Here is a 43939-nt window from a genome sequence, read left to right as displayed (position 1 = left end):
CATGTGTATAAGAGACAGCCACACCGAAACGAGCCCCGTGCACCCCGTCCGCATCGACTCCCTCGACGATCCCCGCCTCGACGACTTCGCCCGTCTGACCGACGTGGCGCTCCGCCGGGTCTCGGAGCCCGAGGGCGGCCTGTACATCGCCGAGTCGAACACGGTCATCGAGCGTGCGGTCCGCGCCGGGCACGTGCCGCGGAGCATCCTGGTGCAGGAGAAGTGGCTCGACAGCGTCCTGCCCCTGGTCGCGGAGCACGACGGGCCGGTCTTCGTCGGCGCCGACGCCCTGCTCGAGGAGCTCACCGGCTTCCGGATGCACCGCGGTGCGATCGCCGCGATGCAGCGCCCCGAGCTGCCGAGCGTCGCCGACGTGGTGCAGGACGCGAAGGTCGTCGTCGTGCTCGAGGACATCGTCGACCACACGAACGTCGGCGCGGTGTTCCGGAGCGTCGCCGGCCTCGGCGCCGACGCGGTGCTCGTCAGCCCGCGGTGTGCCGATCCGCTGTACCGCCGGAGCGTCCGGGTGAGCATGGGCACGGTCCTGCAGGTGCCGTGGACCCGCATCGGCGACTGGCCCGCGGCAGGCGAGGAACTCCGCGCGCAGGGCTTCCACCTGGCCGCGATGGCGCTGACCGACGAGTCGATCGACCTCGACGCCTTCGTGGCGGACCTGCCCGACAAGGTTGCGCTCGTGATGGGCACCGAGGGGCAGGGACTGACGCCGGCCGCGATCGCGTCGGCCGACACGACCGTCCGGATCCCGATGGCACATGGCGTCGACTCGCTCAACGTGGCCGCGGCGAGCGCCGTCGGTCTGTGGGCGGTCACGCACGCCCGGCGGCTCGCCTCCTAGCGCACCACCGAGACGGTCGGGAGGCCCGGGGCGGCCTGGTCGGGCAGCATGCCCCCGGCACGGATCACCAGGGCACGGTCGGTGGCCGGTCCGCCGACCAGGCAGACGCCGACGGGCGCGCCGTCCACGGTCAGCGCTGGTGCGCTCACCGCGGGCAGCCCACCGACGCTCGCGAGCGCGGTCATCGCCGTGGTGGCGGTCCGGGTGCGCTCGAGCGCAGCGGTGTCCGCGTCGAGCAGCGGTGCGGGTCCGGGCACGGTCGGGAACAGCAGCGTCCGACCGGCGAGGGCACGGCGGATCGTCGCACGGACCTCATCGAGGCGTGCGACGGCGTCGGCGGTCGCGTCGGGGTCGTTCGCGCGTGCCGCCCGGAACCGGTCACCGACGACGGGGCTCAGTGCGCCGGGGTGCGCGTCGATCCAGGGGCCGTGGGCGGCGAGCGCCTCGGCGGCCTGGACGAGCCGCATCTGCTCCTGCAGTGCCGCGGGGTCCGGGATGCCGAGGCCGCGCAGCCGGACGGTCGCGACGGGCTCCTCGAGTGTCTCGACGAAGGCGGTGAAGGACCGGGCGACGGCCGGTTCGACGAGTGCGACGAGTTCCTCGGGGACGACGAGCACGGTCACATCGGAAGCCCCTGCCGTCGCGGGCGGCGGCTCGGTGGCGTCGAGGGCGGCGAGCAGCACACCGTGGCTCCGCGTGAGCCACCCGACGGTGTCGAACGACGGCGCGAGCGGGAGCAGCCCCTCGCGGGACACCGTGCCGTGGGTCGTCCGGAGGCCCCAGAGTCCCTGGTACGAGGCGGGGACCCGCACAGATCCCGCGGTGTCCGTGCCGATCCCGATCTCGGCCGTCCCGAGGCCGACGGCCGATGCGGATCCGCTGGACGAGCCTCCAGGCAGTCGGGTGGGAGCCGCGCTGTTCGGCGGCGTGCCGTGGTGCGCGTTCCGGCCCGTCAGGTTGTAGGCGAACTCGTCGGTGCGTGCGATCCCGCGGATCGAGGCGCCGGCGGCGAGGAGCGCGGCGACCGCTGCGGCGGGCGCGGTCTCGACGGGTGCCTCGCGCAGGTGGGTCGGGTTGCCGGCGCCGACGGGCTGGCCGGGGACGGCGTAGAGGTCCTTGACGGCGACGGTCAGGCCGTCGAGCGGTCCGGAGGCGGTTGGGGCGACGAGTGGGTCGCCGACGGCCCGCCAGACGGTGGTGTCGACGGCCTTGGGGCGGCCGGTGACGTGGGCCGCTTCGATGCGCCAGCGGGGGCCGGCGCCGGTGTCGCCGTCGCGGCGCCAGAGCTGGGTCTGGAGGCCCTGCCCGCCCGCGGCGAACCGGGACACCGACACGACGAGGGCGCGGTCCTCGGTCAGGGGGCGGACCTCGACGTGCGTCAGCGACCGGGTCGCGACCCCACCCCGTGCCCCGCGGAACGCGCTGATCGCGTCGTGCCCGACGAGCAGGCCACGGTCGTCGCCGCGCATCGTGCCGGGGGAGTCGACGAACGCGGCGTCGAGGGCGTCGAGGTCGTTCGCCAGCAGGGCGGTCTCGTAGGCGCCGAGGGCCTCGAGCAGGCCTTCGGGCACGGCGTCGGGCGCGGGCGACGCCGGGGGCGTGGTCATCGGACGGGCTCCTCGAAGTCGGCCTTGCGGATGCGGGCGTGGACACCGGTGACCAGGTCCACCACCTGCGAGATGTTGAAGTCGGTCGCGGCCGACAGGTACGCGTACGCCAGGTGGCGTTCCATGCCCCAGCGCGCGCCGAGGATCGCGACGGCGTGCCGGACGCACTGCCGGACGGCTTCGTCGAGGTCGGGGTCCATGCCCGTGGGCACGAGGAACTCCTGTGTCTCGGCGACGGGCCAGACCAGGTCACCGAAGCGCGCGGCGGCCTCGGCTGCCGGGGTCAGGTCGAAGCGGATCGTCGCGCGGAGCGAGGCCTCCATCGCGGTGAGCGCCACCTCGCCGTCGCCCTGGGCGAAGTGCGGGTCACCGACGTGGGCGAGTGCGCCGGGGACGAGCACCGGCAGGTGCAGCTGGGACCCGGCCTGCAGCAGGTTGACGTCGATGTTGCCGCCGTGGCGACCGGGCGGGACCGAGTGCAGCCGCTCCCCGGGGGTGGCGACGCCCATGATCCCGAGGAACGGGGCGAGGGGGAAGTGCGCGAAGCGGTCGCCGGCGGCGGTGAGCGGGATACGGCCCCGCCGGCCCTGGGCGGTGTCGACGACGTCGGCGAAGACGCTCACCGTCGTGCCGTCGACCGGGAACTCACCGTGCAGGGCGCCGCGGCCGTGCCGGTTCGACACGACGCCGTAGTGCACCCGGGGCAGGGTCTCGAGGACCGTCATCGTCAGCACGTCACCAGGACGGGCACCGCGCACCGCGATCGGCCCGGACACCACGTGCGGTCCGTCCGACGCGGGGTCGCGGTGACCGGAGCGGGCGATCGCGACGGCGTCGGCGAGGACGTGCTCCGGAGCGACGCCGTGGTCGCCGAACCAGCCGACGGGGTCGCTGCCCTGGTCGGGGAGGATCCCCTCGTGGCTCACGGTGTCGATGGTGACCGACTCCCCGGGGCCGATCGTCAGGGCCGGGGTGTCGCCGTCGCTCGGCAGTCGGCCCCAGAGGACGGTCTCCGGGTCGACGTGCAGGGAGTGGTCACCGCGGACGGGTCCGGTGCCGGGCTGCAGGGTCGCCACCGCGGGGGCGGTGGTCTGGTGTGCAGTGGTGCGGTGTGTGGTGGTCATCGTTCCGTCCTCCGTTCGACCAGGTGGGCCACGTCGGCCAGGTGGTCGGCCATCGCCCGCGTCGCGCCCGCGACGTCGTGCTCCCGGATCCGCTCGAGGATCCGCTCGTGCCACTCGAACGACGACCGGCGCCCCTCGCTGGTGCTGTGCGAGCGGGCACGGACGTCCTGCACCCAGCCGCTGCTGAGCTCGCACAGGGACACGAGCAGGGGGTTCCCCGAGGTGCGGGCGACCTGCACGTGGAAGGCGACGTCCTGGGCGAGCGACTCCTCCGGGCTGAGCCCCGCGTGGGTGGCGGCGAGGATGCGTTCCAGGGTGAGCAGGTCGGCCTCGCCCGCCCGCGACGCCGCGAGTCCGGCGACCTGCGGCTCCACGACGGTCCGGAACTCGGCGACGTGCTCGGCCCGGTGGTCCAGGTCGTCGCGGTGGTGGTCGAGCAGGGCGGACGCTTCCTCCGGCCGCGGCAGCACGACGGTGCCACGGCCGGGGGTCCGGGAGACCAGGCGACGGCGCTCGAGCTCCTGCAGCGCCTCCCGGATGGTCGTGCGGGACACGGCGAGGTCCTCGGCGAGGGTGCGTTCCGGCGGCAGCTTGTCGCCGGGCTGCAGGTCGTCGAGCACGAGCGTGCCGAGGTGGGCGGCGGTCGCCGCGCTCAGGGTCCGTCCACGGTGCATGCCCTCGACCGTAGGGCCGGTTGGTCTGCTTGGTTCATTGGTACGACCATCTTTTACACGGCCGTCACACGGGGCGTCGGAACCCGAAACACGGCGGGCGAATGGTGGACCACGTCCCACCCGCACCGACCGGAAGAGGGGTTCGACATGGACCTGGTCCTCACCAACGCACGGCTGACCGACGGTCGATCCGTCGACGTCACCATCGCCGACGGCGTGATCGTCAGCGTGGCCGACGCGCTGCCCGGTGCCGCCGCTCCCGCTGGTTCCGCCCGCGTGGTCGACTGCGCCGGGCGTGTGCTCATCCCCGGGCTCATCGAGGCACACCTGCACGTCGACAAGGCCCTGCTCGACCGGGAACGCCCGAACCCCGACGGCACCCTCGCCGGCGCCATCGCCGTCACGGGGGAGCTCAAGCGCGGCTTCACCCACGCCACCGTCCGCGACCGCGCCCGCACTCTGCTCGACCAGGCCATCACGAACGGCACGACGCTCGTCCGCGCACACCCCGACGTCGACCCGATCGTCGGGCTCACCGGGGTCGAGGTGCTGCTCGACCTGCGCGACGAGTACCGGGACGCCCTCGACCTGCAGATCGTCGCGTTCCCCCAGGAGGGCATCGCCAAGGCACCGGGCACCCTCGCGCTGCTCCGTCAGGCGCTCGCCGCGGGGGCGGACGTCATCGGTGGCTGCACACACAACGAGCACACCCTGTCCGCGTGCCACGAGCACGTCGAGACCGTCCTCGACCTCGCCGAGGAGTTCGGGGTACCGGCCGACCTGCACGCCGACTTCGCCGACGACACCTCCGACCCGCGGTACGCCCTCGCCGGGCACATCGCCGACCGCGTGACCGCCCGCGGGCTGCAGGGGCGGGTGGCGCTCGGGCACGTGACCTCGGTCGCGAGCCTGCCCCGCGGCGAGCGCCGGGCGTTGTTCGACTGTCTCGCAGCTGCCGGGGTCGCCGTCGTGCCGCTGCCCGCGACCGACCTGCACCTGGGGGGACGGTCCGACGACCACGACGTGCGGCGCGGGGTCGTGCCGGTCCGCGAACTCTGGGACGCCGGGGTCACGAGCGCGTACGCGTCGAACAACGTCCGGAACGCCTTCACCCCGTTCGGCAACGCCGACCTGCTCGACGTCGGGCTGCTCCTGGCGCAGACCGGGCACCTGTCCGGCCCGGACGACCTGCGCCGGGTGCTCGCCATGGCCACCACGGGGGCGGCCGAGGTCGTCGGCGTCGCGGACACCCACGGCATCCGGCCCGGTGCCGCCGCCGACCTCGTGGTGCTCTCCACCACCGACCCGGACGGCGTCCTGCTCGACCGGCCGGACCGCGCCCTCGTCCTCAAGCGCGGCCGGATCGTCGCCGAGACCACCCGGACCGTCCGTCTCACCACCAGCCGCACCACGAACCGATCGAAGGAACTCAGCCATGCGTGAACGGATCCCGCACGAGATCGTCGCCTCCGTCCTGGCCGGTGCCACGGCGTTCATCGGGGGCAACGCCCTGCACCTGCCGACCTGGGCGATCTTCATCAGCTGGGCGGGGATGTTCCTGCTCGGCAGCAAGCCGACGCTGCGGAACGCCACGCGCCTGTGGGCCGCGATGCCGATCGGCTCGGCGTTCGGCCTGGTCATCGTCCTGCTCGACCAGCGGTTCGGCACGCTGTTCGGCGAGGGGCAGGCTGCGCAGAACACCGTCCTGGCGCTGCTCATCCTCGTCGTGAACTGCGCCCTGATGTACACCGGTCGCACGAAGCTGTTCGGGCTCGTCCCCGGCATGTTCCTCGGGTTCGCCTCGTTCTTCGCGACCTGCTTCGGCGGCTTCGGGTTCGACCCGGGGAACGCCTGGGCCGCCTGGGTGTCGGTCGTGCTGATGAACTCGCTCGGGCCGGTGTTCGCCTACCTGTCCCGCCGCCTGACCTTCGCCCGGGCCGAGACGACGGGCTCGGCCGGTTCGGTCGGCTCGTCCGACCCGGCCGCTACGGCCGACCCGGTCGCCGCGACCGACGCCGGCGGCGCAGCGACCCCGCCTCCTGCTCCGGAACGCCAGCCCGACCAGCCCGTCGCAGCCTCGGCCTAGGAGCGGACCGGTACGCTCGGGTCCCGTGTCACGAGTCGTCCGCCGCCCCCGCTCCGCCGTCCGGAGGCCGGTCACGATCTCGGTGGTCGCCGTCCTGCTCCTGGTGGCCGGGTACCTCGTCGCCGCGGCCGTCGTACCGTTCGGCCCGGCGAGCGCCAGCACCACCACGTACTCGGCACCGAAGACGACCGTCCCGGCGCTGAGCTTCCCGGGGTACGGCGCGACGGCGGTCGAAGCGACGGACTTCCCGGAGAGCCTGCGCACCAGCGGCGACACGAAGCCCCGGTCGATCGCGAGCATCACGAAGGTCGTCACGGCGCTCGTGGTGCTCGACGAGAAGCCGATGGCCGCGGGGGAGTCCGGTCCGTCCATCCGCTTCACGACGCAGATGGAGGGCCTGTACGCCAAGTACGCCGCGCAGAACGGCGAGGTTGCCCCGATGCCCGCCGGCCTGAAGCTCACCGAGCACCAGACGTTCCAGGTGATGCTCATGAAGTCGGCGAACAACTACGCCGGCGCACTCGCCATCTGGGCCTTCGGGTCGATCGCCGCCTACGAGCACGCGGCGAACGACTGGCTCGACGAACACGGCCTGGACGACACCACGATCCACGAGCCGACCGGCCTCGACCCGGACAACACCTCGACCGCCACGGACCTGGTCGAGCTCGGGCAGCTCGCGCTGGCGAACCCGGTCGTGAAGGACATCGTCGGTACCCAGGACGTCACGATCCCGACGGTCGGCGAGATCGAGAACTCGAACAAGCTCCTCGGACTCGACGGCATCGAGGGGATCAAGACCGGCACCCTCGACGAAGCCGGCGCCTGTCTGCTGTTCGCGGCGACGTACGAGCGCGGCGGCAGGAACGTCACCGTCGTCGGCGTGATGCTCGGCGGTGTCGACCACGACTCCCTCGACGTCGACGTGCAGCGGTTGCTGCGGTCCGTGGCGGACAACTTCCAGGTGGTGACGCTCACGCACCAGGGGCAGACCTTCGGCACCTTCTCGACCCCGTGGCAGGACGAGGCCGACGCGGTCACGACGAAGGCCGCCGAGGTGCTCGTGTGGGGCAAGACCGCCGTCACCGCGAAGGCGAAGCTCGAGCAGGTGACCTTCGGCACGAAGGGCGAGCGGGTCGGGCAGGTGCGGTTCCGCATCTCCGACCACGACCCGGTCACGGTGCCGCTCGTGCTCGAACGCACGATCGACGACCCCGGCGTCTGGTGGCGCTGGACGAACCCGTTCCAGGGGGCGTGACGCCCGTCGGCCGCCGACCGTAGAGTCGGTCGGGTGACGACGATGACGACGTTCCCCCGGACCACCCCTGCCGCCCTCGGCATCGATCCCGGCGGCGTGACCGCCCTGCTCGACGCCCTCGAGTCCACGCCCGGCGTGGAGCCGCACAGCATCATGCTGCTGCGGCACGGCCAGGTCGCGGCCGAGGGCTGGTGGCAGCCCTACGCCGCGGACCGCGTGCACCTGCTCTACTCGCTGAGCAAGAGCTTCACCGCCGCCGGGGTCGGCATCGCCGTCCGGGCGGGCCTGATCGACCTCGACGCGACCGTGCTGTCGTACTTCCCGGAGCTCGACGCCGACGTCACCGACGAACGCAGCCGCCGCATCCGCGTCCGGCACCTGCTCGCGATGGCGAGCGGCCACCGCGAGGAGACGATCGACCGCGCCAAGGCCCTCGACCCGACGAACACGGTGCGCGGGTTCCTGCTGCTCCCGCCGGACGAGGAACCCGGCACGGTCTTCGCCTACAACCAGCCGTGCACGTACACCCTCGCCGCGATCGTCCGGCGGGTGACCGGCGGGTCCCTCGTCGCCTGGCTCCGCCCGCACCTGCTCGATCCGCTCGGCATCGACGACCTCGCCTGGCGCCGCGACGACACCGGCGCGGAGCTCGGGTACAGCGGGTGCTACGCGCCGACCGACGCGGTCGCCAAGCTCGGCCAGCTGTACCTGCAGGGCGGCGTCTGGGACGGCGAGCGGATCCTCGACGCCGACTGGGTCGAGCAGGCGATCAGCACGCAGGTCGCCAACCCGGACGAGGCCAACCCCGACTGGTCCCAGGGCTACGGCTTCCAGTTCTGGATGGCCCGCCACGGCTTCCGCGGCGACGGTGCCTACGGCCAGTTCTGCGTCGTCCTGCCGGAGCAGGATGTCGTCCTCGCGATGACCGGTCAGAGTCTCGACATGCAGGCCGTCCTCGACGCGGTCTGGGAGCACCTGCTGCCTGCCGTCGACCGCGCGTCCGACGCGTCCTCGGCATCCGCCCTGGAGGCCCGGCTCACCTCCCTGGGACTGCCCGCCGTCGACGGTGGGCCGCTGCAGGGCCTCGCTGACGTCGGTCCGCTGGCCCGCGACGGCAACGGGTGGCGGCTCACGCTCGACGTCGACGGCGGCTCCCTGTCCGTGCCGGTCGGGCAGGGCGAGTGGGCCGTGGAGGGCCCGCTCGCCGCGAGCGGTGCCGTCGCGGACGACGGGACGGTCCGTGTCGACGTGCGGTTCGTCGAGACCCCGCACCTGGCGCACGTCCGGATCGACCCCGCCACGGGATCGACGACGACGAGCTGGGAGACCGAGCCGCTGCACGACGGACCGCTCACGCTGCGGCGCCCCGCGGACTGAGGGCCCGCGGCTCCGCGGCCCGCGCCGCGTCTACGGGGTGTCGGAGGGGTGCTCGGTGACGATCTGCAGCTCGGGCCGCTTCGCCGACACCCCGTCGCCGGACGAGGTGTGCTTGATGCGCCGGACCACCCACGGCACCAGGTACTCCCGGGCCCAGCCGAGGTCCTCGGCGCGAGCCTCACGCCACGGGCGCGCCTCGAGCGGGTCCGGATTGAACGGTTCGAGCCCGTGCGGGACACCGAGGGTGTCGAGCACCGCCGCGGCGATCGTCGAGTGGCCCATCGGGGAGTGGTGCAGCCGGTCCGGAGCCCACATCCGCGGGTCCCGGAGCACCCGGAGTGCCCACATGTTCGCCACCAGGGCGCCGTGCTTCAGGGCGATGGCGTGCAGGTTCTCGTTGTAGATCGCCGTCTTGCCGCGGACCATGCCGAGCACCGGGGTCATCCCGACGTCCGGGCCGGTGAAGAGCACGACGGTGGCTCCGTCGCGGCGCAGGTCGGCGACGAGCCGGTCCACGCGCTCCGCGAGCTCGTCCGGGTCCGAGCCGGGGCGGATGATGTCGTTGCCGCCGGCGGACACCGTGATGAGGTCCGGGTGCAGGGCGACGGCGGCCTCGGCCTGCTCGTCGATGATCTGCTGCAGCAACCGCCCGCGGATCGCGAGGTTCGCGTAGGCGAAGTCGTCGGTCTGGTGTGCGAGCACCTCGGCGACGCGGTCCGCCCAGCCGCGGTTGCCGCCCGGGACGGTGGGGTCGGGGTCCCCGATGCCCTCGGTGAACGAGTCACCGATCGCGACGTACCTGGTCCAAGGATGACGATCTGACACGTCCCGGACCCTAGTCTCGTGGCATGACGAAGGCCAACACGGACGCCGTCGGCTGGTCGGTGCCGGACGAGCTGCTCAGCCGCATCGCCGAGCGCGCCCCCGGCTACGACGCCGCGAACGCGTTCTGCACCGAGGACCTCGACGAGCTCCGCGCCGACGGCTACCTGCGGATCGGCGTCCCCGTCGAGCAGGGCGGGGCGGGCCTCGGCCTCCGCGCCACCGCGCGGGTGCAGCGCGCCCTCGCCCAGGCCGCACCGGCGACGGCACTCGGCCTCGGCATGCACCAGGTGTGGGTGCAGGCGGCCCGCGCCGTCCGTACGCGAGGCGAGTCGTTCCTCCAGGCCGTCACCGACCACGCTGCGGACGACCACCTGCTCGCCTTCGGGGTGAGCGAACCCGGCAACGACGCCGTGCTGTTCGACTCGTCGACGACGGCGGAGCCGGACGGCGACGGCGGCTACCGGTTCACCGGCACGAAGGTCTTCACGTCCCTCGCACCGGCGTGGGACGTCATGAGCGTCTTCGGCAAGGACACCTCGGGGCCGGAGCCACGGCTCGTGCACGGGTTCGTCCTGCGGTCCGACGGCGACGTCGAGCACCTGGACGACTGGGACACGCTCGGGATGCGCGCGACGCAGAGCCGCACCACGAAGCTGCTCGGCGTGCACGTCCCCGCCGACCGCATCGTCCGGTCGCTGCCGGTCGGGCCGAACCAGGACCCGCTCGTGTTCGGGATCTTCGCGTCGTTCGAGGTCCTCATCGCGTCGGTGTACGCCGGGATCGCGGAGCGCGCGATCACGCTCGCGGCGACCGCCGTGGCGGGGCGGACCGCGGCCGACGGCACCCCGCGGTCGCAGGATCCCGACGTGCGCCGGGCGATCGCCGACCTGCGCGGTTCGGTCGACGCGATCACGCTGCAGGTCGACTCGCTGGCCCGGTCGGTCGACGAGCTCGACGACCTCGGAGCCCGCTGGTTCCCGCTGCTCGTCGGCACCAAGGCCCGGGCCGTGGACACCGCGCAGCACGTCGTGGACGAGGCCATGCGCGTCGTCGGCGGCTCGGCGTTCCGGTCGTCGAGCGAGCTGGCGCGGCTGGCGCGTGACGTCCGGGCGGGGCAGTACCACCCGTCGTCGCGGGACTCCGCGGCGCGGACGATCGCCGCGTCGGTGCTCGGCCCGCTCGGCTGAGCGCTGCGCTCGCACGGTGCGAGGTTGGCGTGACGGCGGCGTGGCGTGGCCGCGCACGGTGCTGGGTCCGTCGGCCGGTGCGAGCTTGGTCGCTCGGTGCTGCCCTGTGCGGCCGCACGGTGCAACCATCTCGGCACCGAGTTGCGAAGGGCGCACGGTGCGGTGGGCGCGACGGCGGCGATGGCGTGGCGGCGCACGGTGCCGGGTCCGTCGGCCGGTGCGAGCTTGGTCGCTCGGTGCTGCCCTGTGGCGCCGCACGGTACAACCAACCCGGCACCGAGTCGCGAAGGGCGCACGGTGCGACGGCGGGCGAGCAACCGCGCACGACGGGACGAACCTCGCACCGAGCGGCCGTGAGCCGGCCCCGCGCGGCGATGTCGGCGGCTCCTGGCATCATCTCGGTGTGAGCAAGCAGGACGGACGGAACCGCCTCGTCTCCGACGCACCGGTGGACGACGTCTCGGCGACCGTGCTGCACGTCGACATGGACGCCTTCTTCGCCTCCGTCGAACTGCTCGACCGCCCCGACCTGGTGGGGCTGCCGGTCATCGTCGGACACGACTCCGACCGCTCCGTCGTCACCGCCGCCACCTACGAAGCCCGTCGCTACGGGGTCAACTCCGCGATGCCGATGGCCATCGCCAAACGCCGCTGCCCGAACGCCGTCATCGTCGAGCCGCACTTCGAGAAGTACCGGGCGAAGTCCGCCGCGGTGATGGCGATCTTCGACCGGTTCACCCCGCGGGTCGAGCGGCTCGGCATCGACGAGGCGTTCCTCGACGTCGCCGGCGCCCTCCGCCTGTACGGCACCCCGTGGCAGATCGGCCAGGCGATCCGCCGCACGGTCTTCGCCGAGACCGGTCTGCACTGCTCCGTCGGTGCGGCATCGACGAAGTTCGTCGCGAAGCTCGCCTCCAGCCGGTCGAAGCCGGACGGCCTGCTCGTGGTGCCCGCCGCCGACACCGTGGCGTTCCTGCACCCGCAGCCGGTGTCCGCGCTCTGGGGCGTCGGCGGCAAGACGCAGGAGACGCTCGAACGCCGGGGCATCCGCACGGTCGGCGACCTGGCGAACACCCCGCTCGGGTCGCTGGTGTCGGCACTCGGCCCGGCCGGTGGGCAGCGGCTGCACGACCTGTCGTGGGGTCGCGATCCACGCGTGGTCGACACCGGCGTCGGCGAGAAGTCGATCGGGCACGAGGTCACGTTCGGTCGCGACCTGACCGAGCGCGACGACGTTGCCCGTGAACTCCTGCGCCTGGCCGACAAGGTCGCCGTCCGCCTGCGCCAGGCCGACGTGCAGGCCCGGACCGTGGCGCTCAAGGTCCGGTACACCGACTTCACCACCCTGACCCGGTCGCGCACCCTGGCGGAGCCCACCGACGTCGCGAAGCGCCTGCACCGCGAAGCCGTCGAGCTGTACGACGTGCTGCACCGACCGGGCAACCAGATCCGGCTGATCGGGGTGCGCGGCGAGAACCTCGTGCCCGCGGCCGCGAGCAACGCCCTGTGGGACGACGACGCGCCGTGGCGCGACACCGAGACCACGGTCGACGCGGTCGCCGCGCGCTTCGGCGCCGGCGTGCTCCGACCGGCATCCCTGGTCCGCCGGACCCCTGACGGCGGCGTCCCGCACGCTCGGCAGGACTGACGGTGGCGGTAGAATCGGGTTCAGTGAGCGCAGCGGAGTACGAAGACCAGCAGCCCGCCACGCTGTGGGCGGAGTCGGGTGACGACCAGTCCGGCGCAGGCGGATCGTCGCCGACGAACGACGGCAGCCAGGCGCACCAAACCCAGGCGTACCAGACGGCGCAGGCGCAGGGTGACGCCGCCCGTGACGAAGCCGACGCCGCGGCCCTGGCCGAAGCGGCCGGCAACTCGGCCGTCCAGCACCTGTCGCCGGCGTTCCCGGACCGGGCCGCCTGGGGCACGGCATCGAAGCTCCGCGCCTGGCAGATCGAAGCGCTCACGAAGTACTTCGAGAAGGAACCCCGCGACTTCCTCACGGCCGCGACCCCCGGCGCCGGCAAGACCACCTTCGCGCTGCGTCTGGCGACCGAGCTCCTCGCCCGCGGCACCGTCGACCGCATCGTCGTCGTGGCCCCGACCGAGCACCTGAAGCGCCAGTGGGCCGACTCCGCCGACCGTGTGGGCATCCGGATCGACCCGATGTTCAAGAACGGCGACGGCATGTTCGGCCGGCACTACCAGGGCGTCGCGATCACATACGCCCAGGTCGGCATGAACCCCGAGGTGCACAAGCGCATCACCGAGGGCGGCCGCACCCTGGTCGTCCTCGACGAGGTCCACCACGGTGGCGACGCCCTGACGTGGGGCGACGGCATCCGAGAGGCGTTCTCCGGCGCCACCCGCCGGCTCTCGCTGTCGGGGACCCCGTTCCGGTCCGACACCGCACCGATCCCGTTCGTGCAGTACGCCCCCGACGAGCAGGGCATCCGCACCTCGATCTCCGACTACAACTACGGCTACGGCCGAGCGCTGAAGGACGGCGTCGTCCGCCCGGTGCTGTTCATGGCCTACGCGGGCCAGATGCGCTGGAAGACTCGGATGGGCGACGAGATGTCGGCGTCCCTGGGTGAGCAGGTCACGAAGGACATCACGGCCCAGGCCTGGCGCACCGCGCTGTCACCCGAGGGCGAGTGGATGCCGGCCGTGCTCTCCGCGGCCGACAAGCGCCTGACCGAGGTTCGTCGTGGTGTGCCCGACGCCGGCGGTCTGGTCATCGCCACCGACACCACCACGGCACGCGCCTACGCCCGGATCCTGCAGCAGATCACGGGGGAGCGCCCCACCGTGGTGCTGTCCGACGAAGCCGCCGGGTCGAGTCGCATCAGCGCGTTCGCCGAGGACACCTCGCGCTGGATGGTCGCCGTCCGCATGGTCTCCGAAGGTGTCGACGTCCCACGGCTCTGCGTCGGCGTCTACGCCACGAGCGCGAGTACGCCACTGTTCTTCGCCCAGGTGATCGGCCGCTTCGTGCGTGCCCGTCGCCGCGGTGAGACCGCGAGTGTCTTCCTGCCGAGCGTCCCCGGCCTGATGGCCCTCGCCGCCACCCTCGAGCTCGAGCGCGACCACGCACTCGACCGCCCGAAGGACGCCGACGACGGCATGTACAACCCCGAAGACGCGATGGTCGCCGAGGCCAACAAGGAAGACCGCGCGTCCGAGAGCCTGCTCGAGGTCCAGCCGTTCGAGGCACTCGACTCGCAGGCGTCCTTCGACCGCGTCCTCTACGACGGCGGTGAGTTCGGCACCGGCGGCGAGGTCGGTTCCCTCGAGGAGCTCGACTTCATCGGCATCCCGGGGCTCCTCGAACCCGACCAGGTGCGCGACCTCCTGCGTGCCCGTCAGGCCACCCAGGCCAAGCGTTCCAAGGGCCGCACGGCCAAGGACGGCATGCCCAAAGCGCCCGAGCCCGACCGCCCGATGTACATGACGATCAAGGAGCAGCGCACCGAGCTCGCCCGGCTCGTGTCGATCTGGTCCCGCCACTCGAACGAACCGCACGGATTGATCCACGCCGAACTCCGACGGATCAGCGGTGGCCCGGCCGTGGCGCAGGCGAGCATCGAACAGATCCAGAAGCGCATCGACATCCTGCGCTCCCGCATCGGCGGACGACGGTGACCGCAGCGTGATCGAGCCGGTCGACGACCGCACCTGGTACGTCAAGCGCGACCCCGAGGCGTCACCCGAGGCGATCATCGACCGCTTCGGCGGCGGCTACCGACTGCGCCGCTTCTCGCTCACCGAGTCCCGCCGCACCCCGCACGGGGTGTTCACCGGACCCGAACTGGCCGAGACCGCGTGGTGGCGGCTCCGCGACAGGCCGCGGAACTCATGACGCGCCAAGCCAAAGTCCGGTAGACCGGAGGAATGGCAGACTCGATCCCTCACGTCCTCGTCCTCGGTGGCGGCTCCGCTGGCTACACCACGGTCAAGCAGCTCCAGAAGCACGCGGCCACGGTGCCCATGCGCATCACGCTCGTGGACCAGAACACCTACTACACGTACCTGCCGTTCCTGCCCGAGGTCGCCGGTGGCCACATCGCGCCGAAGGACGTCACCGTCGAGCTGCGCCGTGCACTGCGCAAGACCCGGGTGATCCAGGGCAAGGTCACCGCGATCTCCTCGGCGGACAAGACCGTCTCGATCGCGACCGCCGGCGGCGACGACCGCACCCTCGGCTACGACCACCTGGTCGTCGCCCTCGGTTCCGTCACCCGCACCTTCCCGACCCCCGGGCTCGAGGAGTACGGCGTCGGCTTCAAGAGCGTCGAAGAGGCCGCCTACGTGCGCGCCAAGCTCCTCGACAACATCGCGAAGGCCGCCGCCACCCGCGACGAGGACGAGCGTCGCCGTCTGCTGACCAGCGTCTTCGTCGGCGGTGGCTACACCGGCGTCGAGGCGATCGGTGAGCTCTTCGACGTGTCGCAGGCTGCCATCAAGACCTACCCGTCGCTCGCCGGTGAGCAGCCCCGCTGGGTGCTCATCGACGCCCTCGACCGCGTCGCGCCCGAGGTCGGCCCCGAGCTGTCCAAGTGGACGCTCGAGTCGCTCCGTGCCCGTGGCATCGACGTCCGCCTGAAGACCACCATGCCGAGCGCCGAGGGCGGCGTCGTCAAGTTCTCCGACGGCGACGAGTTCGCCACCGGCCTGCTCGTCTGGACCGCCGGCGTCAAGCCGAACCCGCTCCTCGACGCCTCCGACCTGCCGCGCGGGCCGAAGGGCCACCTCGCCGCGAACGCGAAGCTCCAGGTCGAGGCCGAGGACACCCACCAGGTCGTCGAGGGCGTCTGGGGCCTGGGTGACGTCGCGCAGGTGCCCGACCTGACCGCCGACAAGCAGCCGGCGTTCTACCCGCCGAACGCGCAGAACGCCGTGCGCCAGGCCGTGGTCGCCGCCGACAACATCGTCGCGACCATCACCGGCAAGCCGCTCGAGGAGTACCGCCACCCCTCCATCGGCACCGTCGCGTCGTACGGTGTCGGCAAGGGTGCCGCGAACATCAAGGGCATCAAGATGACCAACCTGCTCGCGTGGCTCGCGCACCGCGCGTACCACGTGTACGCGATGCCGACCCTGAACCGGAAGGCCCGCATCATCATCGGCTGGATCACCGGCGCGGTGTCCGGTCGCGACGCGACCTCCCTGATCAAGGAGACTGACCCGCGACGCAACTTCGTCGAGGCGTCGAAGAGCTAGACGCCCCCAAAGATCGGACGGGAGGCGCGGTGCCAGCTGGCACCGCGCCTCCCGTCCGTCCGTCACGTGCATTCGCACCCACCTGCCGCTCTCCGGCATACTGACTCCCTCGGCGCCCACGGCGACGAGGTCCCGGAAGTCGACCGACACGTGCGCCCCACCACCTCCTCCTCCGTCCGATCGTGCCTGCGATGCGGCGCCGAGCGTCACGACAGCACCGTCCACCGGTGCCCCGGTCCGGCCGACCCGCTCCGCGCCTTCGGCCTCGACGCCGGAGCCCGAACGGTGCTCGAGGTCCTGGGCGGGATCGGGCAGCCCTCCCTGGTCGGCGGAGCAGTCCGCGACGTGCTGCTCCGGGAAGCCGGGCGCGGACCGACCACCACCGGTGACGTCGACGTCGAGGTGCACGGCACCAGGACCGATGTGGTCGTCGGAGCGTTGCGTGCGGCCGGCGCGATCGTCGTCGAGGCCGGTGCGGGGTTTCCGGTCCTCAAGGTGGTGCTCGACGGATCCCGCGTCGACGTCGCAGTGACCGCGGAGTCCGGTGCGCCCGATCCGGTCACGGTGTCCGCCCTCGGTCGGGACTTCACGGTGAACGCCGTCGCCTGGGACCCCCGCACGAACGTGTTCCTCGACGCGGTCGGTGGGATCGACGATGCCGTCATCGGCGTGCTGCGGCACGCTTCCGAACGCTGCAGCGAGGACCCGCTCCGGGTCTTGCGTGCCGTACAGCTCGTCGCCCGGTTCGACTTCGCCGTGCACCCCGCGACGCTGCGTCTGGCGCGGTCGCTCGCGGCGCGGTTCGAGTCGATCGCCACCGGGCGGATCTGGCCCGAGATCCGCAAGCTGGCACTCGGCGACCACGTGTCGGCTGCCCTCCGAACGCTGCACGACAGCGGCTGGGAGCGACACCTGCCCGAGCTCGCCGCGGTCCGAGACGTGCCGCAGGACCCCCGGTGGCACCCGGAGGGTCCCGTGCACGTCCACCTCGGAGCGGCGGGGGACGCTGCCGCCCGCGCCTGCACCGCGGACGGGATCCGGGGTGACGACCGGGTCGTCGTCGCGCTCGCCGCCGTGCTGCACGACCTGGGGAAGGCCGGCTCCGGCACGCAGGTCCTCGCCGACGACGCAGGTGCGGTCCGCATCCGCAGCCTGGGCCACGAGGTGTCCGGCGCTGCGGCAGCAGCAGCGCTGCTCGGTCGCCTCGGCGCGCCACGCCACATCGTCGAGCGGGTCGTCCCGCTCGTTCGCGAGCACATGGTCCCGCACTCGTCCAACGGCGCGCCACCGTCCGTTCCCGCTGCTCGGCGGCTGTTCCGACGGCTCGGATCCTCCCTGCCCGCGATGGAGTCGTGGGCCCGGGTGTGCGAAGCCGACTCGCAGGGGCGTGGTCTGGGGGCGAGCCGGTCCTCGGCGTGGTCGTGGTTCGACGTCGCGCTCCGGGACCAGGTCGCGCGTCGGCCCGTGCGGCTGCTGTCCGGCCGCGACCTCGTCGACGCGGGACTCACCCCGGGGCCGGTGTTCCGCGAACTCCTCGTGGCGTCCGCGGCGGCGCAGGACGACGGCGTCTTCGATGACGTCGCCGGAGCCCGCGCGTGGCTGCGCCGAGCGGTCGACGCACGCCGGTGACGGACGGGAGGCGCGGTGCCAGCTGGCACCGCGCCTCCCGTCCGTCTGTGCGGACGCCCACCGCTTGTCCGCCATCTGCGGTCCTGGGTCCGTTCCAACGTGGCGCGCGCCAGCGTGGACGCGACGAACGAGAGGAGCGTCCATGCGCGCCATGACGTACCGCGGCCCGTACCGGATCCGCGTCGAGGAGAAACCGGATCCCCGGATCGAGCACCCGAACGACGCGATCGTCCGGGTGGAACGGGCCGCGATCTGCGGGTCGGACCTGCACCTGTACCACGGCATGATGCCCGACACCCGGGTCGGGCACACGTTCGGCCACGAGTTCATCGGGGTGGTCGAGCAGATCGGCTCGTCCGTCGAGACCCTGTCGGTCGGCGACCGCGTGATGGTCCCGTTCAACATCTTCTGCGGCACGTGCTGGTTCTGCGCCCGCGGACTCTTCGCGAACTGCCACAACGTGAACCCGAACGCGACCGCGGTCGGCGGGATCTACGGGTACTCGCACACCACCGGCGGGTACGACGGCGGGCAGGCGGAGCGCGTGCGGGTGCCGTTCGCCGACGTCGGACCGCAGGTGATCCCGGACTGGCTCGACGACGACGACGCCCTCCTCATGACGGACGCACTGAGCACCGGGTACTTCGGGGCGCAGCTCGCGTCGATCCGTGAGGGCGACACCGTCGTGGTGCTCGGTGCCGGGCCGGTCGGACTGTTCTCCGCGGCGTCGGCGTGGTTCATGGGAGCCGGTCGGGTGATCGTCGTCGACCAGCTCGAGTACCGGCTCGAGAAGGCCCGGAGCTTCGCGCACGCCGAGACGATCAACTTCGCCGAGGTCGACGACGTCGTGCTCGAGATGAAGAAGCAGACCGACTTCCTGGGTGCGGACAGCGTGATCGACGCCGTCGGAGCCGAGGCGGACAGCAACTTCACTCAGCAGGTCACCGCTTCGAAGCTCAAGCTGCAGGGCGGGTCCCCGACGGCGCTCAACTGGGCGATCGACGGTGTCCGCAAGGGCGGCACGGTCTCGGCGGTCGGCGCGTACGGGCCGATCCCGAGCGCGGTCAAGTTCGGTGACGCGATGAACAAGGGCGTCACGATCCACACGAACCAGGCGCACGTGAAGCGCCAGTGGCCGCGGTTGCTCGAGCACATCCAGGCCGGGCACTTCAAGCCGAGCGACATCATCACGCACCGCATCCCCCTCGAGCACATCGCCGAGGGGTACCACCTGTTCTCGTCCAAGCTCGACGGTTGCATCAAGACCGTCGTCGTGCCGTGAGGAGGCCCGACATGTCCGACCACACCCCGTACATCGCCGATCCACCCCGTCGGGTGCCGTCGGCCGAGGAACTCCGTGCCCGCATCCCGGGGTGGGGGAGCGACCTCGACCCGACGGACCGGCCGTCCGTGCCGAAGCTCTCGCGTGAGGCCGGTTCGGCCACCGGAGCCCACTGGGACCGCCCGCCGCAGCAGGACGGTGCGCACGGCCGGGAGCGCTCGATCGAGCACGCCCACGTGACGCCGGTGTTCGGGACCGCGCAGCCGCTGCACGGTGTCGCCGGAATCGTCCGGCGGTACGCCTACCGGCGGTTCAGCGAGGGGCGCCTGGCGCACTGGATGCTGCTCGTCGTCGGGGACCGCCTGGACGTCGCGACGCACCGGGTGACCGATGCGCTCCGGGGTCGGCCGGACCGGGTGATCAGCGAGACCGGTGTCGCGGCGGAGCGGGGGAACCACCCCGTTGCGTCGCGCCTGGGGTCGAGTCGGTCGGACTGGCGGCACCAGGTGCTCGACCCGGTGGTCGCGAACTGGGGCTGGCTGGCGGCGCTCGGCGCCGTCGTGCTGGTGGTGCGGCGGGCGCGCCGCTCGCGCTGACCGCGCGCGACGTCCCGTGCGGCGTTGCCCACTCGGTGCGACCTTGTTCCGTCACACGGAGTGCGCAACGTCGCACCGGCCCGCGACGTGCGCACACCCTGGACTGGAGGCGCGCAGCGGCCCCGCCCCGCGCCTCCAGTCCGCACGTCCCGCGTCCACCCGCGTCCACCCGCGCGCACCGACGCTGCGCGGAGAACGTCCTGAGCGAAGCGAAGTGGCACGTGGTCGCCCTGAGCGCAGCGAGGTGGCGCCCCAGAGGCGGTGACGCCCTGAGCGCAGCGATGGCGGCACTCGCCGGGAAGACGCAACAGAAAATGCCCCCCGACCGAAAGGTCAGGGGGCACGCATTTCCTGTGTCCGAGAGGGGACTTGAACCCCTACGCCCTAATACGGGCACTAGCACCTCAAGCTAGCGCGTCTACCAATTCCGCCACCCGGACAGGGTGTCTGGTGTCTGTTTCCCGGGTTGAACCCGGCGTTCCTGCCGAGAGAAGACACTAGCACGGGTCTGAACGCGCGATGAACACGGTCGCGCATCCCGGGCGAGTCCTGCGCGCGCTGTCCCGGCGACGGGGTCGGTGCCGACCGATACCGTGGAGCCATGACGAACCCGGAGCCCTCCGAGCCGCAGTCCGTGCCCGAGCTCGAGGCCACCGCGGCGATCGCCCGCGACCTCATCCGCATCGACACGACGAACTGGGGCGAGGGGAAGTCCCGTGGGGAGACCGAGGCAGCCCACTACGTCGAGGACAAGCTCCGCGCGCTGGGTCTCGAGCCGCAGTTGTTCGAGTCCGAGCCGGACCGGGTGAGCGTCGTGGCGCGGGTGCCCGGTCGGAACCGTGACAAGCCGGCGCTCGTGGTGCACGGGCACCTCGACGTGGTGCCGGCGGATCCGGCGAACTGGTCGGTGGACCCGTTCGGTGGCGTGGTCAAGGACGGGTCGCTGTGGGGTCGGGGCGCCGTCGACATGAAGAACATGGACGCGATGATGCTCACGTCGCTGGCCGACGTCATCGAGCAGCACGGTGCGCCGGAGCGTGACCTGGTGATCGCGTACTTCGCCGACGAAGAGGCCGGGGGAGTCCTGGGGTCCCACCACGTGGTCGACCAGCACCCGGAGGTCTTCGCGGGGGCGTCGGCGGCGATCAGCGAGGTCGGCGGGTACTCGATCACGCTCGGTGACCGTCGCGCCTACCTGTTGCAGACCGGCGAGAAGGCGCTCATGTGGGTGAAGCTGATCGCGCGCGGCACCGCTGCCCACGGCTCGCACGTGATCCGCGACAACGCCGTCACGAAGCTCGCGGCGGCGGTCGCCCGGATCGGCAGCGAGGAGTGGCCCGTCCGGCTCTCGGCCACGACGGACGCGATGGTGGCCGAGGTGGCGCGGTTCCTCGGGGTCGACCCGACGGTGACCGGCCCGGACGAGGTCGCGCTGGCCACCGGCTCGGCGTCGCGGTTCATCCACGCCGCGCTGCACACCACGTCGAACCCGACGGTGCTGACGGCCGGCTACAAGCACAACGTCATCCCCGACACCGCCGAGGCCCTGGTGGACATCCGCTGCCTGCCGGGTGACGAGGAGTCCGTGCTCGAGCGGGTGCGGGAGCTCGCCGGACCCGACGTCGAGGTGGTCATGTCGTTCCGCGACATCGGCCTCGAGCAGGACTTCGGCGGCCCGCTGGTCGACGCCGTCCGCGACGTCCTCGGCCGGCACGACCCGGGCGCACCGGTCCTGCCGTACCTGCTGTCCGGCGGCACCGACAACAAGGCGCTCTCGACGCTCGGCATCGCGGGGTACGGGTTCGTGCCGCTGCAGCTTCCGGCCGGTGTCGACTTCCCCGCGATGTTCCACGGCGTGGACGAGCGGGTGCCGCTCGACTCGCTGGCGTTCGGTCGGCGGGTGCTGGGCGACCTGCTCGCCACGTACTGATATTGTTCATGGTCGCCGTCGTGGCGGTGCCCTGACCGACCTCCCCCCGAAAGGCCCGTGCGATGCACATCCTCGAGGCGATCTTCCTCGGCTTCGTCCAGGGGCTCACCGAGTTCCTGCCCGTGTCCTCCAGCGCGCACCTGCGCATCGTGGGGCTCTTCCTGCCCGACGCGAAGGACCCCGGTGCGGCCTTCACCGCCGTGACGCAGCTCGGCACCGAGACCGCGGTGCTCATCTACTTCTGGAAGGACATCACCCGGATCATCGGGCGGTGGTTCCGGTCGGTGGTCAAGCGTGACGTGCCGAGGGGCGACCCCGACGTCCGGCTCGGCTGGCTGGTGATCCTCGGCACGATCCCGATCGGGGTCGCCGGGCTCCTGCTCAAGGACTCGATCGAGACCACGTTCCGGTCCCTCTGGATCGTCGCGATCGTCCTCATCGTGTTCGGTGTCGTGCTCGGGGTGCTCGACCGTGTCGGCCGCAAGGAGCGCCGGATCGAGCAGATGACGTTCCGCGGTGGTCTGCTCATCGGGCTGGCGCAGATGCTCGCCCTGGTGCCCGGTGTGTCCCGTTCCGGTGCGACGGTGTCGATGGGCCTCGCCCTCGGGTACACCCGCCCGGCGGCCGCGCGCTTCGCGTTCCTGCTGGCGATCCCGGCGGTGTTCCTGTCCGGGTTCTACGAGGCCGCGACGAGCCTCGGCGACCACGGCTCGCCGTTCGGACTCGCCGACACGCTCATCGCGACCGTCGTCGCGTTCGTGGTCGGGTTCGTCGTGATCGCGGCGTTCATGAACTACATCAGCAAGCGCAGCTTCATGCCCTTCGTCGTTTACCGGATCGCACTCGGTATCGTGCTCATCGTGTTGTTGTCGCTCGGAGTGATCCAGCCGTGAGGGCCTGGCAGGCCCCATCCGTCCCCGACGTCCCCGGCGCCGCGCCCCGACCGGTCGTCCACGACACCGCAACGGGCAAGCCGGTGGACCCCGCCCGCGACGAGGACCGTGCCGCGCTGTACGTCTGTGGGATCACGCCGTACGACGCCACGCACCTCGGCCACGCGGCGACCTACCTGGCGTTCGACACGCTCGGCCGTGCCTGGCGTGACGCGGGGCTCGACGTCGAGTACGCGCAGAACGTCACCGACGTGGACGACCCGCTGCTCGAGCGTGCCGCCCGCGACGGCGTCGACTGGCGTGCCCTGGCGGCTGAGCAGGTCGACCTGTTCCGCCGCGACATGGAGTCGCTCCGGATCCTGCCGCCGGACGACTTCGTGGCCGTCACCGACGAGGTCGAGCGCGTCGCCGAGGCGGTCTCGTTCCTGCAGGAGTCCGGCTACGCATACGAGGTCCCGACCGACGGCGCCGAGGGCGACGACCTGTACTTCGACGTGAACCGCCCGACCGACGCATGGACCCTCGGTGACGAGAGCGGCCTGGACCGCGAGACGATGCTCGCCCTCGCAGCCGAACGCGGCGGCGACCCGGATCGTCCGGGCAAGCGCGACCCGCTCGACCCGCTGCTGTGGCGCGCCGCGCGTGACGGCGAGCCGGCCTGGGACACCGAGATCGGCCCCGGTCGCCCCGGCTGGCACATCGAGTGCAGCGTCATCGCCGGTGACCGCCTCGGGCTGCCGATCAGCGTGCAGGGCGGCGGGAGCGACCTCGTCTTCCCGCACCACGAGATGACCGCCGGGCACGCTGCTGCCCTCGCGCACCAGCCCCTCGCGAACGCGTTCGTGCACACCGGGATGATCGCTTACCAGGGCACGAAGATCTCGAAGTCGCTCGGCAACCTCGTCACCGTGCGCGGGCTGCTCGACGACGGCGCCGACCCCCGTGCCATCCGGCTCGCACTGCTGTCGCACAAGTACTCCGACGACTGGGAGTGGTTCGACACCGAGCTGACGAGCGCCCAGACGCGGCTCGCCGGCTGGGACGCCTGGGCCTCGGGAGCCTCCGCCGGGCACGCCGACGACGCAGCGGACGTCGCGGCACGCATCCGCGCGCGGGTCTCCGACGACCTCGACACCCCCGGTGCCGTCGCCGCGGTCGACACGGCGATCGCCGGTGGCACGGCGTGCACGCCGGAGCTCATCGACTTGATCGACGCGCTGCTCGGCATCCGGCTGGCCTGACCTCGGCGGGCGCGACGCGTCGCGTGCGCCCCGCCGAGGGGTCAGGAACTGTCGCCCGGGCGGGCCGCAGCCGACAGTTCGCGACCACTCGCCGGACGTGAGCGGGGTGTCGTGACCGTTCGCGGCCGCCGGACGGGAGGCCCGTGGCGAGGCCGACACGCGCCTCCCGTCCGCCGTGTGGTCGCGACACGTCGCGTGCGAGCCACCGAGGGGTCAGGAACTGTCGCCCGGGCGGGCCGCAGCCGACAGTTTGCGACCACTCGCGGACGTGAGCGGGGTGTCGTGACCGCGCGGCGAGTGGTCGCGACACGTCGCGTGCGCGTCGCCGAGGAGTCGGGAACTGTCGCCGAGGTGGGCCGCAGCCGACAGTTCGCGACCGCTCGCCGGAGGTGAGCGGGGTGTCGTGACCGTTCGCGGCCGCCGGGCGGGAGGCCCGTGGCGGCCCTGCCCCGTGCCTCCCGTCCGCGGAGTGGTCGCGACACGTCGGGTGCGCGCTGCCGAGGGGGCAGGAACTGTCGCCCGGGCGGGCCGCAACCGACAGTTCGTGACCACTCGCCGGACGTGAGCGGGGTGTCGTGACCGCGCGGTGAGTGGTCGCGACACGTCGCGTGCGTGCCACCGAGGGGTCAGGAACTGTCGCCCGGGCGGGCCGCAGCCGACAGTTTGCGACCACTCGCCGGACGTGAGCGGGGTGTCGTGACGGTTCGCGGTCGCCGGACGGGAGGCGCGTGGCGAGGCCGACACGCGCCTCCCGTTCGCCGTGTGGTCGCGACACGGCGCGTGCGCGCCGCCGAGGGGTCAGGAACTGTCGCCGACGCGGGCCGCAGCCGACAGTTCGTGACCACTCGCCGCACGCCCCAGACGGACAGGAGGCACGGTGCCAGCCGGCACCGTGCCTCCTGTCCGTCAGCGGGTGACGGCTACTGCTGGGGCCGCCACGGCCCCTCGCCACCGGCGGTGCCGCCGTCCTTGCCGTCCTTGCGCTCGCGGCGACGGAGGTACTGCTCGAACTCCTGCGCGATGGCGTCTCCCGAGGCCTCGGGGGAGTCGACGGTGTCGCGCGCCTGCTCGAGCTGCCCGATGTAGGACGCCATGTCCTCGTCGTCGGCGGCGAGGGCGTCGATGCCCTCTTCCCACTCGGTGGCGTCGTCGAGCAGCGAGCCGCGCGGCACCGTGACGTCCGTGAGCTCCTCGATCTTGTCGAGCAGCGAGAGCGTGGCCTTGGGCGAGGGCGAGTTGTGCACGTAGTGCGGCACCGAGGCCCACAGGGACAACGTGGTCAGCCCGGCCTTGTCCATCGCGTCGGCGAGGACCCCGAGGATGCCCGTCGGGCCCTCGTACGAGGACTTGTCGACGTCGAAGGCGGCGCGGACACCGGCGTTCTCGCTCGACACGAACACCGAGATCGGCCGGGTGTGCGGGACGTCGGCGAGCATCGCACCGACGAAGACGACGGCGTCGATCGAGTAGACGTCCGCCAGGTCGATGATCTCCGAGCAGAAGCCCCGCCAGGTGCGCGAGGGTTCCGGGCCGACGAGGACGAAGACGTCACGGTCGGTGGGGGAGCCGGTGGCGCCGATGACCGGACGGCCCTCGGCACCGGGGCCGTGCAGCACGATCCGGGGCCACTGCACACCGCGGTCGCCGTTGTCGTCGGTGCCGACGGTGGGCCGGTTGAACTGGTAGTCGACGTACCGCTCACCGTCGAGCTCACGCAACTCGTCGAGGCCGAGCGACTCGACGATGCGACGCGCCAGACCGCTCGCGGCCTCGCCGGCGTCGTTCCAGCCCTCGAAGGCGACGACGAGCAAGCGACCGTCGCTGAAGGGGGAGTGCTGTGGCACGGAGCGGACCTCCTGGTGGTGGAGCGGAGCGGGGCGGGAGCGATGCCCCCGGCCGGACACGATTCAGGCATCCACTGTAGGCCCAGGGGGTGTCGGCGCACGCGCGCGTCCGCGCCCAGCGGAACGGCCCCGGTAGACTCGTCGCCCGTGACCGCGCATCCTCCTGCCCCCGTCCCGCCCGCAGCCGTGCTGTGGGACATGGACGGCACGATCATCGACACCGAGCCGATCTGGCAGCGGTCCCAGGTCGACCTGACGAACCGCTACGGCGCCGAGTGGACCCACGAGGACGGCCTGTCCCTGGTCGGGTCCGGCCTCGAGCGCTCCGGTGAGCTCCTGCGCGCCAAGGGCGTCGACATGGAGGTCGAGGAGATCATCCAGTGGATGACCGACTACGTGATGGAGCACCTGCGCGCCGGTGAACTGCCCTGGCGTCCGGGCGCCCGCGAGCTCGTCGAGGAGCTCCACGCCCGCGGCATCCCGACTGCCCTGGTCACGATGTCCCGTCGCAAGATGGCGCTCGTCGCCGCCGAGGCCCTGGGCGAGCGCGGCTTCCGCGTCGTCGTGGCCGGCGACGACGTCGACCGCCCGAAGCCGTTCCCGGACGCGTACCTGTCCGCCGCGGCGCAGCTCGGCGTCGAGCCCACCGCGTGCGTCGCGATCGAGGACTCCGCCACCGGTGTCGCGTCGGCCGTCGCCTCCGGCGCCGTCACGGTCGCCGTCGAACACATCGTCCCGCTGTCCGAGATCGCCGGCGGCGACGTGCACCTGACCACCCTGGCGGGCGTCGACGTCGACCGTCTGGTCGAGTTGACGACGCCGGCACTGGCCGCACGGGCTGCGCACTCTGGAGGCGCGGTGCCGGACCCGGCGCACGCTGCGGACACCGAAGGGGTCACCCGATGAGCCACACCGACGACGCACGCGACGAGGCGGACGCGAGCAGCGCCTCCAGTCCGACCGCGGATCCGACCGCAGCCCTCCCGCACACCGCGGGCGGCGCACCGCACACGCCGCCGCGCGGCCCGTTCCGGGCCGGCGACCGCGTGCAGCTGACCGGTCCGAAGGGCAAGCTCACGACGCTGTCGCTCGAGACCGCGGGTGAGTACCACACGCACCGCGGGGTGCTGCGGCACGACGACGTCATCGGCCAGCCCGACGGCTCCGTCATCCGGGCGAGCACCGGTGACGAGTACCTCGCGCTCCGTCCGCTGCTCAACGACTACGTGATGTCGATGCCGCGTGGCGCCGCGATCGTCTACCCGAAGGACGCGGCGCAGATCGTGGCCTTCGCGGACGTCTTCCCCGGGGCCCGCGTGGTCGAGGCCGGCGTCGGCTCGGGGGCGCTGTCGCTGTTCCTGCTCCGCGCGATCGGCCCGACCGGGCAGCTGCAGTCGTTCGAGCGCCGCGAGGAGTTCGCGGCGATCGCGAAGGGCAACGTCGGCACCTTCCTCGGCGCAGTCCCGGACAACTGGTCCGTCACCGTCGGTGACCTGGTCGAGTCGCTGCCCGACGCAACCGAGCCGCAGAGCATCGACCGAGTCGTACTCGACATGCTCGCGCCGTGGGAGTGCGTGGACGCCGCGGCCGACGCCCTCGTGCCCGGCGGACTCATCGTCTGCTACGTCGCGACCGTCACGCAGCTGTCCCGCACGGCCGAGGCCCTGCGCGACACCGGGCGCTTCACCGACCCGATGCCGAGCGAGACCCTGGTGCGCACCTGGCACGTCGAGGGCCTCGCCGTCCGCCCGGACCACCGCATGGTCGGGCACACCGGATTCCTCATCACGGCACGACGCCTGGCCGACGGCACCGTGCTGCCGAACCTGAAGCGCCGCGCGGGCAAGGCGGAGTTCTCGGACGAGGACATCGAGGCCTGGACCCCCGGTGCCGTGGGCGAGCGGGCGACGAGCGACAAGAAGCTCCGCAAGGTGGCCCGGCAGTCGGCGGCGCAGGCGCGCAAGGTCGCCGCGGCCGAGGCGTCGTCGGCGGCGGAGGGTGCTGCGGCGCCGTCCGAGGGCGCTGTGGCTTCGTCGGATGCCACTGCGGCTCCGTCGGATGCCGCTGCGGCTCCGTCCGGGGCCGTCGAGGACGAACGGTAGGCTGACGGCGTGCCCGTCCTGCATCGAACGGAAAGAGGGTCCGTGCGCACCATCCCCGCACTCCTGGTCACCATCGGTCTCGCGGTGTCCCTCACCGCCTGCGCCTCGAACGGTGCCGGCACCACGCCCTCGAGCTGTGCCGCTCCCGGCGCCGCGTCCGAAGCGGTGACCGCCACCGGCAAGTTCGGCTCGGAGCCGAAGGTCAACGTGCCGAAGGGCCTGACCACCAAGGGCACCCAGGTGTCCGTGCTGCAGCAGGGTTCCGGTCGCACGATCGACGACGGCACCCCCGTCCTGGTCGAGTACACCCTGGTCGACGGCTCCACGGGGCAGGTCGCCCAGACGAGCGGCTACTCGGGCCAGACGGCACCGATCACCGCCGGTGCGAGCAACTACGGGGCCCTCGGCGCCTCGCTGCAGTGCGCCCGCGTCGGCGACCGCCTGGCGGTGGCCCTGCCGAAGAGCGCCCTGAGCAGCACCGGCGGCACCGCTGGCAGCTCGTCGTCGAAGAAGACCGAGGACGCCGTCATCGCCGTCATCGACGTCAAGCGCGCGTTCGACGCCCGTGCCACCGGCACCCCGCAGCTCGCCGGCGACAAGATGCCGGCCGTGGTGCTCGCACCCTCCGGCGCTCCCGGCATCACGATCCCGTCGTGGAGCGCGCCGAAGTCGAACGAGACGCACCTGCTCCGCAAGGGCGACGGTCGCGAACTCACCGCGAAGGACACTGCGGTCATCAAGTACACCGCCGTCACCTGGGGTGCCGACCCGTCCGTCGCCGGCTCCAGCTGGACCGACGGATCGGGCGCGCAGGCCATCCCGCTCACCAAGGGCCAGGTCGACGAGGGTGTCCGGACCGCCATCGTCGGGCACCACGTCGGCGACCAGGTCCTGGCCATCGTCAACCAGCAGGGGACCGCGTACGCGTACGTGATCGACGTCCTCGGGGCGATCTCGAACTGACCCGGTCCGACCGTCCACGGACCGCGGCGCGGGTGCACTCCGGTGCACCCGCGCTGCCGTAGGATCGGCTCGTGCCAGCGACCCGTGTGCCCCGTGTGCCCGCCGAGGAGCGGCTGTTCAGCCTCGTGCTCGCGCTGCTCTCGACGGAGTCCGGGCTGACCAAGGCCGAGATCCTGGCCAACGTGCAGGGGTACCGGCAGCGGTTCTCGACCGGTGGCGACAACGCCTCGCTCGAGCGCCAGTTCGAACGCGACAAGGACGACGTCCGCGAGCTCGGCATCCCCCTCGAGACCATCGAGACCCCGGGTGCCGCGGGCAACAACCAGACGCTCCGGTACCGGATCCCGAAGGGTGAGTACGACCTGCCCGTCGACGTCCGCTTCACCCCGGACGAATCCGCGCTGCTGTCCCTGGCCGCGATGGCCTGGCGCGAAGGCGCACTGTCCGCCGACTCCCGCCGTGGCCTGCTGAAGGTCCGCTCGGCCGGCGCCGAGGACGACGACGGTGCCCTGCAGCTCGGGGTCGATGCGTACGCCCCGCGGCTCCGGGCTCGGGATGCGTCCTTCGAGCCGCTCCGTTCCGCGCTCGATCGCGGCGCCGCAGTTCGCTTCGACTACATCACCCCGGGGCAGCACGACGCCCGTCGGCGCGAAGTGGCTCCACTCGCCCTGGTGCAGCACGGCGGCCGGTGGATGCTCGCCGCCCACGAGTTCGCGACGGACTCGGACAAGAACTACCTGCTGGCCCGCATCGTCGGACCCGTCACCCAGTACGAGGTCGGGCAGCACACCGCTCCCGTCGGCGCGGGGGAGCGCACCCTCGCCGAGCTCGAGCGGATCTGGGCCGAGCGCACTGCGCGCATCGCCGTGACGCCGGGTTCCGACGCCGAACGCCGACTGACCCGTCGCCGCGACACCGAGACCGACGCCGACGGCGCGCTCGTGCTGCACCACGTCGACCCGCAGATCCTCGCCGAGGAACTCGCCGCCTTCGGGCCCGAGGTCCGGGTGCTCGAGCCCGACGACCTGCGGGCACGGGTCGAGGAGCGCCTCCGTGCACTCGTGCGCGACCACACCGACGACGACCCTGCAGCAGCCCCCGGAGAGGACCCCGTTCGTGGCTGACGCCCAACCCCTGCAGGCGCAGGACAAGCTCGCGTTCCTGCTCGCCCTGGTGCCGTACCTGATCGACCGCGAGCGGGTCTCGGTGGCCGAGGCGGCTCGGCACTTCGGTGTGCCCGAGGCCCGCATCCGGCGTGCCGTCGAACTCATCGCGGTGTCCGGGGTTCCCGGCGAGACGATGCAGTACCAGCACGGCGACCTGTTCGACATCGCCTGGGACGACTTCGACCAGAACGACATGATCGTGCTGACCAACCTCGTGGCGATCGACGACTCACCGCGGCTGTCGGCTCGTGAGGCGTCGGCGCTCATCGCCGGTCTGCAGTACCTGTCCGCGCTGCCCGAGGCCGCCGACCGTGACGCCATCCGCGCGCTGATGGCCAAGCTCTCCCGCGGAGCCGGGGGAGCGGCGTCGACCGTCGCCGTCGGGCAGGACCTGCACGACGTCGCCCTCGCCACCATCCGGCGGGCGATGTCCGACGGCCGCGGCCTGGTTTTCGAGTACGCCGGACCGCGCACCCAAGGCGGCACCCGACGGGTCGACCCGCTCCGGGTCGAGTCCATCGACACCGACTGGTACCTGCGCGCGTGGGACCTCGATCGGCAGGCGCTCCGGACGTTCCGGCTCGATCGCATGTCCGAGGCCCGGGTCGACGACCGCGCGGCCGAGAAGACCATCGACCAGGTCGTCATCCCGGACACGCTGTTCCAGCAGGCCGCCGACGACGTCATCGTCACGGTGGAACTCGACTCGACGTCGCTGCCCCTGGTCGCCGACTTCCTGTCCGACACGGCCGACGCGCCCGACTCCGACGGTCGTGTGCGCATCCGGCTCGCGGCGTCGCACGGGTTCGACGGCGTGGTCCGGCTCGTTGCCGGGTTGCCCGGTCGTGCCGTGGTGCTGGACCCGCCCGCGGCCCGTGACGCCGTGCGCGACTTCGCGGCCGCGGCCCTCGCCGCGGGCTGACGTCTGCCGCTGCGGCCCGTTCGAGCGCTGCACGTTCCGACCGGGTACGCCCGATCCTGCACGGTGGACTTCGTGTACCTGGTCGTTCCGGGCGTACCTGGTGTGTTCTTACGACCAGGTATGCCCGGTCTCGCCAGGTACGCCCGATCTCGATAGGTACGCCCGATCTCGCCAGGTATGCCTGATCCCGCACGGCACGCCCGATCCCGCACGGTGAAGCTCGAGTACCTGGTTGTTCCGGGCGTACCTGGTGTGTTGCTCCGACCAGGTATGCCCGATCTCGCCAGGTACGCCCGATCCCCCAGGTACGCCCGATCTCGCTCGGTACGCCCGACCTCGCGCGGTGAACCTTGGGTACCTGGTCGTTCCGGGCGTACCTGATGCGATCTTCCGACCCGGTACGCCCGGTCTCGCCAGGTACGCCCGATCTCGCCCGCCACCCACCTGCTCGCCAGGTACACCCGATCCCGCTCGCCACGCGCTGCCTACCACACGCCCGCCCGCCACCCACCCGCCACGCGGCCGCACCGACCCCCGGCGGACTGTCGGTCCCGACCCCGTAAGATCGAGCACATGGCTTCGACGACCGCGCGCGGGCGAGCGAAGCGGCAGGGGCGCCAGAAGACCGACGCCGAAGGCCGCATGTCGCTCGGGCAGCACCTCATCGAGCTGCGCAACCGTCTCTTCCGCGCAGTCGTGGCGATCGTCGTCGGTGCAATCGGCGGCTGGTTCCTCACCCCGTGGGTGCTCGACGCGCTCCGGGCACCGGTGACCGAGCTCGCCAAGGTCGGCGGACACACGGCCGAGCTGAACTTCCCGATGATCACCGGGGCGTTCGACCTCAAGCTGCAGATCGCGATCACCATCGGCGTCGTCATCGCCAGCCCGGTCTGGCTGTACCAGATCTGGGCGTTCATCGTGCCCGCGCTCGTCCGGCGCGAGCGGCAGTACGTCTGGGGCTTCCTCGGCACCGCGATCCCGCTGTTCTTCGCCGGGTGCTACTTCGGGTGGTACATCCTGCCGCACGTGGTCGGCATCCTCGGCAGCTTCGTGTCGAGCCAGGACACCTCGATCGTCGATGCGAAGGCGTACTACGACTTCGTCATCAAGCTCATCGTCGCGGTGGGCATCGCCTTCGTGCTGCCGGTGTTCATCGTCCTGCTGAACTTCGTCGGGGTGCTGTCGGCCTCCGCGATCATCAAGAGCTGGCGCGTCGCGATCCTCTGCATCCTGGTGTTCTGCGCCATCGTCACGCCGAGTGCCGACGTCATCTCGATGTTCCTGCTGGCCATCCCGATGACCGTGCTGTACGTCGCGGCCTGCTTCATCGCGTGGATCCACGACCGCCGTCTGGCCAAGCGCCAGGCGAAGCTCGACGAGGAGTACGACCTGTGAGTGGCACGAGTGCGGCCGAGCGGTTCGCCGCGGCCAAGGTGCGCAACCGGTCGCGCAACCTCGAGCTCTTCCGGACGGACCTGCGGTTCGATCTCGACCCGTTCCAGTTCGCCGCCTGCGACTCGCTCGACCAGGGCCGCAGCGTCCTGGTCGCCGCCCCGACCGGAGCCGGCAAGACCATCGTGGCCGAGTTCGCCATCTGGCTCGCCATGCGCCAGCCGACGGCGAAGGTCTTCTACACGACGCCGATGAAGGCACTGAGCAACCAGAAGTACGCCGAACTCGTCGACGTCTACGGCGAGTCCGAGGTCGGGCTGCTCACCGGCGACACCAACGTGAACCCCCGCGCCCGCGTCGTCGTGATGACGACCGAGGTGCTCCGGAACATGATCTACGCCGACTCGGACCTGCTCGACGACCTCGCCTGGGTGGTCCTCGACGAGGTGCACTACCTCGCCGACCGGTTCCGCGGTGCCGTCTGGGAAGAGGTCATCCTGCACCTCCCGACCGAGGTCCGCCTGGTCTCGCTCAGCGCCACGGTGTCCAACGCCGAGGAGTTCGGCGACTGGCTGCAGACCGTCCGCGGCGACACCGACGTCATCGTCTCCGAAGACCGCCCGGTGCCGCTCGAGCAGCACGTCCTGGTCGGTTCGAAGATGGTCGACCTGTTCGACTCGAGCGGTGCCGCGGCGACGAACCGCGTGAACCCGGAACTGCTCCGCATGGTCGGTGGCGGTTCGCGGAGCGAGCGGAACGGCGGCGGCCACCGCGGCCGGCGCGGTCGTGGTGGCTACCCCGAGCGTCGCGGGCCCCGCACCGAGAAGGTGCACCGCGAACAGATCGCGCACATGCTCGACGAGCGGATGCTCCTGCCCGCGATCTTCTTCGTGTTCAGCCGCAACGGCTGCGACCAGGGCGTCCGCAACGTCCTGCGCTCGGGCCTGTCCCTGACGACGGTGCAGGAGCGCAACGAGATCCGCGAGACGGCGGAGTACCACTGCCGCACCCTGCTCGACGAAGACCTGGCCGTCCTCGGCTACTGGGAGTGGCTCGAAGGGCTCGAGCGCGGGGTCGCGGCGCACCACGCCGGCCTGCTCCCCGCCTTCAAGGAGGTCGTCGAGAACCTCTTCCAGCGCAAGCTCCTGAAGGTCGTGTTCGCCACCGAGACCCTGGCGCTCGGCGTGAACATGCCGGCGCGCACCGTCGTGCTCGAGAAGCTCGAGAAGTTCAACGGCGAAGCCCGTGTGCCGATCACCCCGGGGGAGTACACGCAGCTCACCGGTCGTGCCGGTCGTCGTGGCATCGACGTCGAGGGGCACTCGGTCATCCAGTGGACCGACGGACTCGACCCGCAGGCCGTCGCGTCGCTGGCCAGCCGCCGCACGTACCCGCTCAACTCGTCGTTCAAGCCGACCTACAACATGGCCGTCAACCTGATCGACCAGTTCGGCCGGCAGCGCACGCGCGAGGTCCTCGAGACGTCGTTCGCCCAGTTCCAGGCCGACCGGTCGGTGGTCGACCTCGCCCGCAAGGTCCGCTCGCAGCAGGAGTCGCTCGACGGCTACCGCGAGGCGATGCAGTGCCACCTCGGCGACTTCACCGAGTACTCGGCGCTCCGTCGTGAGCTCTCCGACCTCGAGCGCACGAACGTGCCCGGCGGCCGCGAGGCGTCACACGGCGCCCGCCAGGAACGCCAGGCCGCGATCACGGCGGTCCGCCGCCAGCTGCAGCGCCACCCCTGCCACGCCTGCCCGGAACGCGAGGCACACGCCCGCTGGTCCGAGCGCTGGTGGAAGCTCAAGCGCGCCAACGACAAGCTCGTCCAGCAGATCAGGTCCCGCACGGGCGCCGTCGCCACGACGTTCGACCGTGTCACCGAGGTCCTGCTCGAGCTCGGCTACCTGGTGGACGCCGGCAACGGCGAAGCCACGGTGGCCCCCGGTGGCCGTCGCCTGCAGCGCATCTACGGCGACCGCGACCTGCTCGTCGCCGAGTGCCTCGAGGCGGGGGTCTGGAAGGACCTCACCCCCGCGCAACTCGCTGCCATGGCCGCGACGATCATCTACCAGCCCCGCCGCGAGGACGCGCCCGGCACGGAGCACGCCCTGCCCCGCGGTGCGTTCCGCCCTGCGCTCGACGAGACACTGACGATCTGGTCGCGCCTCGACGACATCGAGCGGGCGGCGCGCCTGGCCGGTTCGCAGCCCCCGACCCCGGCGATGGCCGTCGGCATGTTCCGCTGGGCCTCGGGTTCCGCCCTCGACGACGTCCTCCGCACCCTCGACCTGCCGGCCGGCGACTTCGTGCGCTGGTCGAAGCAGGTCATCGACCTGCTCGACCAGATCCGGAACGCCGGCGACGACGAACTCGCCCAGACCGCCCGACGGGCGACGGACGCGGTTCGCCGCGGCATCGTCGCCTACGCGGCGGTCTGACAGGAGGCCCGGTGCGGGTTCCGGAGACCAGTGTGCGCGGGCTGCCCGCTCCCGTCGGCCGCGGGGCGGTCGCGACCGGTCCGTTCGCCGCGTTGCCGCTGGGCACCGCGCTGCCGTTGGCCGTCATCGGCGGGATCCTCTTCGCCCTCGCGTTCCCGTCGCCCGGGTGGTGGTTCCTCGCCTACCCGGCACTCGCCTGCATGCTGCTCGCGGTGATGGGGCAGCGGGCGCCGCGTGCGGCGTGGATCGGTTACCTCGCCGGCGCGGCGTTCTGGATCCCGGCCATCTCGTGGGCCGGTCGTTACCTGGGCCCGGTCCCGTGGTTCGCACTCGCCCTGCTCGAAGCCGCGTTCTTCGCGCTCGGCAGCGTCGCGATCGCCCTGGCGTACCGCTGGGTCGCACGCGTCCTGCCCTCGACCGCCGGACGCGTGTGGGGCCTCCCGGCCGTCGTCGCCGCACTCTGGACCGGACGCGAGTGGTTCTCGGGGAGCTGGCCGTACGGCGGTTTCGCCTGGGGGCGCGTCGGCCTGTCGCAGTCGCAGGGGCCGTTCACGCACCTGGCCGCGTACGTCGGCGTCCTCGGGCTGACGTTCATCGTCGTGTACTGCGTCGCGGTCGTGGTGTCGCTCGCGCTCGTGGCACCCCGCGTGCCGGGCGTGACGCTCCGGCTGCCCGTGCGGGTGGCCACGGCGGGTCTGCTCGTCGCGGCGGTCCTGGCCGTGCCGGCGTGGCCGACGGCGACGAGCGGCACGATCCGGGTCGAGGCGGTGCAGGGCAACGGTCCCGCAGGGTACTTCGACCGTGCGGAGCCCGGCGACGTCCTGGCGGCGCAGGTCGCGGCGACGGACGTGGACGCGAAGGGTGTGGACCTGGTCGTGTGGCCCGAGGCAGGTGCGGAGTACGACCCGCGGCAGCAGCCGGTCATCGCCTCCGCCCTCGACTCGGTGGTCGACTCGCTCGACGCCCCGATCGTCGCGGGTGCCATCACGCAGACCCCCTCGGGGGTGCTGCACAACACGTCGTTCGTGTGGACCGCCGACGGCTGGCAGTCGTCCTACGACAAGAAGCGCCCGGTGCCGTTCGGCGAGTACGTGCCCGACCGCTGGTTCTTCTCCAAGCTCGCGCCGTCGCTGATCGGTCTGCTGCAGCGCGACTACACGCCGGGGACGAAGCCGAACGTGCTCTCCGTCGCGGGCATCCGTGCCGGCATCTCGATCTGCTTCGACATCGTCGACGACGGGCTGACCGCCGACATGGTGCGCGGGGGAGCGCAGGTGATCCTCGCGCAGACGAACAACGCCGACTTCTCGGGCACCGACGAGAACCTGCAGCAGCTCGAGATCGCGCGGATGCGGGCCATCGAGACCGGTCGGTCGCTCGTGAACATCTCGACCGTCGGAGCGTCGCAGGTCATCGACCCGAGCGGACGCACGATCGACCGGGTGCCGGAGTACACCGCGACGTCGATGGTGACCGACGTACCGCTCGGCACATCCACCACCCCGGCGTCGATCCTGTCCGGCTCGATCACGCTCCTGCTCTCCCTCGGGGGGCTCCTCGTGCTCCTCGCCTGCGCGCCCTGGGGCCGTCGCACCCGCTCCTGATCGGGCACGCCGCGCCCAGCCACTGGGAACGGACTGTGAATGCGCCGGTACGGGATTGATGGGGCGTGGGACAGTGTTGTGGAGGGCAGACGAGCGAGAGGAGCACACACATGGCTGATCGGAGTCTCCGCGGCATGCGGCTCGGGAGTCAGAGTCTCCAGAGCGAAGAGGGCGTCGAGCTCTCAGATCGCAAGCGCGCGGTCTACCAGACGGATTCGGGTGAGACGTTCGACATCGTCTTCTCGGCCGATGCGGACGTCCCCCAGACCTGGTCGGAGCCGCGCTCCGGTCGCGAGGGCCGCCTGCTCGGCGACGACGGGATCCCCGTCGAGGTCGCCGAAGAGGACGTGAAGGCACCCCGCACCCACTGGGACATGCTGCTCGAACGCCGCTCGCGCGAGGAACTCGAGGAGCTCCTCGAAGAGCGCCTGCAGGTCCTCCGCGCACGACGCGGCGCCTGATACCACCGACCACACGACGACGCCCGCCCCGGTTCCCCGGGGCGGGCGTCGTCGTTCGTGTGCGTGCGGTGTCAGCGCCGACCGGAGCCGTCGCTGGTCCGGTGACCGGAGGCGTCGTCGCCCGGCGTGGGCGGAGTGTCCCCGACCTGCTCGGCGGTCGCGTCGTCGGCGGCCGCGAGGTGCGCGTCGACACTGCGGTTCGACTCGGCCAGACGTGCGTCGAGGTCGGACTCGGGAACGATGTCCGCGGCGGTGGCGTCTGCCCTCGGCATCGTGGTGTCCGCGGCTGCGGTGTTCGCCAGGCTCTCGTTCGCGAGCTTCGAGATGCGGGACAGGAAGTCCGTGCCTCCAGCACCGCCGGCGACCGGACCGGCGCCGCCACCACGGCTGGCGCTGAAGCCCTTCGCGATGCCGGACAGTGCCTCGGTGAACTCGCTCGGGATCATCCAGAGCTTGTTCGACGTGCCCTCGGCGATCTTCGGCAGGGTCTGCAGGTACTGGTAGGACAGCAGCTTCTCGTCGGGGTCGCCGGTGTGGATGGCCTCGAACACGGTCGCGATGGCCTGGGCTTCACCCTCGGCACGGAGTACCTGTGCCTTGGCGTCACCCTCGGCGGCCAGGATCGCTGCCTGTCGCTGTCCCTCGGCCTCGAGGATCTGGGACTGCTTGGTGCCCTCGGCCTGGAGGATCGCGGCACGTCGGCTGCGCTCGGCACGGAGCTGCTGCTCCATCGCGTCCTGGATGGACACGGGCGGCTCGATCGCCTTGAGCTCGACTCGGCCGACGCGGATGCCCCACTTGCCCGTGGCTTCGTCGAGGACGACGCGGAGCTGGCCGTTGATGTTGTCGCGGCTGGTCAGTGCCTCTTCGAGGTTCAGGCCACCGACGACGTTGCGGAGCGTGGTGGTGGTGAGCTGCTCGACGGCGCCGAGGTAGTTCGCGATCTCGTACGTCGCGGCGCGGGCGTCGGTCACCTGGAAGTAGACGACCGTGTCGATCGAGACCACGAGGTTGTCCTCGGTGATCACGGGCTGCGGCGGGAACGAGACGACCTGCTCACGCATGTCGAGCAGCGGCCGCAGGCGGTCGATGAACGGGACGAGAAGGTTCAAGCCCGGGTTGAGGGTCTTGTGGTACTTGCCGAGTCGTTCGACGACGCCCGCGGTGGCCTGCGGGACGATCCGGATCGCCTTCGCCAGGACGACGATCACGAAGATGACGACGACGAGGACGAGCACGAGCAGTGCGATCGTCCCCGGGGAGATGCTGGTCACGAGGTGGCCCTTTCTGCGAGGCGCACGACCGCGGTCGACCCCTCGATCGACTCGACGACCACGGGGGTCCCGAGTGGCGGTGTGCGGTCGACGGAGCCCGCGGCGAACCGCGCGCTCCAGGTCTCGCCGTTGGCCAGGCGCACCTGACCAGGACTGGAGGAGGTGAAGGCGACCGCGACCGTGCCGGCGAGCCCGATGAGCCCCTCGACGTTGGTGCGGTGCGGGTCGGCACCGCGGCCGAGCGCGACGAGCAGTCGCGGTCGGACGAGCGACAGCAGCACGAGGGCGGCCACCGCGGCGACGATGGCGGACAGCCACCACGGGGCGCCGAGCAACGCGGCGATCAACCCGCCGGCGGCACCCGCCGCAAGCATGATGAAGATGAAGTCGAGGGTGAAGATCTCGACCACGCCCAGGAGCAACACCAGGCCGATCCAGACGGTGCTCTGGATCCAATCGATTCCGTTCACGCGATCTCCCTCCCTCGGTCGCGCGCGGCGGCTCGCTGCGTCGCGACAGCCGGTACAACTCCGTTCAACATATCAGGGCCGTCCGACGGTCGTGCAGGCGATTGGTAGGCTCGGTGCGCCCGACCGGCCGGAACCAGACCTGGAGAACACGACTGTGAGCAACCCCCTCGCCCCCGGATCCCTCACCGACAAGCGCGCCGTCGTCACCGGTTCGTCCCGTGGCATCGGCGCCGACACCGTCGGGTACCTCGCCGAGGCCGGTGCGAAGGTCGTCGTGAACTACCGCAACAAGGCCAAGCGCGCGGAGCAGATCGCCGAGAAGATCGTCGAGGCGGGCGGCTCCGCCCTGGCCGTCGGCGCCGACCTCACCGAGCACGACTCCGTGCAGGCCCTCGTCGACACCGTCGTCCAGGAGTGGGGCGGCATCGACCTGCTCGTGCTCAACGCGTCGGGCGGAATGGAGTCCGGCGTCGGCGAGGACTACGCGCTCCGCCTGAACCGCGACGCCCAGGTCGACATGCTGCAGACCGCCGTGCCGCACATGCCCGCAGGGTCCCGTGTGGTGTTCGTCACGAGCCACCAGGCCCACTTCGTCGAGACCGCCGAGACGATGGACGAGTACGTCCCGGTCGCCAAGAGCAAGCGCGCCGGAGAACTCGCCCTCCGTGAGCTCATCCCGCAGCTCGAGGCCGCCGGCATCGAGTTCGTCGTCGTCTCCGGCGACATGATCGAGGGCACGATCACCGCGACGCTGCTGAACCGCCTGAACCCCGGCGCGATCGAGGGTCGTCGGCAGGAGGTCGGCAAGCTCTACAGCGTGTCCGAGTTCGCAGCCGAGATCGCCCTCGCCGCCGTCGAGCCGATCCCCGCCGACCACACCAAGCTGGTCGGCGACGTCAGCGGCTTCGTCGGCTAACGTCGGGCGGGTGACCGCCAAGCCCGGCCTGCGCCGCACCTCCCGCATCCTGCTGCTCGACCCCGAGGGCCGCGTGTTCCTGATGGACACGAATTCGCCCTCGTCGGACGGCGCCCACCGCTGGATCACGCCGGGTGGTGGGGTCGACCCGGGGGAGACCCACCGCGACGCCGCGATCCGCGAACTGCGCGAGGAGACCGGGATCGTCATCGACGAACCCGGCGAACCGGTGTGGTCCTGGGACTTCACGGTCGAGTGGGACCTCGCCGACCACGACCGCGGGCACGCCGAGTTCTACGTCGTCCGCACCCCCGGCTTCGAGCTGTCGGACGCCGAGTGGACCGATGACGAGCGCGTTGACATCCTCGCCTCGCGGTGGTGGACCGCCGACGAGCTCGACGCAACCGACGAGGAGTTCGAACCCGCCGAGCTGCCGGACCTGGTGCGCCGTCACGGCGCCTGAACACCGCACCACGGCCTGACGGCCGACCCGGGACCGGACGGGAGGCCCGTGGCGGCCCCGCCACGGGCCTCCCGTCGGTACGCTGACCCGCATGCACACCGATCCGGTCGACGACGACCCCACCGGCGCCGACGCGCACCCTGCCGACCGGCACGGCCGGATCCGGGTGCGCGGTGCCCGCGCGAACAACCTGCGCGACGTCGACGTGGACCTGCCGAAGCGGCGGCTCACGGTGTTCACCGGGGTCTCCGGCTCGGGCAAGAGCTCGCTCGTGTTCGGCACCGTCGCCGCCGAGTCGCAGCGGATGATCAACGAGACGTACAGCGCGTTCGTGCAGGGGTTCATGCCCTCGCTCGCGCGTCCGGACGTCGACCTGCTCGACGGCCTGACCACCGCGATCGTCGTCGACCAGGAGCGCATCGGCGCCGACCCGCGCTCCACCGTCGGCACCGCCACGGACGCGAACGCGATGCTGCGCGTGCTGTTCAGCCGACTCGGTCAGCCGCACATCGGGGGGCCGAACGCGTTCTCGTTCAACCTCGCCACCGTGACGGCCGGGGGAGCGATCACGGTGCAGAAGGGTGCGGACGCGAAGGCCCAGAAGGTCTCGTTCACACGGCTCGGCGGCATGTGCGCGGACTGCGAGGGCCGGGGGCTGGTGAACGACATCGACCTGACGCAGCTGTTCGACGACACGAAGTCGCTCGGGGACGGCGCCCTCACGATCCCCGGGTACGGGACCGACGGGTGGAACGTGCGGCTGTACGCCGAGTCGGGCTACTTCGACCGGGACACCCCGATCCGCGACTTCACCGAGCAGGAGTGGCAGGACTTCCTGTACCGCGAACCGACGAAGCAGAAGATCGCCGGCATCAACATGACCTACGAGGGGCTCGTGCACCGGGTCCGCCGATCGTTCCTGCAGAAGGACCGCGAGGCGATGCAGCCGCACATCCGGGCGTTCGTCGACCGCGCCGTGACCTTCACGACGTGTCCGGCCTGCGACGGGACCCGGTTGAACGACACCGCCCGCTCGTCGAAGATCGCGGGTCGCAGCATCGCCGACGTCTGCGCGATGCAGATCACCGACGCCGTCGCCTGGCTGCAGGGCCTGGACGACCCGGGGGTCGGGCCGTTGCTCGAGGGGCTCCGCGACCTGCTCGAGTCCTTCGTCGAGATCGGACTCGGCTACCTGTCGCTCGACCGCCCGACCGGCACGCTGTCCGGGGGAGAGGGACAGCGCGTGAAGATGGTGAAGCACCTCGGCTCCTCGCTCAGTGACGTCACGTACGTCTTCGACGAGCCGAGCACGGGGCTGCACCCGCACGACATCGAGCGGATGAACGAACTGCTCGTCCGGCTGCGCGACAAGGGCAACACCGTCCTGGTCGTCGAGCACAAGCCCGAGGTCATCGCGATCGCCGACCACGTCGTCGACCTCGGACCCGGTGCCGGTTCCGGCGGTGGGACGCTCTGCTACCAGGGGTCCGTCGACGGGCTGCGTGCGAGCGGGACCGTGACCGGTCGGCACCTGGACGACCGCGTCACCGTGAAGTCCGAGGTCCGTCGTCCGGACGGGGCGATCGCGATCCGCGGCGCCTCGGCCCACAACCTGCACGACGTCGACGTGGACGTCCCCACCGGGGTGCTCACCGTCGTGACGGGGGTCGCCGGCTCGGGCAAGAGCACGCTCATCCACGGGTCGCTGGCCCGGCGCGACGATGTGGTCGCCATCGACCAGAGCGGGATCCGTGGCTCACGGCGGAGCAACCCGGCGACGTACACCGGTCTGCTCGAGCCGATCCGCAAGGCGTTCGCGAAGGCCAACGGCGTCAAGCCCGCGCTGTTCAGCGCCAACTCGGAGGGCGCCTGCCCGGCGTGCAACGGTGCCGGTGTCGTGTACACCGACCTCGGCATGATGGCGGGCGTTGCGAGCCCCTGCGTCGAGTGCGACGGCAAGCGGTTCGACCAGTCCGTGCTCGGGTACCACCTGGGCGGGAAGGACATCAGCGAGGTGCTCGGCATGTCCGTCGCCGACGCGTTGGCGTTCTTCGCGGCGGGGGAGTCCGCACTGCCGGCGGCCCACACGATCCTCGCCCGGCTCGCCGACGTGGGGCTCGGCTACCTGACGATCGGACAGCCGCTCACCACGTTGTCCGGGGGAGAGCGGCAGCGGCTCAAGCTCGCGACGCACCTCGGTGACCGGGGCGGCGTGGTGGTGCTCGACGAGCCGACCGCGGGCCTGCACCTGGCCGACGTCGAGCAGTTGGTCGGCCTGCTCGACCGGCTCGTCGACGCCGGCCGGACGGTCGTCGTGATCGAGCACCACCAGGCCGTGATGGCGCACGCCGACTGGATCATCGACCTCGGGCCGGGCGCCGGGCACGACGGTGGACGGATCGTGTTCGAGGGGACACCCGCTGCACTCATGGCGGCACGGTCGACGCTGACCGGGCAGCACCTGGCGGCGTACGTCGGAGCCTGAGCCGGGGGACAGACTCAGGGGGCGAATCTGGGCATAAGCCGTGTGTGAGGACTACCGTTCTGACTGACGCTCACGATCGGCTACCCGGCCTGGATCGGCGTCCTGACCAGAAGGAGCTCTACCATGTCCAACCCCGGCAACGCGCCCGCGCAGTCGAACACCTTCGCCATCGTCTCCCTGGTGCTCGGCATCATCGGGACCGTCGTGGGTCTGTTCGTGCCGATCGTCGGTGTCATCGGCGGCATCGTCGGTCTCGTGCTCGGCATCTCGGCGCGCAAGCGTGGCGGCAGCCGCGGGATGATCACGGCGGGCGTCATCCTGTCGATCGTCGCCATCGTCATCGGTGTGATCGGTTTCATCATCAACGCGGTGGCGCTCTCGAACATGTGAATGGTGCGCTTCGCATCGTGAGCAGCAATGGTCGAGTCCAGCGGATGGACTCGACCATTGCTGCTCACCAAGCGTCTCGGGCGCCGAGCTTGCGGCTGTTCAGGAACGCGGGCGTACCGTCCGGCGCATGAGCTACAGCCAGCCTGACCCAGCCGAAGAGACCACCCAGAGCGAGTCGCCGGAGCAGCCCGACACCGACCAGGACACCCTGGAGGAACAGGGCGGCGAGCCGGCGGCGCTCGAGATCGACGCCGACGACGTCCCGACGAAGCCCGCCGACTGACACCGTCGTCATCCAGTGAGCAGAAGAGGTCGAGTTCGTGCAGCGGACTCGACCTTTTCTGCTCACGAAGCGTCGTACGGGGCGTCCGCCGGTGCGCCGATAATGCATATTATGTCAACTCGGACGTTCCGAGGCCCCGCTCGGCTGGCGGGACGCTCGACATCACTTCCCTAGCGTGGACGCGTGCACGATCACCGAGATGACCAACGCCGCTCACGAACCGTGACACCCCGGGTCCTGTTCGCCGTCGCCCTGTCCGCGTTCCTCGTGCTGATCGGCACGACACCTGCATCGGCGCACGCAGCACTGACATCGAGTGATCCGGCGGACGGCGCCACCGTGGCTGCCGACCTTGAGCGAGTGACACTCAGCTTCAGCGAGGCGCCGCTTGCCGGGCTCGAAGCCGGTCTGCGCATCGAGGTCCGGGACGACGGCGGGACCGACGAGTCGTCCAGAGCGGTTGCCGTCGACGGCACCTCGATGTCCAAGGCGGTGTCGCTCTCCCCCGGCCCGCACACCCTCGTCTGGCGGTACGTCTCCCCCGACGGCCATCCGATCGAGGGGCAGCTCGCGTTCTCGGTGGAACCGGCCGCATCTCCGACCGTCCCACCCACGACGACGAGCCCGACGGCCGCGCCCACATCATCCTCGGAACCGTCGGCAGCGGCAGCGGCAGCCGCACCGAACACGGGTGCCGGCACGCATGCGCACGGCCACGGCGGCCCCGCACTCCTGTTCGGGGTCGTCGGGATCCTGGCAGTGCTCGTCATCGGCGCGGTCGTGCTCCGCATCCGCCGGGGCGCGGACGCGCGGACCGAGGGCTGACGGGACGCCCGAGCCTCAGAACACCGCGACGGTCATGCCCGACGAGGTCGCAGGGCGGTCCATCGCGACGAGCGCCTCGGGCAGGTCGTCGAAGCTGATCGTGCGGCCGATCGTCTCCTCCGGACGCAGCCGCCCGGCCACGATGGCGTCGAG

39 protein-coding genes and 1 tRNA gene (1 of these 40 only partly in view) are annotated in these 43939 nt (G+C 71.6%); 31 read left to right on the top strand and 9 right to left on the bottom strand.

All coding sequences use genetic code 11. The annotated features are described in order from the left end of the window. The first annotated feature begins 37 nt into the window (after window positions 1-37). Window positions 38-856: an RNA methyltransferase gene (locus DEJ12_RS11820; protein ID WP_111030134.1), complete on the top strand. Its 819-nt coding sequence runs from the start codon at window positions 38-40 to the stop codon at window positions 854-856. Here DEJ12_RS11820 and DEJ12_RS11815 read toward each other — a convergent pair. From DEJ12_RS11815 to DEJ12_RS11805, 3 genes are read right to left on the bottom strand one after another with little or no spacing between them, the layout of a single operon-like run. After that, complete coding sequence (locus tag DEJ12_RS11815) at window positions 853-2463, bottom strand: AtzH-like domain-containing protein (protein ID WP_111030133.1); 1611 nt, start codon at window positions 2461-2463, stop codon at window positions 853-855. The genes DEJ12_RS11820 and DEJ12_RS11815 overlap by 4 nt on opposite strands. Then, window positions 2460-3587, bottom strand: coding sequence for an acetamidase/formamidase family protein (locus DEJ12_RS11810; RefSeq protein WP_111030132.1), 1128 nt, complete (start codon window positions 3585-3587; stop codon window positions 2460-2462). The genes DEJ12_RS11815 and DEJ12_RS11810 overlap by 4 nt, the downstream gene beginning before the upstream one ends. Next, a complete protein-coding gene (locus tag DEJ12_RS11805; protein ID WP_111030131.1) occupies window positions 3584-4261 on the bottom strand; it encodes a FadR/GntR family transcriptional regulator in 678 nt (225 codons plus the stop codon). Before DEJ12_RS11805 ends, DEJ12_RS11810 begins: the two co-directional genes overlap by 4 nt. 147 nt (window positions 4262-4408) lie before the next feature. On the opposite strand from DEJ12_RS11805, the gene DEJ12_RS11800 reads away from it, so the two are divergent. The 4 genes from DEJ12_RS11800 to DEJ12_RS11785 are packed head-to-tail and all read left to right on the top strand — an operon-like array spanning window position 4409 to window position 8982. Beyond that, window positions 4409-5704 (top strand): amidohydrolase family protein, encoded by a 1296-nt coding sequence (locus tag DEJ12_RS11800; protein WP_111030130.1) that lies wholly within the window; start codon window positions 4409-4411, stop codon window positions 5702-5704. Then, a complete protein-coding gene (locus DEJ12_RS11795; RefSeq protein WP_111030129.1) occupies window positions 5697-6347 on the top strand; it encodes a DUF1097 domain-containing protein in 651 nt (216 codons plus the stop codon). Before DEJ12_RS11800 ends, DEJ12_RS11795 begins: the two co-directional genes overlap by 8 nt. Window positions 6348-6372: 25 nt before the next feature. Then, complete coding sequence (locus DEJ12_RS11790) at window positions 6373-7605, top strand: D-alanyl-D-alanine carboxypeptidase family protein (RefSeq protein WP_146245590.1); 1233 nt, start codon at window positions 6373-6375, stop codon at window positions 7603-7605. 42 nt (window positions 7606-7647) lie between these two features. Next, window positions 7648-8982 carry a serine hydrolase gene (locus DEJ12_RS11785; protein ID WP_181433152.1) on the top strand — a complete coding sequence of 445 codons (1335 nt, stop codon included), beginning with the start codon at window positions 7648-7650 and terminating at the stop codon, window positions 8980-8982. Window positions 8983-9012: 30 nt separating this feature from the next. On the opposite strand, the gene DEJ12_RS11780 is transcribed toward DEJ12_RS11785, so the two are convergent. Continuing rightward, window positions 9013-9807, bottom strand: a complete 795-nt coding sequence (locus DEJ12_RS11780; RefSeq protein ID WP_071244716.1) for an SGNH/GDSL hydrolase family protein — start codon at window positions 9805-9807, stop codon at window positions 9013-9015. Between the two features lie 23 nt (window positions 9808-9830). Between DEJ12_RS11780 and DEJ12_RS11775 the strand changes: the two genes are divergently transcribed. The 8 genes from DEJ12_RS11775 to DEJ12_RS11740 all read left to right on the top strand — a co-directional run bounded on the left by DEJ12_RS11775 (window position 9831) and on the right by DEJ12_RS11740 (window position 19724). Then, on the top strand, window positions 9831-10994 hold the full coding sequence (locus DEJ12_RS11775) for an acyl-CoA dehydrogenase family protein (protein ID WP_111030126.1): 1164 nt from the start codon (window positions 9831-9833) through the stop codon (window positions 10992-10994). 403 nt (window positions 10995-11397) lie between these two features. Continuing rightward, window positions 11398-12642 carry a DNA polymerase IV gene (gene dinB, locus DEJ12_RS11770; protein ID WP_111030125.1) on the top strand — a complete coding sequence of 415 codons (1245 nt, stop codon included), beginning with the start codon at window positions 11398-11400 and terminating at the stop codon, window positions 12640-12642. 206 nt (window positions 12643-12848) lie between these two features. Then, entirely contained in the window at window positions 12849-14639 is a 1791-nt protein-coding gene (locus tag DEJ12_RS11765; RefSeq protein ID WP_111030145.1) for a DEAD/DEAH box helicase, read from the top strand. A gap of 7 nt (window positions 14640-14646) precedes the next feature. After that, window positions 14647-14856, top strand: a complete 210-nt coding sequence (locus DEJ12_RS11760) for a hypothetical protein (RefSeq protein ID WP_017887301.1) — start codon at window positions 14647-14649, stop codon at window positions 14854-14856. A 32-nt stretch (window positions 14857-14888) separates the two neighbouring features. After that, window positions 14889-16217 carry an NAD(P)/FAD-dependent oxidoreductase gene (locus DEJ12_RS11755; RefSeq protein WP_027465651.1) on the top strand — a complete coding sequence of 443 codons (1329 nt, stop codon included), beginning with the start codon at window positions 14889-14891 and terminating at the stop codon, window positions 16215-16217. 285 nt (window positions 16218-16502) lie between these two features. Then, window positions 16503-17846 carry an HD domain-containing protein gene (locus DEJ12_RS11750; RefSeq protein ID WP_146245591.1) on the top strand — a complete coding sequence of 448 codons (1344 nt, stop codon included), beginning with the start codon at window positions 16503-16505 and terminating at the stop codon, window positions 17844-17846. 142 nt (window positions 17847-17988) lie between these two features. Next, window positions 17989-19128, top strand: a complete 1140-nt coding sequence (locus tag DEJ12_RS11745; RefSeq protein WP_111030123.1) for a zinc-dependent alcohol dehydrogenase — start codon at window positions 17989-17991, stop codon at window positions 19126-19128. A gap of 11 nt (window positions 19129-19139) precedes the next feature. Beyond that, on the top strand, window positions 19140-19724 hold the full coding sequence (locus DEJ12_RS11740) for a hypothetical protein (RefSeq protein WP_111030122.1): 585 nt from the start codon (window positions 19140-19142) through the stop codon (window positions 19722-19724). A 354-nt stretch (window positions 19725-20078) separates the two neighbouring features. Here DEJ12_RS11740 and DEJ12_RS11735 read toward each other — a convergent pair. After that, window positions 20079-20164: transfer RNA gene (locus DEJ12_RS11735), tRNA-Leu, on the bottom strand. A gap of 161 nt (window positions 20165-20325) precedes the next feature. Here DEJ12_RS11735 and DEJ12_RS11730 point away from each other — a divergent pair. The 3 genes from DEJ12_RS11730 (at window position 20326) to mshC (ending at window position 23788) form a co-directional block, all read left to right on the top strand. Next, window positions 20326-21654 carry a M20/M25/M40 family metallo-hydrolase gene (locus tag DEJ12_RS11730; protein WP_110864516.1) on the top strand — a complete coding sequence of 443 codons (1329 nt, stop codon included), beginning with the start codon at window positions 20326-20328 and terminating at the stop codon, window positions 21652-21654. A gap of 62 nt (window positions 21655-21716) precedes the next feature. Beyond that, window positions 21717-22547 carry an undecaprenyl-diphosphate phosphatase gene (locus DEJ12_RS11725; RefSeq protein ID WP_111030121.1) on the top strand — a complete coding sequence of 277 codons (831 nt, stop codon included), beginning with the start codon at window positions 21717-21719 and terminating at the stop codon, window positions 22545-22547. Beyond that, the gene (mshC, locus tag DEJ12_RS11720) at window positions 22544-23788 is read left to right on the top strand and encodes a cysteine--1-D-myo-inosityl 2-amino-2-deoxy-alpha-D-glucopyranoside ligase (protein WP_111030120.1); all 1245 of its coding nucleotides are present in this window, start codon (window positions 22544-22546) and stop codon (window positions 23786-23788) included. Before DEJ12_RS11725 ends, mshC begins: the two co-directional genes overlap by 4 nt. A 920-nt stretch (window positions 23789-24708) precedes the next feature. Here the strand turns inward: mshC and DEJ12_RS11715 are convergent. Continuing rightward, window positions 24709-25632, bottom strand: coding sequence for a proteasome assembly chaperone family protein (locus DEJ12_RS11715; RefSeq protein ID WP_027465645.1), 924 nt, complete (start codon window positions 25630-25632; stop codon window positions 24709-24711). 147 nt (window positions 25633-25779) lie between these two features. On the opposite strand from DEJ12_RS11715, the gene DEJ12_RS11710 reads away from it, so the two are divergent. The 9 genes from DEJ12_RS11710 (at window position 25780) to DEJ12_RS11670 (ending at window position 36680) form a co-directional block, all read left to right on the top strand. Then, window positions 25780-26538 (top strand): HAD family phosphatase, encoded by a 759-nt coding sequence (locus tag DEJ12_RS11710; protein ID WP_258370601.1) that lies wholly within the window; start codon window positions 25780-25782, stop codon window positions 26536-26538. After that, window positions 26535-27734, top strand: coding sequence for a tRNA (adenine-N1)-methyltransferase (locus tag DEJ12_RS11705; RefSeq protein ID WP_111030118.1), 1200 nt, complete (start codon window positions 26535-26537; stop codon window positions 27732-27734). Before DEJ12_RS11710 ends, DEJ12_RS11705 begins: the two co-directional genes overlap by 4 nt. 42 nt (window positions 27735-27776) lie before the next feature. After that, window positions 27777-28697 carry an FKBP-type peptidyl-prolyl cis-trans isomerase gene (locus DEJ12_RS11700; protein WP_084740364.1) on the top strand — a complete coding sequence of 307 codons (921 nt, stop codon included), beginning with the start codon at window positions 27777-27779 and terminating at the stop codon, window positions 28695-28697. Window positions 28698-28768: 71 nt separating this feature from the next. Further along, window positions 28769-29821 (top strand): YafY family protein, encoded by a 1053-nt coding sequence (locus tag DEJ12_RS11695; RefSeq protein WP_111030117.1) that lies wholly within the window; start codon window positions 28769-28771, stop codon window positions 29819-29821. Beyond that, complete coding sequence (locus tag DEJ12_RS11690) at window positions 29814-30785, top strand: YafY family protein (protein WP_111030116.1); 972 nt, start codon at window positions 29814-29816, stop codon at window positions 30783-30785. Before DEJ12_RS11695 ends, DEJ12_RS11690 begins: the two co-directional genes overlap by 8 nt. A gap of 642 nt (window positions 30786-31427) precedes the next feature. Beyond that, window positions 31428-32180, top strand: coding sequence for a twin-arginine translocase subunit TatC (tatC, locus tag DEJ12_RS11685; RefSeq protein ID WP_110863923.1), 753 nt, complete (start codon window positions 31428-31430; stop codon window positions 32178-32180). Beyond that, the gene (locus tag DEJ12_RS11680; protein WP_111030115.1) at window positions 32177-34615 is read left to right on the top strand and encodes an RNA helicase; all 2439 of its coding nucleotides are present in this window, start codon (window positions 32177-32179) and stop codon (window positions 34613-34615) included. The genes tatC and DEJ12_RS11680 overlap by 4 nt, the downstream gene beginning before the upstream one ends. A gap of 11 nt (window positions 34616-34626) precedes the next feature. Further along, window positions 34627-36219: an apolipoprotein N-acyltransferase gene (gene lnt, locus DEJ12_RS11675; protein WP_258370602.1), complete on the top strand. Its 1593-nt coding sequence runs from the start codon at window positions 34627-34629 to the stop codon at window positions 36217-36219. 110 nt (window positions 36220-36329) lie between these two features. Beyond that, window positions 36330-36680 (top strand): RNA polymerase-binding protein RbpA, encoded by a 351-nt coding sequence (locus DEJ12_RS11670; RefSeq protein WP_027465636.1) that lies wholly within the window; start codon window positions 36330-36332, stop codon window positions 36678-36680. A gap of 71 nt (window positions 36681-36751) precedes the next feature. On the opposite strand, the gene DEJ12_RS11665 is transcribed toward DEJ12_RS11670, so the two are convergent. Both DEJ12_RS11665 and DEJ12_RS11660 read right to left on the bottom strand, forming a co-directional pair. Further along, window positions 36752-37954: an SPFH domain-containing protein gene (locus DEJ12_RS11665; protein ID WP_110863721.1), complete on the bottom strand. Its 1203-nt coding sequence runs from the start codon at window positions 37952-37954 to the stop codon at window positions 36752-36754. Further along, a complete protein-coding gene (locus tag DEJ12_RS11660; RefSeq protein ID WP_110863722.1) occupies window positions 37951-38424 on the bottom strand; it encodes an NfeD family protein in 474 nt (157 codons plus the stop codon). Before DEJ12_RS11660 ends, DEJ12_RS11665 begins: the two co-directional genes overlap by 4 nt. Before the next feature lie 154 nt (window positions 38425-38578). Between DEJ12_RS11660 and DEJ12_RS11655 the strand changes: the two genes are divergently transcribed. From DEJ12_RS11655 to DEJ12_RS11635, 6 genes are all read left to right on the top strand, one after another. Beyond that, the gene (locus tag DEJ12_RS11655; protein ID WP_111024422.1) at window positions 38579-39340 is read left to right on the top strand and encodes an SDR family oxidoreductase; all 762 of its coding nucleotides are present in this window, start codon (window positions 38579-38581) and stop codon (window positions 39338-39340) included. 10 nt (window positions 39341-39350) lie between these two features. Then, the gene (locus tag DEJ12_RS11650; protein WP_071403789.1) at window positions 39351-39803 is read left to right on the top strand and encodes an NUDIX hydrolase; all 453 of its coding nucleotides are present in this window, start codon (window positions 39351-39353) and stop codon (window positions 39801-39803) included. Between the two features lie 91 nt (window positions 39804-39894). Next, window positions 39895-42288 (top strand): excinuclease ABC subunit UvrA, encoded by a 2394-nt coding sequence (locus DEJ12_RS11645; RefSeq protein ID WP_181433148.1) that lies wholly within the window; start codon window positions 39895-39897, stop codon window positions 42286-42288. A 123-nt stretch (window positions 42289-42411) separates the two neighbouring features. Beyond that, window positions 42412-42678, top strand: a complete 267-nt coding sequence (locus DEJ12_RS11640; RefSeq protein WP_111030113.1) for a DUF4190 domain-containing protein — start codon at window positions 42412-42414, stop codon at window positions 42676-42678. Between the two features lie 127 nt (window positions 42679-42805). Continuing rightward, the gene (locus DEJ12_RS18045) at window positions 42806-42961 is read left to right on the top strand and encodes a hypothetical protein (protein WP_163343611.1); all 156 of its coding nucleotides are present in this window, start codon (window positions 42806-42808) and stop codon (window positions 42959-42961) included. A 183-nt stretch (window positions 42962-43144) separates the two neighbouring features. After that, window positions 43145-43786 carry a copper resistance CopC family protein gene (locus DEJ12_RS11635; RefSeq protein ID WP_111030112.1) on the top strand — a complete coding sequence of 214 codons (642 nt, stop codon included), beginning with the start codon at window positions 43145-43147 and terminating at the stop codon, window positions 43784-43786. A 15-nt stretch (window positions 43787-43801) separates the two neighbouring features. On the opposite strand, the gene DEJ12_RS11630 is transcribed toward DEJ12_RS11635, so the two are convergent. Further along, on the bottom strand, window positions 43802-43939 hold the end of the coding sequence (locus DEJ12_RS11630; protein WP_111030111.1) for an alcohol dehydrogenase catalytic domain-containing protein. It continues 894 nt past the right edge of the window; 138 of the gene's 1032 nt are visible here — the last part of the coding sequence; its start codon lies off the right edge, out of view — the gene reads right to left on this strand; its stop codon occupies window positions 43802-43804.

The organism is Curtobacterium sp. MCLR17_059 (assembly GCF_003234665.1).
GTDB classification, from domain to species: domain Bacteria; phylum Actinomycetota; class Actinomycetes; order Actinomycetales; family Microbacteriaceae; genus Curtobacterium; species Curtobacterium flaccumfaciens.
Note: the sequence above shows the minus strand (reverse complement) of the source record. Positions and strands in the feature narration are given on the sequence as shown.

Coding starts and splice junctions, on each gene's coding strand:
- DEJ12_RS11815 (WP_111030133.1), bottom strand. CDS start 2,463: ATGACCACGCCCCCGGCGTCGCCCGCGCCCGACGCCGTGCCCGAAGGC.
- DEJ12_RS11810 (WP_111030132.1), bottom strand. CDS start 3,587: ATGACCACCACACACCGCACCACTGCACACCAGACCACCGCCCCCGCG.
- DEJ12_RS11805 (WP_111030131.1), bottom strand. CDS start 4,261: ATGCACCGTGGACGGACCCTGAGCGCGGCGACCGCCGCCCACCTCGGC.
- DEJ12_RS11800 (WP_111030130.1), top strand. CDS start 4,409: ATGGACCTGGTCCTCACCAACGCACGGCTGACCGACGGTCGATCCGTC.
- DEJ12_RS11795 (WP_111030129.1), top strand. CDS start 5,697: ATGCGTGAACGGATCCCGCACGAGATCGTCGCCTCCGTCCTGGCCGGT.
- DEJ12_RS11785 (WP_181433152.1), top strand. CDS start 7,648: ATGACGACGTTCCCCCGGACCACCCCTGCCGCCCTCGGCATCGATCCC.
- DEJ12_RS11775 (WP_111030126.1), top strand. CDS start 9,831: ATGACGAAGGCCAACACGGACGCCGTCGGCTGGTCGGTGCCGGACGAG.
- DEJ12_RS11755 (WP_027465651.1), top strand. CDS start 14,889: ATGGCAGACTCGATCCCTCACGTCCTCGTCCTCGGTGGCGGCTCCGCT.
- DEJ12_RS11745 (WP_111030123.1), top strand. CDS start 17,989: ATGCGCGCCATGACGTACCGCGGCCCGTACCGGATCCGCGTCGAGGAG.
- DEJ12_RS11740 (WP_111030122.1), top strand. CDS start 19,140: ATGTCCGACCACACCCCGTACATCGCCGATCCACCCCGTCGGGTGCCG.
- DEJ12_RS11730 (WP_110864516.1), top strand. CDS start 20,326: ATGACGAACCCGGAGCCCTCCGAGCCGCAGTCCGTGCCCGAGCTCGAG.
- DEJ12_RS11725 (WP_111030121.1), top strand. CDS start 21,717: ATGCACATCCTCGAGGCGATCTTCCTCGGCTTCGTCCAGGGGCTCACC.
- DEJ12_RS11705 (WP_111030118.1), top strand. CDS start 26,535: ATGAGCCACACCGACGACGCACGCGACGAGGCGGACGCGAGCAGCGCC.
- tatC (WP_110863923.1), top strand. CDS start 31,428: ATGTCGCTCGGGCAGCACCTCATCGAGCTGCGCAACCGTCTCTTCCGC.
- DEJ12_RS11670 (WP_027465636.1), top strand. CDS start 36,330: ATGGCTGATCGGAGTCTCCGCGGCATGCGGCTCGGGAGTCAGAGTCTC.
- DEJ12_RS11645 (WP_181433148.1), top strand. CDS start 39,895: ATGCACACCGATCCGGTCGACGACGACCCCACCGGCGCCGACGCGCAC.
- DEJ12_RS11640 (WP_111030113.1), top strand. CDS start 42,412: ATGTCCAACCCCGGCAACGCGCCCGCGCAGTCGAACACCTTCGCCATC.
- DEJ12_RS18045 (WP_163343611.1), top strand. CDS start 42,806: ATGAGCTACAGCCAGCCTGACCCAGCCGAAGAGACCACCCAGAGCGAG.